The organism is Paenibacillus sp. Soil724D2 (genome assembly GCF_001427935.1).
Taxonomy (GTDB): Bacteria; Bacillota; Bacilli; order Paenibacillales; family NBRC-103111; genus Paenibacillus_E.
In genome coordinates, this window is sequence record NZ_LMRY01000020.1 from 1 (window position 1) to 57671 (window position 57671).

Here is a 57671-nt window from a genome sequence, read left to right on the forward strand (position 1 = left end):
CCTTGATGGTGTTGGGTTATACCCTTTGACAAACCCATCATACCGAGGCGCTCCTTTTCTTTCAAAGTCCAATTCTTAGGACTAACAGGAATGTTTAGATGCCACGGTATATGCAAATTTGGCTATTCTGCTTAAATGGCGGCTTTTTATTTTATTGGATCAATTAACATCAAGATAAGACAAGGCCTACCTGCAATTCGGCTGCCTTTTTTCTTAGGCTAATACTCCAGTCCAATTTCAATATTGCGTTAAGAATATGATTTCGAATGGAGGAAAATACTAATCAAAAATTTAATTAGGGAGTTTTTATCATGGAAATAATTAAACCCATTCAGCTTGGTTCAACTAAATCAAATATCAGTGAAAAACTAACATCAGCAGAAATGGGTAAACTTTGGGCAACATATATGGGAAACAGCATGTCAAAATGTATATTAAGCTATTACCTTCAACACGTTGAAGATGAAGAGATCAAGACTTTATTAGAGAATGCTTTAAAATTAAGCGTAGAGTTCATGAAAACAACGAAAGGTATTTTTAAGAAAGAAAACTTCCCAATTCCTAACGGTTTTTCAGAAGAAGACGTTAACCTTGGTGCTCCTCGTTTGTTTGAAGATGTATACTATGTTCATTACTTGAAATATGCATGTAAAGCAGGAATGAGTATTTATAACGTAGCCGTACCACTTGTTTATAGGAAGGATGTAACGGAGTTTTTTATTTATTGTATGGATTCTACCATGGCTTTGATGGGACAAATCAAAGATATATTAATGAATAAAGGATTAATCATTAAACCACCTATTATTCCAGTTCCAGATAAAGTGGAATTTGTTCATCAAGGTTTTTTAAATGGTTTTTTGGGACATGTACGTCCTTTACACGCATTAGAAATTGCTCATTTATATGATAATATTGAAAACAATGTAACAAGCAAAGCATTAATCATGGCATTTAGCCAAGTAGTAAAATCGGAAAAGATTCGAAAATTGTTTATAGAAGGTAAGGATCTGACTCATAAAAGCATTGAACAATATATGGAAAAACTACATAATGAAAATCTACCTTCACCATCATTTCTTGACCATTTGGTTACAACATCAACGTTTTCTCCCTTTTCAGATAAGTTAATGTTATTTCATAAGATTGACATGTTTTCAATGAAAATTAGAGCGTTTGGAAATTCTGCGGCTGTAAACGGAAGACATGATATGGGAGCCCTCTATGCAAAGTCATTAATGAAAATCTCATCATTTGTTGAAGATGCAGCGAAAATTTTGATTGATAACGGATGGATGGAGCAACCACCCTTTGCTGTTAATAGAGATAAGATAGCGTCTGAAAAATAATCGTTATTGTTAATGAGAAAAGAACCATCCGCGACTGGATGGCTCCTAGAATTTGATACTGGTCGGTTGTACCCACTGCATCTAATAGGTCCTTCGCAATAAAATCTGGTGATGCTTGCTCATACCATTTGTGATGGTATTTTTCCAAAGACTGCTTACCCCAGCCTGTCTCGACAAGGATTCTTTTGGCTCCTACTGCGGCAGCTGCAAGCATATCAGTTGAACCCACATCTCCAATAACAGCACAATGAGTCAGATCTAGTTCATGCTCAGCTGCAGCTTTTTGAAGCATTCCAGGTCGTGGTTTATGACACTCACAGCCTTCTTCAGGCTCATGGGGACATATATACGCTGCATCGAATCCATAACTATCAAATTCTTTTTGAAATTCTAATTCTGTCGCTAGTCCCTTGGATATGTTGTGTTGATTAGTAAGGGCAAATATTTTAATTCCATGGTCTTTTAATAACTGCAATGCTGCTAAAGATGAAGGGAATAACTCAAAGTCTCGAGGATGAATGAAGTGACCGTTCCCACCTAATGTTCCATCACGATCGACAAAAACAGCTTCAATTTTCAATGAAATAGCCCCCTCATTGTGTAGTTAACAAATCTGGTAAGCCATCTGGTATTTTACCATTTGCGATTTCAATTATGTAATGAATCAATCCTTTCGGAAAAAACCTATATTCATTAAGACTTATTACTGGAATCCACTCAATCCCAATGCAGTCCTCATCCGGAGCTATTCCATTTCCGACATTTTGCTCAAAAATGTGGTCCACCACATGAGTTTCGGGGTCTATCAAACTGTTTCCATGATGATTCTTACCAATGTACTCCCTAAGAAACACGAGTTGCTTTACATTTTTAAGGCATCCTACTTCCTCTAGAAACTCCCTCTGAAGGGCTTCAACTAAATTTTCACCACGTTCTTGACCGCCTCCTGGTAAAGTATAGTCAGCATCGAATTTATCGTCATATTTCTTGATGGTTAATAACCTATTATCTTTAATTACGATTCCCTTAACACCACTTCCAACTTTCAATACGCACGCTCCTGTCAAAAGGATTTTAATAGTTACTATTCGATGGGGACTTCGGGATTCCTGTTAGACTTATATTTAAGTAATTTGCCCGTTACTTCAAAGGACAACGGCAGCCGATCGTTTGCCGGCTACCGTCGTGTTGTGATTGAACTATCGTATCCGTTAACTGAGTGTTGTCATGAAGCTAGACCTAGCTTCATTTGAGTGACTAGTCACAGCACGTAACGATCCTGTAAAATAAAGATATTAATCTATCCGATCGGAGATTTCCTAATGACAAATGTCTTCCCTGAATTGCATAACCTGTCCGACACTTATCCTTGTTTCCAAACAATCCCAGATAATGAGTGGGCCGCCGCCAAGCCACGGCTTAGAACATTTTCTGTTAAATCGACCTTATTTCGTAAAGAGGATGCCGCTGAGTATGCCTTGTTCATCATTGCAGGAACAGTACAGATCACGAATGTGACCGAAGGGGGCCGTGAAGCGCTTTCCAACCGACTGTCAGCCGGTGATATATGCGCCATTATGGTGCTAAGCGGTTTAAGCGAACGCGAATACCCTGGTACCATTACGGCGGAGACCGAGGTGACAGCCCTGTTTGTTGCGAAGAGCTCTTTTTTAAGATGGATTCAAATGTATGCACCTATTCGGAATGCGGTATTTAGCAACATTTTGGATGGGTTGATACGTATGGGCAGCATCCTTTCAAGTAAAGTTGCGCAGCCACTAGACTCTCGGCTCGCCGAAACGCTGTTGAGGCTGACGTTGGACCAGCAGCCGACCGTCCAGATTACACATCAGCAGTTAGCTGTCGAACTAGGGTCCGCTCGTGAAGTAGTTAGCCGCGTTTTGAGCCGAATGCAAAAGAAGAGCTGGATCGATATGGGACGGGGTTGGATATCGGTTCGGCAGCGGGGAGCATTGATGGAGCTGGTTGGTGATCAGGTCACAGAAGGCAAGAACATCTCATGGTAAAGTATAAGTCAGTCGAGCCAGACTGAGGTTTACCCATTACATGACTAGGAGGCTATTACAATGAGAATGCCATTATCTAAGGGGGATATCGCCCCTGATTTCACGTTTACAGGTATCAACGGAGTTCCTCTCCAGTTGTCCGATCTTCGCGGCCGCAAGGTGTTGCTTGCGTTCTTTCGCAACGCCGCCTGCGCGATGTGCAACTTGCGGGTGCGGCATTTCATCCGGCGCTACAACCAGTGGAGCCTGCTAGGACTGGAGATAGTAGCTGTGTTCGAGTCTCCGGAAACTAGCATGTCCCAGTATGTCGGCCGCCAGGACGCTCCATTCCCGATAATTGCTGATCCTCAAGCCGATCTGTATAACCTATACGGTGTCGAAGTATCCGAGGAGAAGGTGAAAGCGACAATGGCTGATGCGAATACACAGAAGTTCGTAGCTGAGGCGGCAGCTGAAGGTTTCACTTTGACTCCGGAGGAAGGATCCAACTTCTATCGCGTCCCAGCCGAATTCTTAATCGACGACAACGGCATCGTACAGGATGCGCACTACGGCCAACTTGTGATAGATCACTTACCGCTCGATGTAATTGACCGTTTTGCTTCTAGTAATATTTCAGAAGTATCTGTTGAAACTGAAGGTTAAGCCAAAATAGATCAGGTGATTAACATAGGTTTCATTCAGATTTTGGCATGCTTACATTAGCGACAAGAGGTTGGCACTTTCAAATACAAGATATTGGCAAATTGTTGGCGTAATACGAATAAGACTTTAACATCGGTAGTACCCGATATTAAGGTCTTTTCCTTTTGTGATTTCGGCGAAAAATGTGTGCCTTACTCAATTCGAAAACCTGCATCCGCTCTGGCGGGTGCCAGGGGATTATTAACCAATCTCCCCTTTTTAAACCAACTTATTGCCGGCGTTCAAAAACAAGACGTACAGCAAGACCAGTTAAAACACTCCCCATGAGCCAACGCTGTACTGATAACCACGTAGGGCGCGTGCCGAACCATGTGGCAACCCTACTCGCAGTAAGTATAATCAAGAGGTTGACTGTAAAACTAACAGTAATTTGAACTAAACCCAGAGACGCGCTTTGAAAAAACAATGATCCCCGCTCAGGGTTTTCAAACTGAGGCAGTAGCGACACATATAGAATAGCAATCTTGGGATTGAGCAGGTTAGTCATGAACCCCATTAGAAATAACTTCTTTGGCGGGTCAATTGGAAGATTTCGAGTCGACAAAATAGTTGTAGCTCCAGGCTTGACTGCATCCCAAGCAAGCCAGAGTAGATAAGCAGCACCTGCTATTTTGACTATTTCGAAAATAAATGGAACTGCAGTAAAAAGTATCGTGAGTCCTAACATTGTTGCAATGATGTAAACAAGAAAACCAAGCATGACGCCAAGAAGAGAGATAAGCCCCGCCATACGCCCTTGCGTAATAGAACGAGAAATTAAGTAAATCATGTTTGGACCAGGAGAACAAACCATACCAAGCGAAACAAAGGCAAAGGATATCAAAGTACCGAAGCTCATGATAAGTTTTCTCCTTTCTGATGGATTCTTTTAAACCAGGGCCATAATTTACCTTTATAAGCTGCATAAAACTGTATATTTTTCTATGATTTTTGTCAATTTCGAAATTAATCTGCCCGATAGCGCAATGACGGCTGCCCCGCGGCAGCCGTTTTGGTGTTGAACTATCGTTTGCCGTTAGTTTAATTCTCCAACCTTTTCTTTAACATCTGTTCATCGTCTTTAACATAATTTCAATGTTCATACGTTTTAATTGCAGCGTTGTTCCTTCTACCTGTCAGTACCTTAATACTTTTCACTCCGCGTTCTCTAAGGTTTTCTTCCAGACAAGTAATAATTGCAATTCAATTGCAATTCCTTTTCTTCGAGCGACTTCTTCTACATAGAGTTCGGTAATTTCTCCGTGTGGTTCTTCATAACAAAATGAATAAAAACTTTGAGCACAGCCAAAACCAACGATTTTACCACTTATCTCTGCTACAGCAATCAATTCGTTACGATTTATATTTAGGCGTTCAATTATCTTAGCTGGAGGTCTTTTTACACCATCGTTAAACTCTTGCGTTCATCAGCATCGGTTAAGGATGCTAGCCTTACACTAGCAACAGAATTCATTTCTAATCACCTCGTCCACTCATATATAGATACATATTCTACCATATTAGTACAATAAATTGTTGAAGAAAACTGCCCGAGGAGTTGAGCGAAGTCGAATTTTCTACTATACAGTACTGGCGGCAAAGAAATGCTTCAAAGTACCCGCGGCAAAGTAATGCTTCCAAAATCACAATTAAAACGGGATTCGCAGCTGCAGATCCCGTTTCAATTCATTGAACTATCGTACCCGTAATCTATTTTAGGAGACAAAGGTCATCTAACCGACTGGTAAACGAGACCTATGGCTCCAGAATCAAAGGTCTTGTTTTCGATAAGTTTAAGATTGACCTTCTCCATGAGACCTTGGAATAACGGCAACCCGCTGCCGATCAGGACGGGAGAAACCGTAATTTTATACTCATCAATTAAATCAAGCTGCATAAGGTGGTGTGCGATCCTAGGACTGCCGAGGATGACCATATCCTTGCCTGGCTGCTGTTTGAGGTTCTTGATCTCTTCCTCGACATTTTCTTTCACCAGTCTGGAATTGTTCCATTCGACCTTGTCCAGTGTCGTGGAAAAAACAATTTTGGCTGTCTTATCGATCCACTCGGCATGATTCCGTTCATGCTGCGAAGCTGATGGGTTCGAAGGCACAGATGGCCAATAACCGTGCATTAATTGATAAGTCCCTCGTCCCCAAATGACGGTGTCGGCAGTACTTAGAATTTCTTTCGCGTATTTCTCTAAATCACCATCGTAGGAAATCCAGCCAATGTCCATTGCACCGTTTGGCCCTTCTACAAAACCGTCAAGCGATGCGTGCAAAAATAGAACGAGTTTTCTCATTTTCAGTGCTCCTTTGTTCATGAGGGATGTCTACATTAGTTACATTTTAGCACATTTCAGCTTGGATTGATTCTTATGGATTGCTAAGCTAAACTGCCAGTTAGCGGAATGAAGGCCGCCAATCTGTTCGCGGCAGCCTCGTTTGAGTGGGTTGTATCCATACAAGTCGGTTTTTGATCTTGATTTTTGGCTTTCTACTATTCATGAGGCTGGTTGTTTTTCCATCGCTTCTCGCCATTGTTCTTCCGTTCCTACAAAAAAGGTAAGTTTATCAGGGAACTTTTCAGTTTGTCCATGGGGTCCACCCTGCCCGCCCCCTGATGTGCCCTGCCCATGGATCATTGGCACATCTGTTGGTAAATCAATTAGTCGACCATCTTGCTCAACATAAATTAAAACCATTGTTCCTGAAACATTCTTGCTTGCAGTCATTAGTTTTCCAGAAGGTGGGACCTTATAGATAAAAGTACGGTCTTCTTTTTTTAAAGCAGGAAAACCAGGTTGTTCGTATGTAACCTCAACCCATCCCATAAACCCTTTTGGCAATAAGAACTTATGTGTAGTTCCCTCCGTTATATTTAATAAAATAATGACTCCAACCACAATGGAAATAGTTACTATCGCAATGAAGAACGGAATTATTAAATTAGAAAAACGTGCCTTATTTATCATTACCGATCTCCCCCTACTTCCTAGCTTAGTCCTTTATATACTTAGACGGAGGAATAGATATTTTGTTCTTTGCAACTGATAATAATTATTTCAATTCTTACTTGAACTAGACTGCCCTTTAGTTGAATAGCAAAAAAGGACCCACAGCAACGGGCTGAGGGTCTAAGTTTTATATTTTAAAGGGGGTCGACTTTTATTATATGCTTGATTCATTAATGACACATGAAAATAAGATTTCAATCATATTACATTTACATAGACTAATCAAACGCTAAATAGCTTGCTTCATTAGCGTTATTACTGTTTTTTACTTTTGACTTTTCAACCAGTTTTAGAAACTCAGGTGTCGTCTTTACACTAACAATACCAAGATCCTTGGGTAGATTTTCATCCTCTACTATTTGAAAACTTTAGATAAATTCCGAGAATGAGTTTGTTACTAAGTATACATTATTCCATAATTCCTCTTCTGAGGGGGCAAAGTGTTCTTGGTCATGATCCCAAAAGTAAATTTTTCCCCATACATCCTCAGTAACCCCAATGCAAAGTTGATCCCCACCAGTAATATCCACAAAAGGTATCATGCTTTCAGGCAGTCGCCCTAGATAGCATTCGATTTTACTGATTTAATCGTTATTGTCATTTTGCAAGTTATAAAAATACCCCATTCTCCCTCGTTCATTGTGTTTTGGAATGTTGATTATTAGTGAATAGCTTATTTGATGGTTATAGTTTATTTCCTACCCATATAGAGACACATTTATTGGAAATATCTTACCACAAATTACTTATATTTAACTACGTTATCCTGCCCGTTAGTTCAACATAACAAAAAAAAGCCGGTACTCGCAAATACCTGATTACTTCTTATTTACGTCTACATATGGATAATCATGTTATCCAGTCACACGACTCACAATTTTTAGAACCGCATCTCTCGTTAATTTGTTTCCACCAACAGCGATGAGGTTTACCGTAGCATGAGCTAGCGCTAGTGGTACCTTGCAAAATTTCAACGCTGGACCTTCCTTCAGGTCTGCGACATATGAGTCGGCTAGTTGTAAATTGCGACGTGTGTACTGTTGCATCTCCTTGAATCCCCAACCGTCAGGAAAGAAGTCAACGCCACGTTTAAGATCCTCCACTCTATTTCGGAGGATATTTACCGACTGAAGTCCTCTTCCGAAGGCAATCGCCTTCGTTAGATCGGATTGAGTCCCGTCATGCCACAACCATAGTTCTGATAGCATTTCTCCAACCATACCAGCCACGCTATAGGTATAGCGGTCCAAATCCTCTTCCGTATGAATGTTCCACCCGTTCTGAACCCATTCGGCCATTTGTAACGACATCTTTGCTATGTAATGATATACGATTGGAGCTCCAGAGGCTGGACAAAGAAGCGCCCACTCATCGAGTTGCATTGTAACTTCCGGTAATACTGCCCCATACGGTGATAGTAATTTTTTTGTTTCGATACTATGTGGGGATTGGAATGTTTCGTGTATCCCGAGTAATAATTCCACTTTCAATTGGTCTGTAAGTTCATCATGATCCTCGATTTCATCTATAGCTCGCATACACAAATAGGCAGATGTTACAGCCTCCCTCAATCCTAAATCCAAGTAACTGATCGGAATATAAAAAGTACGGCTCGTTTTCTTCAACATGGTCATTGCATCATTCAGAACGACGTTATTAATAGATTTTCCCTCCAAGTAATAGCTTAGCTTCTAACTTATTCATAGCTTGATATCATGATAACATACGTTGATATTGTCAATCCAAATATACGAAGCCGCCTTTTAGTTTAATAGCAAAAAGAGACCCACAGCAACGGGCTAAGGGTCTAAATCAAATTTTAAAGGGGGGGTCGACTTTTAGTATAATCTTAAATGATTAATGCCACATGAAAATAAGATTTCAATCATGTAACAATTACTTAACTATCGTATCCGTTAGCTCAATTGTCTGGATTCGGGATGATGCAACCATCACTCGCTCATTATTTTATTTTCAAATCCTCCCTAATTTTTTACCTCATTGTAAATTAAATCCTCCTTTCCAGATTTGAGTATCTTCTAATTTAACTTAAACAGTAAGAATTATTAGTTTGCTTTAATATAGTTATTATACCATTCCCTACCAGAAGCCCACTTTTTAGAAGCGGGATTCTCTTTTAGTATTTCAGTACAGGCGATTGCCATAATATATTCTTCTAATCCACTTTTATCACTATTAGCAAATTTGTTGAGCATATAATTTAAAGACTTTTCTCCTTGCAAAACAATGTATTTGTAATCCTTATTACTATCAACACCCTTAATATAGTCATATGGATTAGAGGATAGTGATACTGTATAATCTTTTGGATTAGTAATATTGTTAAGTTTTCCTTCGATTGTTTGCTCAAAGGTTTTATCCGTTGATACTTTCTTTGCAGTATTACTGCAACCAATCAAACTAAATACAAATAAAACAACGAGACATATAACCATCACGTTCATTAATCTTTTTCTCATTAATTTCTCCTTTCTTCCTCCTATCACCCTAAACGCTTGTTCCAATAAATGTATTATTATAAAGTTCGATGAAGTATGATTTTTTCGGGGTAAATACTTCCAATTATACTGCCCTTTAGCGTAACAGGGCTACCAAATCGCTCGGTAGCCCCTGTGTTACTTTATCGCTTTATAGATTCTGTAGTTAATCGAGCGCCCAAATACCTAAAAACACAAACCCGATACCGAGTAGGATATAAATTACTTTAACTAACCACCAAGGTAATGCTCTTAATAACGCACCAATTGAATTAACGACAAAGAAAATTATCCAAACAAAAAATGAATCGGAGACACCTTCGATATCACGTAATTTTAATTCTTCGGCAATTGCATCTTGTTTGCGTTTTTCACTTTTAACAACTATTATGCCTAATGTAAGAAAAATGAAAGCGATAGACCAACAAATAATGGCACCAATAAGCTCTAAGGTCAAACCTCCACCTCCGAATTAGATGTAATATTCCGTTCATATATTTTTTCCATAATTCAGAAATTGAAACACTACTGTCCGTTAGTTTAGTCGCTGGGGCGGCCATCACTTTACAAAACCCGCCTAACAAAGATTCTTCATATAGAATAATCATCACTCCAACCTACTAAAAAAGCGTTCACCCAGTAGAGTGAACGCCTAATTACTTCTTTTTTTCTTCACCACATGTTATTTATCAGTGTCTCAATAAAGGAAGGGATTATCTAATTCGATGCTTCTCAGTTTTTGAATCATTTGTTGTGATTATAGCGCCAATGTATTCTCTCGCCACCGTTAACCCCGAACTTAGTCCAATGCCCCGTAAATGGCAGCCCGAAGTCGAGGATGAATGAAGGGCTCAAGGCTCGGCAGCAGCTGCTGCATGTACACGACGGACAATTCTTCCTTAGGATCGACCAATAAGTAAGACCCGGCTAGACCAGCCCAGCCGAATTCACCAATCGAGCCGTTGATGCCGCCGGCTGCAGGATCGGTCATAACACGAACCCCCAAACCATAGCCATAACCACTCATATGCGGCCAGTTAAAATCTTTCATCTGTTGTGGATTTAAATGATTGGTTGCCATCAAATGAACCGTTTTCGGGCTAAGAATCCTCACCCCTTCCAGCTCCCCGCCCTTCGCCAGCAGCTGCGCAAATCGGCTGTAATCGCCGATCGTCGAAAGCAGGCCACCTCCGCCGCTTTCATGACGGCTTCCCGGTTGATAGCGGGCGTCCATCCTGGTATTAGGAGTAAGCGTGCCGTCTTCTGCACAATCGTACATGGTACATAAACGTTCCCGCTTATCCTCCGATATCCGGAATGAGGTGTCGGTCATTCCCAACGGAGCGAAAATTTCCTTCTGCAGAAACTCTCCGAATGTTTGTCCGGACAGCACTTCGATCAATGCTGCCAAGACATCGTGGCTTGTACCATACTTCCAGTGCGTGCCGGGATCGAAAGCCAGCGGAACTTCTGCCAACGCTTTGGACAAAGCCTGCATGTCTACTGTCGCTGCAGCGTTCTCCATGATTGTACGGGTTTGCTGTTCGGTTTCCGTGCCGTCACCACCATACGTAAGCCCAGAGGCCATCGTGAAAAGATCCTTGATCCGGATCGGACCCACTGCAGGGGATAAAGACTTGGTACCATATTCGTTATATCGGTACACCTGCGGATTTTTGAACTCCGTCAGGTATTCCTCCAACGGATCGTTAAGCAGATAAAGTCCTTTCTCATAAAGCATGAGTGCCGCTGCGCAGGTAATTACCTTAGTCATCGAATAGATCCGGTAGATTGTGTCTGGAGTGATCTCCTTCTTCTTCTCCAAATCCGCATAACCCAGGGTTTCCTGATAAACAACTTCTCCCCGCCGCACAACGGTACAGGCACAGCCGGTAGGCCCCTTTTCCATGACACTCTTAAGTAGCGGTGTCAATCGTTCATTCAGTCGCTTACTTGGGTTCATTTTCCTATCCCCTCCCAGAAACGTTTTCAACTTTAATTATAACATAATCTTCCATAAGAATTAGAGCAATACCTTTTTATCTCGGTATTGGGCGGGAGTCATCCCCATGAGCTTACTGAATGTACGAATAAATCCGGTTGGAGTTAAAACATCATTCCGATTTAGAAACGATCGTTTGTGTAATAATCTGATGCTACTATTAGCCGTGATCGTTTGCGCTGATAATGATATGTTGACTGAATCTGCCCGGTAGCTGAGAAGGCCGCCGATCGTTTGATGTCGGCAGCCTTCTCTTGATGTTATTTAACTAATGTATCCGTTAGCTCAATGACCAATAATCTAGAATTAAATAATATTGCCTTCTACATTATACAGTTGCCCCAGCCCAGCGAATTCTATCAGTTATCTACCCTGTATCCGAAACCCTATATATTTGAAACTATCCTACCCGTTACTTCAACCGGGTCAGTTTTACACTCGTTCTAAAGGACGAAATGGTTCAGGTGGTAGGTCAACTCGGACTGGGTCCCCAACTCGAACTTCTCCCCCAGTTAGCACGATAGCCATTACACCAGCTTTTCGGATTAGATTCCCCTTCTCATCGTGGTCCAACACCGCACTTAATAGACCCGACTGGAAATTATCTATTTGTGCGCAAGGATTGCGAAGTCCCGTGATTTCAACAACTGCTAATTCACCGATATACAGCTTTGTGCCTGTTGGCAGTCCGAGTAAGTTTATCCCACGGGTTGTAATGTTCTCGCCCATCTGCCCGGTCTCGACATTAAAACCTACATTTCGTAGTTCATCCAACAACTCCGAATGAATGAAATGAACCTGGCGCAAGTTGGGTTGATTCGGGTTTTGTGCAACTCGTGAACGATGCTTTACGGTCTTTCCCATGTGTGCGTCGCCTTCAACTCCCAGACCAGCAAGAAGCCTAATGACATCGACTGTTTCTTTGCTAAAAGTATGAGTTGCACTACAGCTGACTGACACAACTACTCCAACTTGAGTTTCAAGGTTATTCGCCATTCACAACGCCTCCACTCCGAATTGAAAATAAACCTGTCAAAAACAATCATAAGTGTCGCCTTTGTAAGTTGCAACGTTCATTCAAGATTTCTGCCCTTTGTTCAACTAAAGTTTTGCGTTAGCGCAACAGTTCACGTTTTTTTGTAACTATTATGCTTGTATTGAACTTTCTTTAATTTTCTATAACAATTTCCCCTTCATCCCTTGGTTCTTCAAACCCATTGAGAAAAGTTGTCAATATATCCTCAGTTATCGTAAAGGCTGCATTGGCATCAAAACGTTGGCTACGAATCTTAAGGCGCGTTCGTAATTCATCAGGATGTACTTTCAAGTAAATAAGTCTCCATTTCCCACCGGAGTTTTCAATAAGCCGCTTATATTCATCCCTTTCGGATCGGTTCCAAAAACTGGAGTCGACTACAACCTGTTTTTTATCATCAATTAACTTTACTAGCTTATTACGTAATCTTATATGCGCTTCTTCCAAGTACTCCCTATATTTTTCAACGGGATAATCAATTCCATATCGACCATTAGTAGACCAAACCTCTTCATCAATAGAAAGACGTATATAACCATACTTTTCCAAATTTTGAGAAAAGGTAGTTTTTCCCGAACCAGCTATTCCACACATTAGTACGATTAAAGAGAAATCACGATCTCGTTCTCGATCAATCAAATGCTCTATACTCAACTTCTCTATCATAATTTATCCCTCCTAATTAGTAGTATCGGTAAAGAAATTTCCCTAATTATACCATTTTTGATGAAAACATCACTCAACTTTCCTGCCCGTCCCTCAGTAGTGAGTTTATAGAAAATTGAATCGTTAACTATTGTACGGCTAGATAAGGTTAAGTAATTTGTATATGAAATGGGAGCCACCCTTGACAGAAAATGAAAACACAAATACAAGGAGTCGTAATTCATCATGAGAATTGACGGGAAGCACAATGCATTGATTACAAAAGAATTCGAATCGATGTCCATAGTTGCTCAACCAATGAATTCGCCACGTTATACAGTTGCAAGCATCGATAAGCATCAGGCAAGGATCCTGGAAAAACGGTGAAATACATATTTCATCAACATCTTTTGCCCTCATTGCAGACAACTAAATTCATTCGAACACATTAAGTAAGCACCTCAAACAACTGGGTGCTTTTTCTTTTTTAATTAATGCAAGCGTAGACATCTGCAAATCCCCGATTTTTTAAGCATGCCAAAGGTTGTTACCATGGCAACACCTTCATAGTTTGTATAGCGCCCCTTTATTGAAGTAACGTTCCTCGTTAGTTGAACAATCTTAGAGGTAAATTCGTTTCCCAGTTGACTCCTTATACAAACAATACTTATCAAACAAACTTCCATGCTCATCTATAGCTTGCAATTCCAAAGAATTAGTAGTCATAACGATATTAAGAAAATGGGGTACCGCTAAGGATTGTGCTGTATGCCAAGATCTTTTAGGTAAAAACCAATCAGGCATCGCTCCTGCCCCACCAGCAACAATATAAACGATCCCTTTTTCAAAATCGACCTTACCATTACAGATTGGGTGACTTCGTTCGTACACAATCGTATGAGAATTAATGACCAAATCGACTCCATACTGTTCCATTAGAGGGCATAGTTCTTGTAAATCTTCGACCTGATACCCACCAGATACAAAAGGAGGGTAATGAAAATAAACAATTTTCCATTTTGCAGAAGTTGATTGTAAATCGCGAATAAAAAAATCAAACTGCTCATTCCCAGGTACCATCTTCCCCGAACTATTTGGGTAGGTTTCACGTTCAATGAAATCTGTGCTATCTAAGCAGATAAAGTGGGTATCTCCATAGTCAAATGAGTAGTAATTTTTTGGGGAATTGTAAGCAAAAAAGTCATAGTACCATGAGGCATTATCCTCATGATTGCCTAAGCAACTATAAAACGGAGTATTCGTTAGGAACTCCTTACCTGGACCAAAAAAATATTTCTCCCAATCCTCGTAATTATTTCCGTCATTAACAATATCCCCAACAAACAAGGTAATATCGGGGCGGTATCTTTGCATTTGACTAAATATATTCCGATTTATTTGCCCCTCGGATTTATCGAAACCGCTATATCCACCAGTTTCACTCGTCACAGTAAATGAAAACGACTCTCCCCTCCGAACTGCCGTTTTGAGGAAATGGTATCCTGATTCGATCTCACCTCGCTCATTCACCGAACGTACCTGATAAAAATAAAGGGTATTGGGTTCTAAGTGATTAACTGTAAGCCGATGAATCGTTGAATACTCATTTTCATCTACGGTTACAAGCACATGTTCGGGTTTCTTGTAATTCCCCTGATATCCGCTATGTATTCTTTCAGCCATTAAGACATTTACAGTTGAAGAAGCAGGTTCTGATGTCTCCCACATAATGGTTATGGAATTTTCAGTAGGACACTGTAAGTAAGGTCCCTTCACAATAGTTAACATGTTATACAAGCCTCTTTTCGCTTAAATATATAATGCCAAAATAAAGAACGTACGTTCACTTATCATACATCATTTTCCATTATTTTTACATGAATAATTATCATTATCCTGCCCGATATTGAATGGAAACCAAAAAGAAGCCGCCTCAAGGCAGCTTCTCTTCCATTATCGAGGGAGCGTAATGATCCATCGCCAAGGAAGAACAAATTCGAGTCAGGATTGAACTATCGTGTTCCGTCCCTCGGTTCAATAATGTTCTTCAAACCTGGTTGAATTGAGATACAGAAACACCGATCATTTTTTGCTAATCCTTAATCATGTCAATGATTTGTTTCGCAAACGCAGCATAGGGTTCGATCAGATCAGGACTCCGATCAATAGCCCACCTGAGGTTATCGAAAGCCCTTAATAGCAGCAAATGCCTCGTTTCAGAAAGGTCTTTTTCACTTATTCCGTACCCATCCATAAACGCTTCAAATTCCTCAACACTTGCGCTTTCTTCTAGTCCTAGGATTTGGTAATGCATCAATTGAGCAACAGTTGCATGCGGTACCACGCTTACTTCTGCATTCCAATCCAGCAATATAACTTGGTTTGCCTGATTGACAATCGTATTCTTTAAAGAGATATCTCCATGGTTTAAACCGAAGCGGAACGGTTCACTCTTCAAATTTTCAAACAGTTTTCTTACTCTCTGCGATTCCATCTGAGTGATTACTCCAAGCTCAATCAAGCGATCATGCTCAGTCAAACTATTGATATTATACTGCACATACCCTTGCCAACTGCCATCTGATCCGGCATGAGAAGGTGACTGAAAATCACCAACTACTGGATCAATCAGATTCCCTCCATATCCCTTCACTTGAATCGAATGAATAAGCTTGGCATATTCGCCCAGTTTCCTCCAAACATCGGACTTGGGAACAGTACTGTCTAACCCGTTGTCTCCCTCAATAAAGGATTGAATCATATATGCGCTTTCATCAACTATTCCAATGGACAACACCTCAGGTCCAGGAACGCCAACTGCGGCTGCTTGCTCGATACACCATTTTTCTTTGATAAAGCTTGGAAATGTATCTTTATCGTTCATGCGGACAACAACTTTGCGACTCTCCGTCTCAACTACGCAAACCTGATTTGTGATGCCTTTACCTATGATCTGATATGAAGTTTTTACTTGTTCCAGAAGAAAATCGCCTGCAATTCGTTCAGCTTGTATAACTACAAAGTCTTCCATAGTTTCTTTAATCCCCCTCAAGTGTCGTGCTTCGAACAGTTACCACACACTTTTTTGGAAAGTACGTTTATAACTAAACTATACTGCCATTAGCTTAATGAAAGTAAGGAGCAGCTGCAGTGGCAAGACTGCTCCTTATTGGATTGAACTAACGTTTCCGTTAGTTGAACGATAAAGACTGCCCAAGGGCAGTCAGATGTATTCAACTACGTATGCACTTTTTCGAACTCATCTTTAGTTAAGCCATAAATATATTCGTCGTAATGTTGGCCCTTAGTAAAGACCATGTTCCTTATTCTTCCCTCTTGAACGAAGCCCAGATGCTCCTGCAATGCTGCAGAACCCTCATTAAATGCATAAACGTGAGCATTAATCTTACAATATCGTAATTCCTCAAAGTAATACCGCAGTAATATTGTTATGGCTTCAGAAGCGTAACCTTTACGCCAATGCTCACGAAATATCGAAACCCCATATTTGAAGGTTCCATAACGAGGAGTACAGTTATTTGTGCATATGCTCCCGACGAGTATTCCATCGAGCGTTTCTATTGCCATGAAGACATTATCACCATTTGAGGGATTAATGGATTGGTGTTCGGCCCACGCCTTTGTACCTTCTTCTGACCTGGGGAAGTGTATCTCGTCACATAGTCTAGCGTTCTCCGAATCAAGATCATTGTTATGGAACTTTTCCCAATCGGTGGGTAACACCGGACGCAACTTAACTTTTACACCAGCCCAAACGTAACTATTCATATTGATCCTCCTAATTCTTTGATAATCCCTGCAAGAAAATGTCGAATATATTCAACGATCTAGTGTGTTCATCAAGATCCTCTTTAGTAATTTCAATTCCAGATGGAAAAAGATTTACCCATTGAAGGTTTAATACATTATTGCAGGAATCCAACAATCGTAAAAGAATTCTTCAGTTGCCACAGGTACAGCGAACGATTCTTCATATTCGTTTTGTGGTGTAGATATAAATGCAAGAACCGACACATTAACCCCACCTTTTCTTTACAGTTACGCTTTTTATTTCAACATTACTACCAAACTATCCTGCGCGTTACTACAACGAACAGGAGCAAATCGCCGCAGCGTCTGCTCCCGTTTATTGAGCAATTGTACTTAATTAGAACTTAAAAAGCACGGTTAATGTCTTTGCATCACCCAAAACCCGATCTGCAGCAATATAAATGCCCATCCAGTATACAAAACAGTATACAACCCGCCATATGCAAGACTTAAGCCAACTCGATTACGGCACGCCCTCCCTTTTAGAAAGACATATCGGTATGCCCTATAAAACAACCAATACAGCATTATACCCATAAACACGATAATCCCCCAGAGCATGTTACCGACCAAAAAAATAAGAATGAGCATCACAATCGTAATTGCGATCCAGGCAATAACTGTTAGTACGATCCCAAATAGGCCTTCTCCGGAGAACTCTACCGGAAACAGGTCGCCCGCCGAAGCAATATCCAGTACATCCCACTTTCCAAACGGTTTCCACCCTTCCTTATATAAGGGATCGTTCTGCAACCTTACTCCCCTGTACAAACCAAAGGACAGAAATGTAAAGAGTACTACAGCTAAAACGCCGGTCGTGATCTCGAGCTCTACTAAAATTGAGCGATGGCCGATGGCAAATACCAGGACTAAGGTAAGGACCATGGCAGAAAGGGATAACAGTGTCGCCGTCTTCGCATTAATCACCTTATAACGTTTCAAAGATTAGCCCCCCAGTTGTTTTCTTTATACCATACAAAGCAAGCTTTCACTCAGTTTCAATAGCTAGAATAAGTAGCCGGCGATATTTACCGCACACTAGAGGCGTTATTATTTAGCAGAATCGTGCGTTCACGTAACGAGGCCACCTCATCTCTGCGGCAGCCTAGTTGTTTAGTAAATTGAGATATTGTTCTGTGTTAGAGTTTAGCAGCTCATTATCTAAAATGCTTCTTTAGAACAGATAATTTCACAAATCTTTTATCGTACCTCTGCCGTTCCAGAAGGTTATTTAACCAATATAAGGCTCTTTGTTCTTCCCTATTTCTAATAAATGTTTCAATCGCTTTCTTGAAATTACGGTGATATTTAAACTCCTCTTTGGATGTTAACTCCAGTGCTTGATGGTAATAATCGGATGCTTGATTAAGTTCCTTCATTTTTTCATACATAATCCCCAAATAAATCAAACCACTTGCTATTTCTTTTTTAGAGAATGGTTGTTTTAGTGCATCTTTCATCGTTTCAATTGCTTTTTTCCTAAGAAAAATCAATTCATAAGAATTTGCTCTTTCTACATAATGTTCATATTTTCTAAGAGGTCTGATTAACGAAAAAATCCCCATATTCAACCTACCCTCTAGGCTTTTTCAGCTAATTTCCCTCAAGTGTTGGTAAAATATTCATCAGCGCAATCTACCCTTTAGTTGAATAGCATAAAAAGGACCCACAGCAACGGGCTGAGGGTCTAAGTTTTATATTTTAAAGGGGGTCGACTTTTATTATAGGCTTGATTAATTAATGCCACATGAAAATAAGATTTCAATTATGTTACATTTACTTAACTCTTGTTTCCGTTAGCTCAATCGATCTTTTACTTAAAATATTTAAGATATCCCCAAAGGAGTATAGTCGGGATAGCTGCAAGAAAACATGCTATAGAGATACTGTCACTTTGTTTTTTATCATTGGTGGTTTCTGTATTATCATTAGCTTGTTGGCGGTCACCTGATATCAGTGCGCCACTTGTAATAATAGTAGAGATTATTAGAATTAAACCAATGCAGCCCGATATTCGTTGACTAAAACCACTGTTTAGAAATAATGACAAAATAAAAATTTAGTGTTTTATATGAATCTCATTTATTGACCATCGGTGCATGTTTACGCTTTCCGCCGTTTTTGTCATACAGATATCGCAAATGGTATGATACATGGTGAATCTGAATGGATTACATCTATGACAGTAAAAGGAAGGCTATTATGAATTTGTCATCATTATTTACTGCTATTGCACCACTGGATTTGAGAAGTTGTTTAATAATTCAGCAAGGCCAGCTTGCCTTTAAACACTATAGAGATCCTCAAACGGCAACAGCAATAGCAAGGATCAACTCCTGCACCAAAAGTGTCCTAGCTTCGCTGATTTGTATCGCAATTGATAAGGGATTGCTGCCGCCACTAATGACACCCATATCCGTATTTTTCCCACAGCTTGCTTTGTACCGTGATTCCCGCAAGCAGGAAATTACACTGCAGCATCTGTTGACGATGTCTGCCGGATTTGACTGGACAGAGTTTGGTGGACAGAATTCCTTCCCGCGTATGACTAGATCACCCAATTGGGTGAATTTTGTTTTGGAACAGCCCTTATCGGATTCTCCTGGAGCTAGAATGGAATACAATTCAGGGGTTTCACAATTATTGTCTGCCATCTTGGTACAAGCAACGGGTATGACAACTGCCCGCTTTGCCGAGTTATATTTGTTTGGGCTTCTTGAAATTGAATCCTATAAGTGGGAAATTGACCCTCAAGGCATTCATACAGGTGGATTTGGACTTTGGCTTCGCCCCTCAGATATGCTGAAGTTCGGGCAGCTATATTTGCAGCAAGGAAAATGGGATAACAAACAGCTCATTTCAAAGGAACTGGTCGCACGTTCGGTACAATCCGCAATACTCGTGGAAGCTCCTCGCCATGGCTACTATGGCTGGCATTGGTGGACTGATACATACCCTGTTGATCTAAACGATTCGTCCTCGCATTCTGTGGAGTACTATTACGCCCGTGGATATGGAGGACAATATATTCATATAGTCCCCAGTCTTAAGACCGTTGTTGTTCTAACCAATGATAAACGAAAAAAAGAACAGTACCCTGCAGATGTGTTCCGCCAATTAATCGCACCTTTACTGCAGAAGCAGCTATAATACATTTTCGTGCACCCAATAGACGCCGTAAGATCTTCCGGTGTCTTCCATAAACATACTAACTTTGTTTTGATGTATTCTTAATCCAAAAATAAAAGGTAATAGTAAAAACGATTATAGCGAGAATAAGTAACAAAGCACCGCTTAAAATTGGTAAGTATGTACCACTTTGTTTATTTAATTCCTAAATAAAATTTATTCACTCTACTTCACTATGCTGTCAGTTACCTCAACGCGGCTGCCGATTCATGCCGGCAGCCGCGTAGTTTTTTGATATATTAAAAAGTGACGGGAACCTCCACCAAATCTTGAATGCTACCGTCGCGGGCGCTGCGTGTGTACACCATCAATGTACCGTTTTGTGTAGTGGGAGATTGATCAAACTGGAGCTGTACGTCGAATAATCCAAAGGCTGGAGCGCCTTGTGCGGCCGTTACAGCTCGTTCTTCCGTAATGAAACGCCCCATCGCGTCGCGAATTTGGTAATTTATCGTCGCTTCGAACGCTCGGGCGCTACCCGTCAAATGCTGTCCGGGAGCAATCCTCGTTCCGGGCAAAGGCTCTAACACTACGATATTCGTCGAGGACGGAAGCGGGACGACCAAACGGAAACCGGGATAAATGACATCAGGTGATAAACCCTGGCGGTTTCGGTTGGTTCGAATCAATTCGCTCATCGATGTTCCGAAACGGCGGGAGATCCTGTACAGAGAGTCTCCCTGCTCTACTTCGTATACGAAGGCGGCAATAAACAACAGCTGAGCCACTCGTAGAATGTCCGGATGTTGTATTTGGTTGAGTCCGGCCAACATATCAACGCTTACAGAGAAACGTTCAGCCATCCTAAATAATGTATCTCCCTGCTGAACCTGATATAAAACAGAGCTTTGCTCCGCCATACCTGGCAATCTCGCTACCAGTACTTGACCTGGAAAGATTCGGTCGGGGTCTGTAACAGATGGATATAACGCATTAATCTGCACTAGCGACGGTACGTTAGTGCCCAATTGTTCAGCAATCGTATACAAGGTGTCACCCAGACGAACAGTATACAACAAGTGGGTCCCTGATGAAATCGGCATGGAGACGCAACTCCTCTTTAAGTAGGTTTATACCCATCATATGCCGTATTCGTCCGCTTACGTGATTATCGTTGAACCTTGACTGCCCGACAGCCGTATCCATCTCAGGAAGTTTGAACCAGACTGGCCCGAGCCACGATTCGGTGCGATACCAATCGCGCCACACCTCATTCACTTTTACTTTTTGGGGGCTCAACGCTGCACCTGTTTCCAAGCCAGAGGGGGAACGAAGCAACTTTGTTTCATTTTGGAGTTGAACCTCACGCCTTACCTCCTCCATACCGTACAACGATTCGTAGCGTGGAGCGATCCACCTATCGCCGTTCTGCGTTTCGATCAGATAACGGTCTCCCCATTTCGACTTGATTTTGACGGTTTGTGGGGCTAATTGAATCCAAGTCGGCTTAGTAAGGCCTGGATCGAAGTATATCGGCTCAACACCGAATAATTCAAGATTCGCTTGGGACGGAACTTGCTCTCCAAGCGCTGCATTGAATGGCATAATCCACGCCTTGCCGACCCAAGTAAAGATCTGGTAGATAGGCACTAAATACCCTTCCCCATGCCCTACTCTTCTTTGGCTTGTATTAAGTATTGTAACCGTTTGGGGAGCCAGTATCCCGATCGTAGTCCCGTTATCGCTGAGTAGGGTTGTGTTTTCAAACAAGGTAATAGTGTTTTCTTTCGGCGTGTTCGTCTCGGTTGACATGGCAAAGGCTGAGTACTTCTCCCAACCCAAAGTCCCTACGCATAAAGCCAGAGTTATTACAAGTACCAACTTCTTTTTCATGATCAGGCTCACATCTCCCTTCACCTGAAAGACTGTTCATTTTGCTTAATAACGCTAAACTGAACTGAAAGGTTGCGTGTATTAAGGAGAGCATTGCCATTTTTTTCTTCCTTAAAAGTCAGAAAATGCGTTCCATGCTCTGCTGTCCTTTAGTTTAACGAAAATAAAGGATTAGCTGCCGACTGACAAAGCTGGCTCCTCCACTATCAGTACCTCGTTAGGTTAATGAGTAATATAAGTACATTATGAATATTTTAATCAGCAAGATTACTAAAACTGCGATCCATCCAAAAAAGAAAAGACCTAAACAAGCACTAAACATTTGTTTCCCGAAACTCTTTTTTTCATCTGAGATCTTGAGTGTTAATAGAAAACTTATTAATACTAAAAAAAATAAAGACCAAAAAATGCTCTTGAATAGACAGATGACTCCGCCAAATAAAAACGTAGCTAATATAAAATAAAATATAGATTCTTTCTTGTTCATTTTTCACCTTCGATTTTTAAATGAAACTAAATACCTGGATGTAAGTTCTTGTCTTACGAAAAAGACAAGAACTTACATCCATAAAATAATAAATCCGCGCTGAGCTCGGATCTCTATAGATATATGTTCTTGTCCTCTTACAGGTGGGGCGCGTTCAAGCTAATATCTTCATTCGTCGGAATGTAGTATGGAACAATCTTATGCTTCGGTTTGATCCATTTGTACCCGAGCCATGTCTGGATACGGTAATATCCGTGATAAGTACCCATAGATTTCAATGGCTATGGAGAAATCGTATTCATTGTTTTCCCTTGGTTCGATGGTTCATCATATAAAAACTCTTCTCTTGACGGTTGAATCCATTCGAAAAATTCTTCGGGATATTCGGGATGTTTCGGTCTAATCCAAGACTCCCCTTGTTCAGTAGTAATCTTGTACCAAATCAATGGCTCAGATTCATTTATGAATCGCTCGTGCCATCCCGGTTCCGCATCTAGCACGCTCACTACTTGCTTCAACAGCTATCCCTCCAATAAAAAAATAATATACCTAATATTACCATATTCCCCTACCCGTAGGTGAGTAAAAAAGCTGCCGGTCACACAGGCAGCCTTTTTACTCATTAGATCCCATAATAATGGTGTTATAGTATGTTATCGTTTACATGTTTTTTAAAAAAATGATCCATAAGATCATTATCATAACCATTACTTTGATGGAACAAGGTGTGGCATTAAGATTCTATTCTGTACAGAATCCGTTTCACCGTTTAACCGTTTAATTAACAAATCACCAATCGTTTCCCCAAGCTCCTGAGGATTTTGCATTATGACAGATAGATTATGATGAAACAAAGAAGAAAATTCTAGATTGCCGAATGAAACCACTTCGATGCTTTCCAGCGGTATACCCAATTCTTGCAAACCCAAATAAACACCGAAAGTCATTTCGTTATTTGCTGAAAAAATAGCAGTTGGGCGATCAGGTAATTGGCTGAAGTACCGAATAGCTTCAATACCCGATTCTCTGGTGTAATCACCTTCAAACATGAATTCATTCGTTGGCGTAATCCCCGCTTCTTCCAACCCAATAATCGCGCCTTGCCTTCTTTCCCTTGCGGTACTAATCGTTTTTGGACCATTAATAATACCTATTCGCGTATGCTTTTTCTCCAGTAAATGCTCAATTGCAGACTTAGAGGCGTAAATATTGTCTTCTGTTACTGTATCCAGTTTTAGATTGGAAAAACGACGGTCAGCCAAAATGACATGTATGCCTGAATCACTGATTGCCTGAATTTGATCCCTGTTCTCACCGGTACCAGCAAGAATGAGAGCCTCAACTCTTTTTTCCGTCAGAAATTCGAGAGCTTCCCTTTCTTTCTCAGGATTCTCTTCGGTGTCGATAAAGAGTAGATGATAGCCTAGTTGGAAACAGCGATGCTGAATCGTACGGGCAATTTTCATAAAATAAGGATTCGCCATATCAGGCAGAACAATCCCCACACTGCGTGATTTTTCTTGTTTTAAGCTTCTGGCTATCGCATTTGGTTGGTAGTTAAATTTGCGGATGACTTCCAACACCTGCTGCTTGATATCCTCACTCACATAACCGGAATTGTTCATAACACGCGAAATCGTTGCTGTGGACACCCCTGCTTCTTTAGCTACATCCTTGATTGTCATTTTGACCAAGAGGATCCATCCTTTACATCAGAGTCATCGAGTCGATTCTCCATGTTAACGTTACCACATTAATACTATCTGGAGAATTTCGTTTCGTCAATAAATGAAGACTAGGAACCCTTAGGTTTTCGGCGGATCAATTACGGTTTTCAATCAACTTGGCTGTTCTTAACAACCTTTGCACTAGAACAGCCGTTTCTGCTCTTGTAATGTTATTCTGCGGCTGCAAGCCTGCATACGATCCGTCGACAATCCCATGTTGAACTTATGCAGAAACCGCTTGTTTAGCCCATGGAGCAACCGACGCGCCATCTATGAATTTAGACAGAATGGACTCCACATCTGAGGCCTAACAACAGTTTCCATGCCTGTAAACGTCCTACGGGAATGAAGGAAGAGAGCAGCAGCAATAAGGCCGTACTTAAAATAAAAACCGATTTCAAGCGAAATGCATACAATGACCCCTTTCTAAATTTGATGTTCTAAACTAAGTATAAAGGTTGTGAAATACGTAATTAAGGAGAAAAAATTTGGCGTGGTGGATTTTCTTTTGATCGATGAATGACCTTAACTTACATAGTGTAGTTAAAAAAACAACAAGCGAGGCCGCAAGCAGCGCCTCACTTGTTGTTTAGTATCTCAGCAATAATTATTTGTTCTTATTTACCGCCAAATTGTTTATAAACGTCTGCCGCATTTTCTTTCGTAACTTCCAAAGTATCCAACGTGATGGACTTTTCGACTTTCTCACCGTTTTCCAAAATTTTAATAGCGTTATCTATAGCGTCTTTACCGCCTGTAGGGTAGACATAAGTTGCCGTTAGCCTGCCTTCCATAACGGCTTTAATCCCTCCGTCCGGAGTAGGCAGCGCATCGATCCCGATGAATTTCATTTCTGTTTCACGTTTAGCATTTTTAGCAGCAATGAAGGCTCCTTCAGCCGCTGGATCGTTATGACCGTAGACGATATCAATTTTTTTGTTTGCTTGGAGAATGGATTCCATGACTGTGATGGATTTATCTTTTAACCAATCGCCATTTTGGGAAGCAATGACTTTGACATTCGGATTACTCTTAATTCCTTCCATGAAGCCGTCATGGCGTTCCTGTTGAGGCGTCGCACCTTCAAGCCCTTTAACTTCAACAACATTACCGCCTTTGTCGCCGAGAATCTTCGCAACGTACTCCCCTGCTTTTTTACCGATCAGCTTATTATTGCCGCCGATATACATGGTATAAGCGTCGCCTTCCACTTTTCTATCCAAGACGATAACCGGAATGCCTGCATCGTACGCTTTTTTCACAACGGCTGTAAGCGGCTTTGCTTCATTCGGGGAAATAATAAGCAAATCAATTTTTTGTTGAATAAAATTCTCGACATCGGCAATTTGCTTGCTGTTATCTTGTGCTGCATCGGCATACACCACTTTTAATTCCGGATGTTTGGCAGCTGCTGCAGCAATCTGATCATTCATAGCCACGCGCCAAGGCTCGCCTAAATTCGCTTGCGACATCCCGATCAGGTAGCTTGATTTCTTCTTAGGCGCTTCCGACGCCTTCGCAGCTGTATCCGCAGTTGTTGGAGCAGGCGTAGTTTTACTGGAAGTCGTCGTTGAACCGCTGCCGCAAGCACTTAAGGAAATTAACACCATTACCAATAGGAAAGACACGATCAGGTTATTCTTTTTCATGAACATAACACCCTCTCAAATTTGTTATTTTTTTCTTTGCAGCACGACGGCTGCAATAATGATTAAACCTTTGACAACCATCTGCAAGTTATTATTCACGTTCAATAATCCAAGCATATTATCGAGCACGCCCAAGATTAGAGCCCCGATGACTGTTCCGGGAATCGTTCCGATCCCTCCAGATAAGCTGGTTCCTCCGATTGCGACAGCCGCAATTGCGTTCAATTCATAGCCAATACCGTCATTCGGGCTGCCTTGGTTCAACTGAGCAGCGTGAATGAGACCGGCTACTGCCGAAAGGACGCCGCAAATCGTAAATACGGCGATCTTGACTCGATCCACACGAATGCCGGATAAACGGCTTGCTGTTGGATTTCCGCCGATCGCATACACATATCTTCCAAATCGTGTATACCGCAGAAGTACGGTAAATAGAACGCTAATCATAACAAAGCAGATGGCTGGAACTGGAATGCCCCATATACGTTCACTCAAAACCGAATAGGCAACCGGCGCTAGATTTGCTTCATTGCCATACGAAATCGGAATGCCGATACCTCCTGACCAGAAACGGGCTATCCCTCTCGCAATGCTCATCGCAGCCAACGTGACGATGAACGATTGGATGGATAATTTCGTGCTTATCGCACCGTTAAACATACCGATCAGGGCGCCAATGATCATAACGATGAGCACCGTGCTTAAAGTTCCCAAATCTTTATGCATCATAAGATCTGCGGCTGCCGTAGCCGTAAGACCTAATATGGCGCCGACGGACAAATCGATTCCTGCCACAAGAATGACCAGGGTCATACCTACGGCAATAATGCCATTTTCCGAAATCGAGCGGATCACATTGGCCAGATTGGATGGGTTCAAAAATAGATATTCCCCGTCCCTAACGCATAAAACGGTCGCGAGCAGAACGATGGCAACCAAACCGAAAACGCTTTGGAACCTCTTAATCACCTGAAACGACGTTTTACGGTTCCACCGGATATCCTTCTCTAGGTTTTTGTTGTTCAATTTTTGCAAAGACATGCCGGTTTACTCTCCTTCCCTCAAAGTCGCTGCGGCTAACAATTTTTCAGGTGTTGCTTCCGAATTGCTAAATTCACCTGTAACCCTGCCCTCGCAAATCGTAATCATTCGATCACACATCCCAATCAATTCAGGAAGCTCAGACGACACCATGATAATGCTTTTGCCTTCGCCCGCAAGCTTATGAATGAGCTGGTAAATTTCAGCTTTGGCTCCCACATCGATTCCCCGTGTCGGTTCATCCAGAAGCAATATATCGGGATTGATCATCATCCAGCGCGCAAGAACTACTTTTTGTTGATTGCCTCCGCTTAAATTCCCCGCATGCATCATCGTGTTTTCCGCTTTGATCTTTAAATTGTCCATTTGAATTTGGCAAAGTGCTTCTTCATCTCCAAATCGGAGTATAAACCAACGGCTGAGCTGCTTAAGCAACGGTAGCGTCATATTTTCGCCAATCGGACGTCCAAGAACTAACCCCTGCCCTTTGCGATCCTCCGTGACAAAAGACATTCGATAGCCGATGGCCTCTTGAGGACTTCGGATTTGAATCTCTTCGCCCTTCAATAGAATGCGTCCTTCCGTTTGCTCAGGAAACATGCCGAACAAGCACTCCAATATTTCCGTTCTTCCTGATCCCATTAACCCAGCTATTCCAAGCACCTCTCCTTGGTGAAGCTTAAAGGAAATGTTAGTTAACCTTTTCTTTGCGCTTCCCGCAGGAGGCTGAAATGCCAATTGATCTACTGACAGCATCTCCTTGCCTTGCTTCATTCTGCGGCTTGGATACAAATCGGATACGGAACGTCCCACCATCATCTGAATCAATTCGTCTTTCGTAACATCACTAGTTTTGACGGTTGCGATATATTCGCCATCCCTCATGACTGTAATGCGATGCGTAAGCTCGAAAATTTCTTCCATGCGGTGGGAAATGTAAATAATGGAGACCCCTTCCGCTGAGAGCCTTCGGATCACTTGAAATAATTTCTGGGTTTCGGCTTCACTAAGCGCAGAAGTTGGCTCGTCCATGATTAAGATGCGGGCGTTAAGAGATAATGCTTTAGCAATCTCAATTAATTGTTGTTCGCCCAAACGAAGCTCTTTGATTCGGGCCGTCGGCTTTATATCTAAATCGAGCGCCTCCAAGTATGGCTTTATCTCTCGATTCATTTTTGGAAAATCAACGAAACCCATCTTCGTTCGCGGTTCTCTACCGAGGAAAATATTTTCGGCTACCGTCAACTCAGGTACAAGCTGCAGCTCCTGATGAATTTTGGCGATGCCTAAATTCCTCGCTACTACAGGAGAATGGATGACGACTTTCCTATCCTCCAGATAAATATCCCCTTCATAAGACCCTACCGCCCCTTGCAAAATATTCATGAGCGTCGATTTGCCCGCACCGTTTTCACCCATGAGTGCAAGCACTTCGCCTTTTTTCAGCTCTAAGTTGACCCCCTTGAGCGCTTGTACATTCGAAAATGATTTACGAATCTGATCCAAACGAAGTAATGTCCTGTGTTCTTCCATTGTTTCACCTCCTACTCTTGCCTTAAGCTGATTATAGGCGGAGAGGGCAATTGAAGTATTTACGAAAAAACGCCATTTTTGTTCATTTTACGCAATAAAAAAACAGCTATCCGGATATTTTCCGAATAACTGTTATTTGCTGCTTCCATTCGCTTGGACAAACTCATTTACATTTTCTCCGGTTACCTTGGTGCTGCTGAGTGTAACTCTTTTAGGTATATTAGCTTCATGATTCAGTATTCGCAGAGCTGACTGTATGGACTCTTTCCCTCCTGTGGGATAAATGAACGTGGCTTGCAGCACCTTTTGCTTTACGAGCTGAAGCCCACCCCATTGGCCTGGCAAACCGTCGATCCCAACAAACTTCGTCTCCTTCCTGCCTATAGATTCCGCTGCTTTATAGGCCCCTAATGCCATCGGATCATTATGTGCAAAAACCACATCTACTTGCGGCCACTCCAGCAGCTTGTTCTTCATCATATCTTCGGATTTATCACGCAGCCAATCGGCAGTGACCGATCCGACTAGGTGTATCTTGGCATTACCCGCAATCGTTTCCCTAAATCCCTCGCTTCGGTCTATCGCAGGTGTGGAATCAAGAAGGCCTTTGATTTCCAGCACTTCCCCTCCTTTGTCGCTCAGCAGCTGTTCGATGAATTGTCCTGCCATTCGGCCGATTAAGCGGTTGTCTGCACCGATGAACGTCGTATAATCTGTACTTTCGATTTCACGATCCAATACGATAACCGGTATTTTACGATAAGCCGTTTGGACAATAGGCGTAAGCGGCTTCGCTTCGTTAGGCGAAATAATCAATAGATCAATGCCCTGATTCATTAACTTTTCCACATCGCGAATCTGTTTCTGGCTGTTCTGCGCAGCATCCGTGAAGATGACGCGCACTTCCTTATGCTTGGCGGCTTCCTCCTGAATTTCACGATTCATACTCACTCGCCAAGGTTCTCCCAAATTGGCTTGGGACACGCCAATCAAGTATTTGACTTCTTCCCCATCGTTCTCAGATTGCGAGCAGTTAGTTAAAAACAATACCAACCCTGCTAGAACGGCTATCCGTTTGAATACGCTCTTCACTTGATTCCGCCCTTTCGATATTCGATAGGAGATACGCCAAGCACCTTTTTAAAAGCAGTGCTGAAATAATGCTGGCTGCTGTACCCGACCTGTTCTGCGATTTCGTATATTTTCAACGTTGGATCGTGGAGCATACGAATAGCCTGTTTAATGCGAATCTGCGTTAGGAAATCAATAAAAGACACACCTATTTCCTGCCTTAACAACCGACTCAAGTAAGCAGCGCTGATCTTGATTGCGTCAGCTGCTTCTTGCAGCGTAAGATCTTCCTTATCGTAATGATCACGGATATATTTCTGAGCAAGCATCACAATCGGAGTTGCACTGCTTTCTTTCACAGCTTCTTGAATTAACTGTTCATAAGCCAGAGGGACCTCTCTCACGCCTGAAATCTCGGCTTTGTAATAAACGACTACCGTGGTTTTAACATAACGCTCCACTGCGGCTGTAATCGTTGCTGAGATATCGCCATAGCTATTTTTTCCGTCGAACGGCACGATGGCCATGATATTATCTTTACGATCTCGAAATACAGTACTGCAACCCCATTCACGTACGATATCTTCCACCACATTTTGTACAGCAAATAAGAGCAGCAGTCGATCCCATTCCTCCGATTTTACTTGGAATTGCATGTTATCGATTGCCTTGACCAAAATCATCCCGAAAGAAGCCTCTAATGGCACCTGCAAAAAACCAAGCTGTTCATTTACTTCGATTTCCGTTAGATGTCCACCGATCCAATCGTTCATAAAGCGTTCTTTTACAAACGGAAGATGCTTGGATACCTGCTGTGCAGCCCAATCCATGTATTTCTTCTCCGTAAGCCGTTCCTTGGCTGCCATCAGCACTGTGCTCAATTGCTCCTTCGATACTGGCTTCAGCAAATAATCAAATACCCCAAGTTTGAGTGCCTGTTGAGCATACACAAATTCATCATGGCCGGTCACCAGAATAATCAATGCATCAGGCAAAAACGATTGCAGCTTTTCGACAAACGCGAGTCCGCTCATCAAAGGCATGCAAATGTCAACCAACAAAACATCAGGCTTTACCGCTTCTGAGATCTCCAGAGCCTCCAAACCGTCCTCGGCTTCGCCAACCACTTCCATATCGAGAAATGACCAGTCTATATTTTGCCGTAAACCCTTGCGTATTTTGGGTTCGTCATCGGCGATGATTACTTTCCACATCGTTCCCTACACTCCTTCTGAGCGGATACCAAACTTCTACTTGGGTGCCTTCCCCGATTGTGCTATTTATCCGAACGCCATAGTTATCTCCGTAAACAAGCCGGATCCGTTCATGTACGTTAAATAAGCCATATCCTAATGATTCTTTGCCTGCCTGCATGCCAGACAGCACAGCCTGCAATTCCATTAATTGCGTGGAGGGAATGCCCGCACCATTATCCGAAACACGTAAACAAAGCTTATCATCGACCTTATGCACCTTGATCTGAATATGCCCTTCTCCGCGCCGTGCCTTAATGCCGTGATAGATGGCGTTCTCCACTAAAGGCTGCAGAGTCAGCTTGAACACCATTTCCTGGCTGACCTCGGGTTCGACGTAAATTTCATAATTAAGCTTATTCTCATAACGTGCTTTTTGGATAAACAAGTAACTTTGAATATGCTCCATTTCCTCACTTACGGGAATCGACTCCCTGCCCTTGCTTAAACCGATGCGAAACAGATTCGTCAGTGCCATAATCATCACAACTACATCGTCCGCTTTTCGTTCTTGAGCCATCCATTGTATCGTATCCAGCGTGTTGTAAAGAAAATGCGGTTTGATTTGAGCTTGCAAAATTTTAAGCTCCGCTTCCCGTTTGCTCTTCTGTTCTTCATAAACAAGATCGATTAAATTGCGAATTTCAATAATCATGTTATTGAAGCTGCGTCCGAGTTGGCCAATTTCATCTTGGTTCGCACTCTCGAATTGAACGGACAGATCGCCGGCTTCCGCGCGTTTCATAAGCTTTCTCAGCTTACCAATCGGTTGAACAATCGAACGGGTAAAAAACAAAGCGGTCACTACAGCCACAATAATGGTCAACCCGCCTAAAACATAAGAAATCTTTTGAAGCTTTGTCACATCTTTCAACGTTTCATTTAATGAAAAGACACCGACCGTTTTCCATTGGGTGAAGTCGGATAACGTATATATAATTTGATACTGCTCATTTCGAATGGTTTTGACGATAGATTGTTCATCCGATTGTCGCATCCAATCCGCTCTAACCCGATACACAATTGGATTCTCTGGCGCATAAACAATTTCTCCTAGAGCATCTAAGATATAGATGAATCCGCTTTTCCCAAGGGTCACGCCACGGATCACACTTTCGATCGTAGCCAGCTTAAAATCGATCAGTACCACTCCTTGAAAAGCGCCTGTCTCCGGATTTGCAATCGCTTGCACAACAGAAAGCACGTCGTCAGGACTATAACTCACTAACGTCGTAATATTTCTGCCGATCGGCTTGCTGATAAGCTGTAGTTCGCCAGGGTGTTCCATCGCCTTCTTATACCAGTCTTCGCTTGTCAACGGATCTCTAGAAACACGAAACATTTCATTGCTAATATCCATGTCGTTCTCATTCACAATAATAATCCCTGCAATTTCTGGATGTATGGATGTTAAACTGCTAAGCAACCTTCTCACTTCAGTTTCGGTAGATTGTCTCCGCTCCGATGAAACGCTGGGATTCGTATTTATAAATTGAATCGCATTCGGGTCTAACGAAATTATTTGGATGCTCTGTTTCACACTTTGCACATAAAAATCAACATTTTTCTTCACTTGATCAATCATTTGAGTAGTATGGTTGTTGGCTTCATCTTCAAGCGTTTGGACCGAAACTAAGTTACCGATAATCCCCAACGTAGCAACAGGGAGCAAAATTAACGTTATAAAATAAAGCAAAAGTTTAAACCGCAATCCTTTTCTTTTAAACAATTGGAACAACCATTTCAAACAAACATCCCCTTTTCAGAAAAAAGGCACAATGGTGCGGGATGCTCCACAGGCTTTAGACATTTCCAATTTTGTGGTAGAAATATCTACAACGACAAGCTCCGAAACACCCTAATGCACTAAAGTCTGGATCAATTGCTGACCCATAGCACCCGCACCAAAAAGAATTGCCCTATCCCCGGCTTTCACACCTAAACTATTCATAGCGTGGACGACACAAGCCATTGGCTCAATGAATGCCGCCTCGGCAAATAACATACTTTCAGGGATCTTCACAACGCACCGTACATTGATTCCCCTTGCCCGTTTTGCAATTATGGCATTGACCACAAAAAAGAGAGGGATCTGCACTCACTCAGTCTCCTTCGCACAGTCCCGTCACCCCCTCTCCGATTTGGTGTATGACACCTGAAAATTCATGGCCAGGGATAATCGGATACGGTGAAATAGACTCACCTCTGCAGATATGAATGTCAGTTCCGCAGATCCCCATAAAACGTAAATGCGAATAACCGCAGCCTTCATGGATGAAAGCAGCGGTTATTCAATTGTTTCATAATCAATAATCAAAGCATGTTTTCAAATCATTCTGATTGAAGCTTAAAATATCAGCAAGCGGCAATCTTTTAGCTACAGGCAAAATAATGGGATGATCTTTATGTGGCTCCGTTTGATACCAATAAGCTGTACTGGAGTAATCATCACTCCGATGATTATTATGTCCATGCTCGATCGTCACTCTAATGGATGTGTCGAACATCACAGGATCTTCAATGTGGAAACGGTACGCTGAGATTTGGCCTGACCAGTTCGGCCCTCCACCAAGTATTAGACCGTGATTCGGCGTACATTGTTCCTGCTGCGGGCACCAGGCCGTGTTGAAATAATCCTCCATCCCCGTACCGTGGAGTGAAGGGGGCCATGGTTCCCCATCAATGAAGATCATGTCATCCCCTTCTCCGTACCAGTTCCATTCCCGCGTCATACGCAAGTTATGAATGTTCAGGTTACAGCCGACATAGTGGCCTTTTCCAACCGCATCCAACATCACATAGTTGCCGTCGCCCGTTATATTTTTTCCGCCAAATTCAAACAGTGCATTGGAAATGCTATCTTCGATACCATCCGTAAGTTCACGGCGCCAGATGGCATGAAACCTAAGATCACTGTCGATTGGGAACGCATATTGTTCATAATCGATATAGTAGTAGAATTTGATCGGTTGATCGGCATCGGATTCGACCTCTATTCTGGCATTTCGGCCAAACGGCATCGGGAAGAAGCAATTCAGCGCTCTTCCATCTTCCGGACTCATCGCAAGGGGCGCCGAGCTGAAGTTTTTTGTGATGCCGTGACCCATGCCGAAAAAATCGCCGATAGGAGCCTGTACACTTGGATTCTCTTCCCCATCCCAATACATCTTGAGTACGACTTTTCGGTGCAAGTATGTTTCTATCACAGCGTCGTCAAGCGGTGCCATTGTCATCCAGATATGAGTAATACAGCCGGAGCCATCTATATCGAATATTTTGATTTTTTCTCCTGGGTACAACTTGCTATAGTCACGATTTCCTCCCGTTGTATCATAGCTGGAAGCCCTTTTGCGTTTTCCTTGTCGAGTGCGGTACAAATCTCTTAACGATGATCCTAACATGGTCAAATCAGCTCCTTGTTGTAAGTAGCCGGCATCATTTAATACCGGTCATTTTAATGCCTTCCACCAAATATTTCTGCATGACGAAGAATAGTAAAAAAGTAGGTAATGCGGCAATAACGGCCGCAGCAAGCACAATGTTCCACGGCGTCACGTAGCCCCCGCCAACTAAGTTAGCCAGTTGAACCTGAATAACCCACATGCTCTCTTTTTGCGTAATGATGAGCGGCCATATATAGGAATTCCAATTAGCCAAGAAAAATCCGATGGTTAATGGGGCAATGATCGGCATGGAAAGCGGCAAGGCGATTCGGAAAAACGTCCCTGCCTGAGAAAGCCCTTCTATGTAGGCTGCCTCTTCCAGCTCCTTAGGAAATTCCCGATAAAACTGACGGAACAGAAAAATTCCATAAGCGTTAAAAATGGCAGGAATAATCAAACCGGCAAAAGAGTTGGTCATGCCTAAATTTTTCGTAATTAAATACAAGGGCAGCATGATCACAGCAAAGGGAATCATTAACGTACTAAGCATCCAAGCGAAGATCACATTTTTCCCAGGAAATTGAAAGCGAGCAAGCGCATATCCGGACATCGCATGGAACAGCATAGCAACCGCAGTCACGGTTGTGGACACAATCAACGAATTCATAATCGATCTGAGCAAATGCGATGATGTGACGGCCTCTTTGAAGTTGGGAAACTCAAATTCCGTCGGCCACAGCTGAATATCGAAGATATGAGTTTCCGAACGAAAGGAGCCTATAAATAGCATGTAAATGGGAAAAATCATGGCGATCCCGACAATGATCGAAACCGTCGGTAGTATGAATCGGTTCATTATTCTCATAGTAGCACCGCCTAATCTTTAGAAGAGAAAAATTTAAGTTGTATCATCGAAAATGCGAAAACAATCAGGAACAAAACAAACGCGAGCGCCGAAGAATACCCCATATTCAACATTTGGAACGCTTGTTTAAAGATATAAAGTACGCTAACCTCCGTTGAATCCATCGGTCCGCCTTTTGTCATAACGATGATATGGTCGAAAATTTGAAAGGACGCGATCGTGGTGACAATCAAAATAAACGTATTCGTTTCCCGCAATAAGGGGAATGTGATATGCCGAAAGCTTTGAAAGCGGGTTGCCCCGTCAATATGGGCCGCTTCGAAATAATCAATCGGAATTTCCTTGATAGCTGATAGAAAAATAGTCATGTTATATCCGATGTTGATCCATAACAATGTCAGAATGACGCAATAGATTGCCTGTGTAGGAGAACCGAGAAATTGTTGTGTTCCGATACCGACAAGAGAAAGCAGTTGATTGGCAAGGCCGTTTCTCGGATCAAGCAGGAACATGACAATGATAGCTGATATGACCGATGTGACCGCAAATGGTAGTAAAAACATCGTTCTAACCACGCCCACCGTCTTACCACGAAGCCCATTCACTAATAACGCGGAAAGCAAAGCGAAACAGAATAACAAAGGCACATAAATAACACTAAACAGCAAGGTTCTGGTTACCGAATGCCACCACTGATCGTCCGAAAGTAAGGTTACATAGTTCTGAAACCCAACGTACACTTTCGGTGATAGCGCGTTCCATTCATGCAAACTTACATAAAAAGCATATAAAATCGGTATAAAAACAAATATCATTAATCCCAAGATATTGGGAAGCAAGAAGCTGTAAGCCGTAACCCATTCTTGAATCATGCGGGCATTGCTGCGTCTTGGAGTCACTCTTTACCCCTCCCCGAATTGAAAAGGGAGACCGTCTTGCAGTTTTACGGAGCAAGCCGTCCCCGTCCCCCTCCCCAGAATCCTGTTATTTCTGTTTACTTAGAATATCCGTGATTTTCGCATCAACGGTTTTGGCAGCGTCGGCACCTGACATTTTACCGAACATGACGTACTGCATGGCATCACCAACTGCATCAACCACTTCGGACGGATATCGCGGTTCTGGGATAGCGGAGTTATAAATTTCTTCAGTGAACACTTTACGCAAGCCTTTGTTATAGATGTCCTTACCTTTTTCGACTACGGATTTCCGTGGGGAGTAAGCGAACTTCACTTCCGTACCCCATTTCAATGCATGGCTGAGATCCGATGAACCGAATGCCCACATCACGAACTTAGCTGCTTCAGCCGCATGCTTGCTTTGCCCGTTGACAGCCATTTTCCAACCGCCTGCATCCGTTGCCGCTTTGCCTCCTGTAGGAGTCGGGATTGGAGCTAGACCGATCTGAACGTCCTTATATTTTTCTTCAATTCGATTGATGGCCCACGTTCCGACAATTTGCATAGCCGCGGTTTTGTTGCCCAAGTTATCAATTTCCCAAGGACCGAGCTGCAGTTTTTTCGGAGACAGACCTTCTTTAAAGAAGCTTCCCCAGAAATCGAGTGCTTTTGCCGTCTCTGGTGTGTTGAAAGTAGATTTGGTTCCATCAGCACTCAGCACGTTACCGCCTTGCTGCCACAGGAACGGATACCAGATAAAGTTAAAGTACGGGCCTTTATCCGGCGGGATAATCAGACCGGCTACCTTATCAGTTGTCAGTTTTTTCGCAGCGGCATGGAGTTCATCCCAAGTCTTCGGCACTTGCACGCCTGCCTTATCCAGCATTTCCTTGTTATAGTAAAGACCTAGCGTTTCCAATTCAAATGGCAGAGCCATGATCTTGCCGTTATACGTCACAGCATCAAGAGATGCAGGAAGGAAATCCTCTTTAACGCCTGGCGCGAAATCCGGAGTTAAATCTTTCATTAAACCGGATTTCGCGAATTTCATGAAATCACCTGGGCTGATCATGTAAATGTCTGGACCTTCTCCGCTAGCAAAGCCAGTAGGAAGCTTGGTAGTTGTGTAGGAAGCTTGATCATAGGTTGAATACTCGATTTGCACTTGATCTTGTGATTTGTTGTACTCATCGATCAAATCTTTGAAGAACTTACTCTCGGCTTCGGTGTGCATGTCCCAGAAAGCCAGCTTGACTTTGTTCTTGGCAGCGCTTGTATCCTTGGCGGCTTCCGTGCTTTTCGGTGCAGCGTCGCCTGCTTTTTGCGTGTCCGTTGTCGAGGATCCGCAACCAAGTTGTAAAATAAGTGCAGAACTAATCGCCGTAACCCCTAACGTTTTCCATTTCCGTTTCATCTGTTGTATCCCCTTTCATTTCGTTTACATCTTGAGTATAATCCGGGGGAACAGCTGTACATAACGAGAAATTATTTAGTTAGGTGGACTATTTTTGGATTTTGGACAGGAAACGATCGATCTTCTCATCCATGCTTTGAACCACTTCTTTGCCGGATACCCCGCTGTACAATATGCTTTGCAATGACTGGGTAAATGTCCGGTTGATTTCTTCCGGATATTGCGGCTCCATCCGCTCCGTACCGAAAATTTCATTGGTAAAAACCTCTCGCAGACCGCGGCGGTAATAGTCGGTTCCAGCTTCCATGACGGACTTGCGCGGGGAATAAGCAAATTTCACATCGCTGCACCACTTGAGCGGTATGCTCGTATCGCCGGAAAAAGCCCACATCACAAACTTCGCAGCTTCGCTTGCATAATCGCTTCGCGAGTTCACCGCAATTTTCCATCCGCCTGCAATCGTGAGACGGTTCCCGCCATCCGGTGTCGGCAGAGGAACGACACCGATTGGTTGATCGGCATACTGCGTCTCCAACATGCGAATATTCCACGTCCCGCTTACCTGCATCGCCGTTTCACCATTCGTCAAAATGCCAATATCCGTTGCCGGCCGTGATGGCTGCATATTAATTAACCCCTGACTGACCATACTGTGGAAAAAATTATACATGTTTTCGCCTTTCACTTGGCTCAGCCCGGAATGCTTGCCATCCTCCGAAATTAAATCGGCACCGGTTTGCCATAGAAACGGAAACCAGGAGAAGTTCTGGTAAACACCACCGAACGTTTCTATCGTTAAACCGCTTACATGTGATGTTCTCAGCTTCTTCGCCGCTTCCATCATTTCATTCCAGGTTTTGGGAGGGGTTAGATGCTGCTTTTGAAACATCGATTTATTATAAAATAGCCCCATTAATTCTGTTTCAATCGGAACCGCATAAATCGTATTGTATAGAGTAACGGCTTCCAGCGCCGTCGGGTAGAAATCCTCTTTCATTGTTGGCGTAAAATAGGAGGTCAACGGCATTAACATGTTGACATCCGCGAGCCGCTTGATCATAGGCGATGATACAAAAAAGATATCCGGACCTGTTCCGGATGCGAATGAAGCGAGCAGCCGCTCCCCCGTAAAATAATCATCGCTGGACACGTACTCCACCTTGATCTCAATGTCTGGGTGCAGCTGCTGATACTGCTTGGCAAGTTCCTGCCAAAACTCAAACTCCTTAGAAGTATGAAATGACCATAAGCGAAGCACTGTTTTAGGTGCACTCGCATCCTTGCTTGGTCCTGTCTGCGAACGAAACAGCTTGTCGAGTTCAGGTGATTTCGTTGTCGTGCTTTGCTCACAGGCAATTAGCAGGCTGAACACAAGCATTAAAAGCGACAGCTTTCTGGCAAGCTTTCCCTTTAGCGATATTATTTTTTCCATGTCAATCCTCCTTTCGGAAGAAAAATTGCCGATATTCCACAGGGGTGACACCCATTTTCTTCTTAAATAATCGCGAGAAATATTTTACTTCTTGATAGCCTACCATCTGTGCGATTTCATACAGTCTCAATCCGGAATCCATCATCAGCGTTTTCGCCTTCTCCATACGAAGCCCTGTTAAAGATTCAACGAATGAACTGCCGGTTTCAAGTTTAAAATAAGTACTAAAATAACTTGGATTCATCTGGACATGACGCGCTGCATCTTCTAACGAAATGTCTTGCGAATAGTTCGCTTGAAGAAAAGACAGCGCCTTTTCGATCGTCCGATTCTGCTTTTGTGTTTTATTCCATTCCATAGACAAAATACAGGATTCAATCAGTTTTTCCATAAATTCAACATACTCTTCGAGTGTAAAGTTCTTGTCAAATAAATCGATCGGACGAGCCAAATTTTCAATCACAAGATCGTACATTTTTTGTTCATAGGTCAAGCGAATAACGGAGGATACCAATTGCAAGCAAAATCTCCGAAATAACCGAAATGAAACGTTCCTTTGTTTGACCGTTTCTATGAACTCGGTCAGTACGAGCGAAGATTGATCAGATTGACCGCCTCGAATCGCCTTGATGAGCTCCATTTCCAACCCGTTCGGATAACCAACCTCAATGATGTCCTCCATTTTCAAGTCATCGTAATCGCTTATCGTTCCACACCCGTAAAGCCATTTATTTTGAAGGGCTACGCGTGCATGCTGCAGAATTCCCGGCAATTCGAGGTAAGAGTCGGTGACGTCGCTGATCCCGATGGAAATCGATATTTTGAGCCAGCGGCGGACTTCCTCGATGCTTGTTTTGGCTAACTGTCTCGTATCGTCTTCATTGATGGTGAGAAAGAACAATTGAGCACCGCTCACGAATAAAAAATGGGAATCCGAGTTTGCTCTCATACCGGTAACATCCTGGACAATATTACGAACGGCGAACAAGACCAATTGTCTGTCCCCCCATTGATCCTCGTTGATCAGTTCATCAATGAGATCCACTTCGATGACCATGATCCGAAACGTAGAAATATCGATAGGGAATAAAGGGCTGAGCAGCTTCGGAGGCTCTTTCTCCTCCTGCAGTCCGAGCAGCCAATCCTTCCACAGCTTCGAATAATTCGGCCGACTGGAGCTGGTCTGAGACACAGCTGGAAATGATTGTCGGTCCTGCTTCACTCTTCTCAGCACACTCTCGATGTCCTCAGGCTTCAGAGGCTTTAACAAGTAATCGAAAGCGCCATATTTAACTGCCGTCTGCGCATATTCAAAATAACCGTATCCCGATAAGATAACGACATGTACCGGATATTCCTTCAAATGACTGAGAAGATCCAACCCGTTCATATGCGGCATGCGGATATCCGTGATGACCAGATCAGGCATCTCTTTTTTGACCGCCTCCAGCGCATCATACCCATTCTTGGCTTCACCGATCACGATCCAATCGCTATCAAGCTTTGGAATCAGACTCGTCAGACCTCTGCGAACTCTCGGCTCGTCATCTACCACTAAAACCTTGTACATGTTGATCTCCCCCGTTGTGTCTTAACGAATATAAGGCAGGACAATGGTGACGATGGTACCTTCGCCGTAGACCGAATATATCGTCGTCCCGTAGGTTGGCCCATACTCCATCTTCAACCGCTCATCCAAATTGTAGATGCCGATACCATGGCTTCGGCGTTCTTTAATTTGTTGAAGCTTTTCCGCTGAAATTCCGCCGCCGTTATCTTCAACGATGACCGTAAGCTTCATCCCTTCTTCATTTCCAGCGCTCTGGACCGTGATCCGAATGACTCCGCCCGTATCGATATCCTCCATGCCATGTATGATCGAATTTTCTAAGTACGGTTGAAACAGCAATCTCGGAACTTTTAAATCCATTGTGTCAATTTCCACATCAAAAACGACTTCAAATTTATCTTCAAATCTCATTTCTTGCAAGTAAGCATAATTTTGCGCCCACTTTAGCTCCTCTTCGATCGTAACCAACTGTTCGCCCGGCTTAATGGCATATCTCATAATATCGCTAAGAGAGGTAATCATACGGCTGATTGGGCTTTGGTCATTCTCAATCGCCATCCAGTTGATGGCATCAAGTGAATTGTAGACAAAATGCGGATTGATCTGAGCCTGAAGCGCTCTAATCTCAGCTTCTTTTTCCTTATTGGAAATCAACCTGACTTCCTTAATCAGGTCGTTTATTCTTCCACGCATTCCAAGAAACGCGGCCTGCAGCATCCCCATTTCATCTGAAGATTGGGATAGCGGCATCATTTCGAAATTGTCTTTTTGAATATGCTTCATCGCCAGTGCCATTTGACGGATCGGGCGTGTAATATAATTCGATGTAAAGGCAGCCAGCACAATGAATAAAGCAGCGAAGGCGACAACCGTTGCTGCCAGAAAGCGCTTCAGATCGTTGGTTTGTGCGTTCAAATCGGATTGCGGTACAAAGGAAAAATAATACCAGCCGTTATAAGCGGAACGCAGGAAGGTGCCCCGATAGGAACTGCCGTTAATTTCCTGGGTAAAGTGTCCGTCTTCCTTTTGGTCCAATTGTTTAAAGAAAGGATAGGTCGATAAATTAATGCCGTAGGCATCGGGATTCCGGTTCCAGATCAAGTTGCCTTGATGATCCGTAATTAGTACTACGCTATTGGGGCTTACTTGAACGTTATTAATGATCTTATCCAAAGCATCAATCTTTACGTTAGCAATTAAGGTGCCTAACGATTGTAGAGAATCATACACATCCTTGACCTGCATGCCTACAGCAAAATAATGTGAAGGCTTCGAGTTGTACTGATTAGGTGGAAGCTCATAGCTTGGCAGCCAAACAGCCCGTCCGGTACCTAAAGAAATGAAGCGATCCCACATCGGATGATCTTGGTAAAATTGCGTAAAAAGGTTAGGTCCTTTAAAATCACCGAAATACGTAGCTTTAAGCGTGAACAAATAGATGGAATCCAAATCATCCTTCCCTCTCAGGAAGTCGCGAAGAAAGCGATTCACGGAATCGTCGCTCAGTGATATCTGATCACTTGACTTCGTTTCAATAGAATCACTGAGTTGTTTAATGATATCTTCATGCTCATAAATATCGTTCAATTGGGATTCGTATCCCTTGAGAAGCTGGTTAACGTTTTGATTGACGAGTGTGAGTACCTGCAGCCCTTCTTTATCCGTTCTTTGTGCCACAAGGTCTTTGGAACTCTGGTAGAACAAGATGCCAAATATCATGAGCGGCGATAAAATAAACAACACGAGAACAATCATTAATTTCGTCCGCAGATTCCAAGTTTTCAGGACCGATAGATGCATGGACCGCTTCTCCAATTCACGTAGTCTTTGACAAAAGTATACCATAAGCTGTCTGGAACGCAGTCAGAAAAATCATCCATCTCCATCTGCTAGATGAAAGAAAAAGTGCTTTACACCTTAGTAGGTAAAAGCACTTGCAGCATGTCTATAAATTTCTGATTCGTTTCAAATTTTTCATAACGCTATCTACATCTTTACCGAATATATCATGAAGCCTTTTATATTGGTTATATAAGTCCTCATAAATCTTAACGTTCTCAGGAATCGGCATTACGGTCTCTTCTTTGACCCTGGCCATGAACACGGCCGCCTCTTGAAGGGAATTGTAACCACCCGCCTCAGAACCGGCTACTACCGCGGCGAACATCGCTGCACCGATAGCAGGAGTTAAATCAGTATCGGACAATGTGATCTCCATATTGTTCACATCCGCGTAAATCTGCATGAGAAGCTTATTGCGTTTCGGCAGGCCCCCGCAAGCATACAGTTCATTTACGTCCAAACCGCCCTTACGGAAAGCTTCTACGATTGTGCGCGTACCGAATGCTGTGGCTTCGAGCAACGCACGGTATATTTCATGCGGCTTCGTACTGAGTGTCATACCGAGTATCATGCCGGTCAAGTCTGCATCCATTAAAGTAGAGCGATTGCCGTTGTGCCAATCCAGCGAGAGCAAGCCGCTTTCTCCAGGCTGCAGGTGTGAAGCCTTTTCCTCTAGCAGCTCATGGATGGAAATGTTTCTTTGCATGGCTTCGGCTTCCATATATGCCGGTACTGATTCGTCAACGAACCATCCGAAGATGTCGCCGACAGCAGATTGTCCGGCCTCGTAACCAAACAAACCTGGAATAATGCCGTCCTCCACAACGCCGCAAATGCCCTCTACGGATCGTTCTTCCTCGGCAAGCAGCATGTGGCAAGTGGATGTACCCATCACCATGACCATCTTCCCCGGAGAAACTACGCCTACGGCAGGTACTGCGGCATGCGCGTCAATATTGCCCACTGCGACTGCAATTCCTGGGCAGAGATTCATTTGTTCGGCTATTTCCGGTAACAAGCTTCCGGCCAAGCTTCCGAGTGGCGACACCTCACCACGCAGCTTCGTCGCATATAAATCTGCAAAGCCGGGGTGCAGTTGCTCCAAAAACTCGCTGGATGGATATCCTTCGTTTTTGTGCCAGTTGGATTTGTACCCGGCTGTGCAGCTGTTTCTTTTCAACTGGCCGGTCATTTGCGCGACGATCCAGTCAGCGGCCTCAACGAATAAATCCGCCTCCGCGTAGACTTCTGGATCTTCTTTTAATATTTGCAAGCTCTTCGCCAGCATCCACTCCGAGGATAGCTTCCCGCCGTAACGCTGCAGCCACCGTTCTTCGCGCGCTTCGGCCAGCTTATTAATAGCCGTCGCTTCTTCTTGCGCCGCGTGGTGCTTCCATAGCTTTAACCATGCGTGGGGCCGTTCCTTCCATGCGTCTTTCAGGCAAAGCGGCTGAAACTCCGCATCCACAGGCAGCATGGTGCAAGCCGTAAAGTCGATGCCAACGCCGATAACTTGAGAAGGATTGATCCCTGAAGCTTTGATCACGGCAGGTACGGATGTCCGCAGCACTTCCAAGTAATCTTCCGGATGCTGCAAAGCCCAATCGGGCTTAAGCTTCATACCGTTAGAGGGGAGGAATTCATCAATCACGCCATGTCGATATGGAGTCACGTGCACAGCTTCCTCGTGACCACTCTGAATATCGACGAGCACCGCGCGCCCCAGTGTACCATAGTCAATTCCGATTGTAAAAATCCTGTTTGCTGTTGGCATAGGTACCTCCTTAGAGTTTTGCTTTAGCAAAACTTTCTTCGTAAGCGTAAACTGAGTTTTGCTTTAGCGAAACTTTCTTCGTAAACGTAAGCTAGTTATCGATATAACGGTCCGAAGTTCGCGCATGCGCGGAAATCGGCACCCGTAGGTTCCATCACGCCGAATGCGGTCCACGTGCTCGGACGGAAAACGCGATCTTCCGGAACGTTATGCATGCAAACCGGAATGCGCAGCATAGATGCCAGCGTAAGCAAATCGCCTCCTATGTGGCCGTAGCTGAGCGCACCGTGATTGGAACCCCAGTTATTCATCACTGTGTAAACATCCTTGAACACACCTTCTCCTGTGATGTTCGGAACGAACCATGTAGTCGGCCATGTTGGATTCGAACGTTGGTCGAGCTTGTCATGAACGTCATCCGGGAGTTCAACCGTGTAGCCCTCGGCAAGTTGAAGAACGGGGCCAAGCCCTTTGATCAAATTGATTCGAGCCATGGTAACCGGCATTCCTTCGCGTGTCGTAAAGTCGGTGGAATATCCGCCTCCGCGGAAGAAGTCAACAGCCGGGCACCACTGTGTCGCTTCCAGACACTGCTTCACTTCGTCCTGCGTGATTTCCCAGAACGGCTTCATGGCAGGCTTTCCGTCTTTCTCTTGTCTGCCGGTTCCATCCAGTGCCGCCGGGCCGGAGTTAATGAGATGAATGATTCCGTTTGCTGCCGTTCCGGTCAGCTGATGGCCTGTTACGCGCTTCACCGCATCCGGACTCCAGTATGTGCGCACATCAGCGAAAATTTGCGCCGCGTCGGTCAAGAGGTGACCGAAAAGCATCGTAATTCCGTTAAGCGTGTCATTCTCAGTCGCAAGCATGAACGGTTCGCGTATGCCGTTCCAATCAAAAGAGCTGGTCAGAATCGCTTCCATGAAGTCACCGTTCGGGAAGTGATCCGTCCAAGCCCGTTGGCCTTGGAATCCCGCTGCAATCGCGTTACGGCCGAGCGCTTCCTCGCCGTAACCCATTTGTGCGAGCTTCGGATTGCCCACCATCATGTCACGGGCAATGAGTGTCATTTTCACTACAGTCTCCCAATCGCCTTGTTTCTGCTCATCTGTCCTTGTCAGATGAGGCGGGTTCACATCATGCCCGATTTGACAGTTCTCTTTGGTCCACCCAAGGGCTTTCTCAAACTCATCTTGATCATAAATGCCGCGATCCATTCTACGCACGAATTCGCTCATATCCACGTATTCATTTCTCATGCCCAAGTAGTTTTGGAAGAAGTTCTCGTCCACAATACACCCTGCAATTCCCATCGATACTGATCCCATCGATAGATAGGATTTCCCCCGCATCGTTGCCACGGCAAGACCCGCTTTGGCGAATTGCAGCAATTTGGCCTGCACATCTTCAGGGATAGAGTTGTCTCCCATATCCTGTACATCTTTGCCGTAAATGCTGAATGCAGGCAGCCCTTTCTGGTTATGAGCGCTTAATGCTGCAGCCAAGTATACGGCCCCAGGGCGTTCCGTTCCATTAAAGCCCCAAATCGCTTTGGGCATATGAGGATCCGTGTCCATCGTTTCAGTCGGGTAGCACCAGGAAGGAGTTACTGTGATCGTTACCCCGACGCCCGCGCGCGCAAACTTTTCCGCTGCCAGTGCAGCCTCCGCAACACCGCCGATACAAGTGTCAGCAATTACGCATTCCACATCCAACCCGTTCGAATGTTTCAAATGGTCGGTCAAGAAACGAGCCACTGTAACAGCCATATCCATCGTGACGTCTTCTAATGACTCACGAATCCCGCCTCTTCTTCCATCTATGACAGGACGAATACCGATTTTAGGCATAGAACCTTGTAAACGATTCTCAACTTTAACATTTTCCATGATTGATCACTCCGTTTTTTTGAAATTTGTGTGTTACTGGTCATCTGATGTAACGATACCTTTTCTTATCATTACGTTGGCATATAAGGCACTTTCACCGGTAGCCACTACCGCGTAAGCATTTCTGCATCGCTCATAAAAAGCGGAACGTTCCAACGCCACGATTGGAACAGGTTGATTCGCGGCTCGCTGAACAATTTGCTTGTAATCTTCCCAAATGCCAGGCACAACAGGGTCGCCGGGATCTACTTGCATGACGGTGACTGCATCAGCTGACGTATCGAGAGGAAAAAGCTTAAGCACAGCCTCAAGAAACGCGGATATTCCATGCCCGTCTGCCCTTACTAATCGCTTGGCGCAACTGGCCGCAGGAAAATTGCCGTCGCCTAGAACCAGTTCATCCCCATGTCCCATCTCCATGAGAATTTTAAGCATCTCGGGTGATATAAGACTCGGTATCCCTTTTAACAAGATTCTCAACCTCTCTTCTTACAGCAACAAGGATCTAATTTACTAATATGTAATCGATTACGTAATCGTTTACATACATTCTAATTCCACAAACCTTCGTCTGTCAACCACATTTTGCTTATTCATCCCACGCATTTTTCGAGAACAAAAATAGTCTCCCCTGCCTAAAAAATTTCCCGTTACATTTCCACTTTCGTTGCACTTATACTTAAATATTCGCGGGTTATACAACAAATGTAAAGAAAACTTCATAATCCTCCGTTGTTTTCATGTACCCAAACACAACCAACCACCTTTAAGGACATGAATAGTCCGAACAGGTGGTCTGAATTGTGCCTTCATAGTTTGTAACCTATCTATTTGCTATATCCTGTCTATGCCTAGCTCAGCCAAACGATCCGTCCCTTCGAGCCACATCGTTAAATGACCTCCCGTTCATCATTCCCTGGCAGTTCGGGGAAACTCGCATGAGGCTCCGCCTGATACCAGAACACAGTCGAAGCTATATCGCTTTGCTGTGGCAAATATCTTCTTCCGGACCGCCAGCCCAAATCCTGGATCGTCACCTTTAGCTCCCGCTCGAAACGGATCGGATCCATTACATGCCAGCGATACATGCCAAAGCGCTGCTGGCTGCGGTATAGACCGTCAGGCTTAATGACCTGGTGCATTCCCAGAAATGGTGTCGAATAAGTGCCATACTGCCCCTGTGGTTGCTCCCAATTCCAAGCCCCGCCAAAGTAATCCTCGGTTCCAGTACCGCATATCGTCGGGAATTCGTCATCACCGTCCATGTAAAATTTAATTTCTCCTTCTCCCCACCAGCCTGTATTGTTGACTTGCCAAGCCAAGTAAGTACCTACGTAATGACCTTTGCCCTTCACGCCGTCGATAAGCGTATGAACCCCTTTATAAGGTACAGGGTTGCTTCTTCTCCATTGCGCATGCAAATAAGCCATGTCTGCCGGTACTTCAGTCAACGTGTAGTCGACTTGGTAATACAGGACGACCTTATCCGGTTCAAGGTTTTCAATAGTAATCTTGGCAGATTTGCGGAAAGGCATTAACCAGTAGCTGTTCATTCCCCCTGCTGGATTGACAGCTATCGGAATCGAGTTGACATTACATCGTTCTTGCCACCCATTGCAAAAAAAGTCGCCGAGCGGGACTTCGATTGAAGGCTCCGTCTCCTCGTCCCAGTACATGCGGATAATGAGGTTGCGCCAATGGCTAGGGAAGCAGGTTAGCCAAATATGCTGAATGGCTCCAGGCCCTTCGATTTCCGCCATTGTAAAAATTGAACCAGCCTTAATCTCTACAGATGGGGACAACTTCCAGCCGACGCCCAAATCCCGTGCGCAATCGGCGCCCGTTCCATCTACCGCCATGCCCCCCTTTCCATTGTCGCCTTGAAAATTCTCCGCACTAATTGATCGCGTCTTGGCATTCGATAATCGTGCTAAACTTCCCATCCCCATATCCAAACCATTAAACATAACCATCCAGTCTCTCTCCTATCCGTTATTTAATTAAGTTCTTCATAAATTTAGGTTCGCCTCTTGCTCTCCACCTGTTATCCCTTATATAATGTAAACGTTTACCGTAATAATATTATCAAGTTTGCCTGTCCTTTGCTTTGGCCATAATTGTTAAAACATATCCATTCTTGCTTTATTGGAGGCGAAGAATCTCATGGAAACTGATAAAAAAAATCTCTTCATGCATCTTTCACCCAACGTACGCAGAGCGTGGAACCATCGTGTACCCGAAATGAAATTGAAATCAAGGATTATTTTCGATTATGAGCTTTTGTATTTGGAACGAGGCTTACTGAGAGTCCGAATTGAAGAAACACTATATACACTTGAGCCCGGTGATATCGTTCTTTTTAAGCCGGGGAAGGAGCATGAATTTCTAGGATCTACAGGTGAGAGTTGGATGCCACACATTCACTTTGATGTGCTGTACTACGACAATTTTGAAGATGTTCCCATTAATTTCAAAAGTAAGACAGAATGTCTGGAATACGAGACTACCTTGATTCGTCCGGACGTTCTCGGCAATATTTTAAACATTCCCGATGTCATCCGGATTAAGAATCATAACGAGGTTCATATAAGCCTGGTTCAATTGATTCATGCCTATGAAAGATGTGTTACGGATTTCCCAATTCTTCAAAAATCCCTAACGCTTAGAATCCTGTATCTCATTTTGAAAGGTCTGGAGCCGACCGCTAGTTCTCCGTCTATCCTTCATCAGACCGCTTTAGAAAACACCGTAACACACATCAAAGAAAACTACGACCAGCCTATCAGCCTTGATGATTTATCAAAATTAGCCTGTCTGAGCGTTTACCATTTCTCGAGACTGTTCAAGCAAAAATTCGGTCTCTCGCCCCATCAATTCCAAATGAAATACCGGTTTGAAAAAGCAAAGGAGCTCATGATCTACAGCCAGCTTTCCTTGTCATCCATCGCAGAAAAGATCGGCTATAGCAGTGTTTTCGCCTTTAGTAAGGCTTTCAAACAATCAGAAGGTATATCACCCAGGCAATTCATGCAGACGTTTCCAGGTATCTAGTATTTAGCTGTAATCATTGTGCTTAAAACAAAGAACCATGTGTTCCTTCTCGAGATGGACCTTTTGGGGACTCATCGAACGGCAAATATCCTTGGCATACGAACAGCGATTTGCAAATTTACAGCCGTCAAGCCTGTACTCCTTGTCTTCCATATCAGGAAGCACGATATCTTCATTCCATTTCTTTCCAACTCTTGGTATTGAATCTAACAATAATTCCGTATACGGATGTGATGGCTTATTCAAAATAAGTTTTGCATCGCCGAACTCAATTAATTGCCCGCGATACATCGTCGCAATATAGTCGCTAACATAGTAGGCAGTTGAAAGGTCGTGCGTAATGTAAATAAAATTAACCTTGTACTCGTCTTTGAGCTTTTTAAATAAGTTCACAATATTCATACGTAGAGAAGCATCAATCATCGCTACAGGTTCATCGGCGACAATCAAACTCGGTTTAGGAATCAATGCACGCGCGATAGAAATCCTTTGCAGCTCTCCGCCGGAAAATTGATTCGGATATTTCCCTCTAATATGGTCAAGTTCAAGCCCAACTGAATGTAAGACTTCACTTACAACCGTTTGGGCTTCTTGCTTATTCTTGGCAATCTCCAGATTCAATGCTGTCTCAAATAAATAAGTGTCCACCGTTTTTCTCATGCTGAATGAGGTGAAGGGGTTCTGGAAAATGGGTTGTACTTTCTTTAGGAAATCTTTTCGGTTTTTTCGTTTGTCGTAATAAGACAAAGGGATTCCATCTATCTTAATCTCGCCTGATGACGGTTCCTGAAGTCGCAGAATCATTCTGGCCAGTGTCGTTTTCCCACATCCGGATTCGCCTACGATACTCATAATTTGCGGTTTATCGCCAGGCAATTTCAGGTCGATCTTGTCTACAGCTACGATTTTCTTGCCCAACAGCATGCCGCCGATTTTAAACTGCCGTGAGAGATTATTGATTTCCAACCGATTATGCGCCATGTCTCTCCACCTCCGCGGCAATATCCATATCACTCAGCAAGTGGCAGCTGGCAAAATGATCGGCCCCAACCTCATATCGAGCCGGTTCCCTTGTGCGGCATAAGTCCATAGCAACAGGGCATCTTGCAGCAAACCTGCATCCTGCAGGGGGTTGTTTCAAACTAGGAGGCGTGCCTGGAATTCCTTCCTTCTGACTGTTGTCACCTACTTTAGGCAATGCGTTAATTAACATTTTGGTATACGGATGCTGGGGATTAGTAAAGATCTGCTCCGTCGGTCCAACTTCGATCATTTGCCCAGCATACATAATGCCCATTCGATTCGTGATTTGATAATGGACACCCATATCATGGGATACGATGACCATAGAATTCCCCATTTTCTTTTGGACGCGGGACAGCATGGTCAAAATTCCTCTTTGGACGATAACGTCCAATGCGGTAGTCGGTTCGTCAGCCAGTACAATTTCCGGATGGAGAAACGTAGCCAGTGCAATCAATACACGCTGCCGCATTCCTCCGCTTAATTGATGGGGATAAGCGTTCAACACCTCAGGCGAAAGCTCTAATTCTTTCAAATAGGCCGCAATTTCGGCTTCTAGCTCTTTTTTGTTCTTTTTATCATGGTATTTGCTGATTGCGTCGAAGAACTGGCTTTTGATTCTGGTCACAGGATTCATTACGTGCATCGCACCCTGCGGTACATAAGAAATGATCTTCCACCAACTTTTGTGGATGTCGCCGTTTTTATAAACCAGCGGATTGCCATTTTTATCTGTCGAGTGGATCTCTACGGAGCCTTCTAAAATTTCCAGGGGATAGTTGATCAAATCGTACATGACTTTCAGCAATGTCGATTTGCCGCAGCCCGACTCACCCGCAATGCCAAAAATTTCGTTTTTTCGAACTTCAAAATTGACATGGTCCACGGCTTTTACGTATTCGGTCAGCATGTTGTATTGTGCGCTTACGTTTTTTAATCGCAGCATGTTATTTCCCCCTCCTTAACGCAGAATATTGCTGATATCCCGTCATAGTCAGGAACAGTGCAATGAAGATCAGAACAATTGCGATTACTGGTGAACCGATCCACCACCATCGTCCAGCTAACATAGCCTGATGCTGGTTTGCCCAGTAGATCATCGTTCCCAGTGTAGCTTTTTCGTTGCTGGACATTCCGATTACGGCCAAACCGGATTCGGAGCCTATGGCAACCAGGATCGTATTGACGAAGTTGGCAACAGACCATCCCGCAACATAGGGAAATATCTCTTTCATAATAATTTTCATTGTGCTTGCACCTGAAAACACAGCGGTATTGATAAACTCTCGCTCACTCAACGATAATGCCATGGAACGAAGCTGTCTTGCTGGCCACGGCCAGTTAAAAATAATTAAAACTAGAGCGATGTAAAATAACGAGGCTCTTCCTTTCATCAAGCTCCCTAATAGAATCAGTATGGGCAAGGAGGGTATCACGATAAAAGAATCCGTAAGCAGCGTAATCAATCTGTCGAGAAATCCACCTTTAAATCCTGCTAAGAGACCGAGCAGCGCACCAATCACCGTTGCGAAAAAGGCAACCATAATCCCAATAATAAAGGAGTTTTGTATAGACTTAGCCAATAACCAAAATGTATCTTGACCAAGATTGGTCGTACCGAAAAAATGTGCTGAACTCGGTTTTAAGTTTTTCGGATATGTTCCCCACTCGGTGGGGTTGCCAGAGTGAAAAAGGGGAAGGATGAATCCTAAAATCAGAAAGATCCCCAAAATGAACACCCCGGTTTTCAAACGAAAATTCCAATTTTTCATGCCATTTCCTCCTGAGAGTTTTGCGGAGCAAAACTGGCTTCACCACAAAGCGCCATCCGCTTGCTACTTATAACGCACCCGGGGATCCAGGAACGGATACAAGAAATCTATAATAAATGTCGCGCCTGCCACAGCAATAATCGAAATGGTAATTGTACCCATGATTAAATTATAATCTGATTGTAAAATGGCTCCAAAGATTAAAGTTCCTATGCCCGGATAGCCGAATAAGAATTCCGTTATCAATGCGCCATTAAAAATGCTCCCGAGTTGCAGCGCGAGCATTGTAACTTGAGGCAAAGCGGCATTCGGCAGCACATATTTGGTCATGATTTTTCTTTCTTTCAGCCCTTTCAAGCGGGCGAAATGCACGTAATCTTCTTCTGCAATGCCTGCAGACAACGTCTTCATACTAATGACCCACCAGCCGGTTCCGACTAAAACAATGGAAAGCGCCGGTAGTGCCGAGTTAACAAGCAGACTCTTTATATGCTCCCAGGAAAAACCTTTTCCCATAAAATTCGCAGAAAGCGGAAAAATGGGAATGATGTACGCAAAAAGCATGATTAAAATTAATGCAAATATATAATATGGGATTGGATACAAGGCGATAGAAATGGCTTCGAGCACTTTGGAGTACGCTTTCTCTTTGCGGAATCCTGACAAGAGACCTATGGCATTTCCGATAAGCCAAGAAATGAGTGTGGAAATAAGCAGCAATCCCATCGTCCACGGCAAAGCACGGCCAATCAGCTCGGTTACCGGTGTCGGGTAATTAGCCAGGGACGGTCCGAAATCATGGGTAAAAACAACTCTTTTGATAAAACCGAAATATTGCTGCATGATCGACCCTTGCAAACCGAACGATTCGTTTAATGTTTTACGCATGGACTCAACTGCTGTCGGTTCCATAAAAGCCGATTTGGAAGTCATTCGACCGATCATTGCTTCCACGGGATCAGAAGGTAAAAATCTCGGCACAAAAAATACCGTTGTGATGCCAATAAAAATGACGAGTACAAACGTTATTACTCTAGATAGTAAAAACTTATAAAATCCCACAGGAGTCACTTCCCCTCATTTAACATCTAGATCCAATGGTAAGGCTAAAATCGCACACCGAGCCAATCGGGCCCGGTATGCGACCTATGTTGGAAAATAAGGCTTTACTTACCCGTAGGCTTGAAGTGAGGCGTGTAGTATTTAAACTGTGACCACCACCACCACGGGCCTTCAAATGCATTTTTAGATGTTTGGAAACCAGTCCAATAATACGTATCGACAGGAACGAACTTCGAGGTGCCGAACATAGGGATGAACGGCATACCCTTAACGAATTCCTTATTGATTTCGGTAATATGGCTAATAACCTTAGGGTCGCTGCTTTGCATGCCGGCTAACTCGTCGATCAATGAGCTTACTTTGTCGTTGGCCCAGCGATTGCGGTTACCTGGCGCTTGTTTTCCGTTATCAACAATGTATTGTTTGTGCCATCCTTGGAAGTTAGCGGTGCTGTCAGGCAGCAATCCGCAAGCCGGCCAATAGGAACCAACCTCAAATGCGCCAGTAGATTCGCTATCCCAGAATGTAGCGCCATCCATTTGTTGTACATTTGCGTCAATGCCGTTCTTTTTCCAGCTGTCTGCTACCGCAAATGCAAGTCGCATGGATTGCACTTCGAAGTTGGCAGGTGCATTGATCGTCACTTTCCATGGCGTGCCGTCAGGTTTCAACCATTTGTCGCCTTGCTTCTTGAATCCGGCTTTTTCAAGCAGTTTACCGGCTTCGGCAGGATCGTATTTATACCAACCTACTCCAAAGGTGTTTACAGCTTCTTTCGTATCCGTCGGCAAACCTTTAATGCCTTGCTGCTTCAACATTTCCACCATGTCTGTCGCATAGCTTTCGTCAAATGGCTTGTAACCGTCGCTCAGTTGAAAATCTTTAAGCCAACCCAACATAGGCTTGTGGTATTTCTCTTGCAGCACAGAGATCGGAGGCAGTTGAATCGGTGAAACTCTCAGCATCCCGCCGAAGGTAGCCAAGGATACGTTCTTGATATCCGTCATTAAAGCCATCGCCCAGCGTACATCCTCATTATTGTACGGAGCTTTCGAGGCGTTAAAGGACATACCTCGTTCACAAGGGTCATTCATATCTGCGTAAGGGAAGTTTTCATACCAGGCAAGAGCCGTTTTGTTCTTTTGACGGAGTACATCCCAGCTCTCAGGCGTAATATCCTGCAGAATGTCCATATCATGTTGAATGGATGCGATGATCCGTTTTTCTTCCGGCCCGAAGAACTTGAACAGGATGTATTGCGCGCCTGGCTCGCCAACGATTTTACCGATATCGCTCTTTTGCCAGTCTTTACGTTTCTCATAGAGGAACCAGTTCCCCTGAGGATCACGTGATTTCAACGTATACGGTCCGAGACCGACAGGATCCTTGAACTTAAATTTCGTCGGATCTTCTTTTTCCCAAATATGTTTAGGCATGACTCGGAAGGCAGTTCCCCAGATGACTACACCTAATTTTTGGGCTAATCTGGTTTCAGGGTTAACTGTTTCTACCTCGATCGTATATTTATCTAGAGCTTTCATACTTTTCACGAGGCTCGCGTAATAACCGCTGTATCCGAGTTCTTTCGTTTTAATGATCATATCTGATGTGTACACAACATCATCTGCCGTGAATTCCACACCATCGGACCAAGCTAAGCCCTCTTGCAGCTTGAATTTGAATTTCGTATTGGTATTGTCCAGTGGCTCCGGAAATGTCGCCGCCAAGTCGGGAATTTGTTCCCCTTTTTCCGTATTAATTTCCCATAAGCTTGAGAAAATCAATTGATGGAACCCGGCATCCATCGGCACCGCACCTGGCACGTATGGATTTACCAGATCCGGGTCAGCGGTTTTACCGCTCAAAATGTCGACAATCAGTGTTTGATTTCTTGGCGTACCGACATCGGTCATTTTCCCGTCGCCCGCAGTGCTTGCAGCAGTTGCAGCTGCACTTGCCATTGGTTTACCCGAGTCCGTGCTTGCAGGCTCTTGCGTATTAGTCGCTTCTTCACTGCATGCACTCATCAGCAGCATTAATGTTAAAACCAAGCTGATAAAACCTTGCTTTTTTCTCACTTCGACTCCTCCTTTGTACGATTTATTAGATTGTATCAGGTGTGCAAAATTAAAAATTTTAATAATCTTTGATTTCTTTTAAAAGCATTAGCATTTTTATGAAACCGTTTTCTGAAAATCCTTGGGGCTCATATTTTCAACGTTTTTAAACACGGTGCTAAAATAAGCAGCATCTTGAAAACCTACCATTTCTGCCACTTGATACACTTTTAAATCCCTTTGTCTTAAAAATTGCTTTGCCATACGCACTCTCACTTGATTCAAATATTCACTGAAAGTGACATTCATATATTTCTTGAATTGGGTGCTAAAATACCATGGATTCAGAAATACGGTGTCCGAAACCGTCTTCAAGCATAGATCTTCCATATAGTGAGTTTCGATATATTTCTTCACAACATGAATGTACTGAGGCGTAGGCCCTTCGACAAGCAAATTCGTAACAATGTTCATGATCATATTTTTCAACCAATCCAATAACGCTCGGCTTGTGGGCAACAGATTGATTTTTTCAATATAATCCGTAAATTCCCCGCAAATAGGTTGAAGTCCATGATCCATCAATTGATGTTCCAAATACAGTACTTCTTTCACTGCCTCATTCTTCAGTAATTTCGGATCCCAGATAGAGTCTCTGTGAGACAGTTGACTCCACTTCGTTTCCAGATAGTGACTTAATTTTTCGAAATCTCCATTCAGTAAATATTTCCCCAGTGTCTCGCTTGAAAAATAATGACTAAAATGCTGTGTTTTTTGCTGGTCCACATATTTCTGGTACATCTCCACATCTAAAACGATGGTCGTTTCATTGAATTGTAGAAAGTCAATCATTTCCACACAAAAATCAAACGTTTGTTTCAAGCGCGCCGTGCCACGATGGCAGTCGGCAACGGCCCAATTCGTGGAATAACCTCTCTGTAACAAGCTTTGACGATAACCGTAAAATCGTTGCCTTGCTGCGGATACATCTAAGGAATGTTGAAAAAGAATTACGTAATGATGATCAACCGCGATACATTCAACATATTCCTTCGGCATATTTCCTTTTTTTAATTCTTGTTTGAGATGCTCCATAAATCCAGAATCTGTGAATCCTTGAACAGAAACGACGGCCATTTTTAGGTTATCGTAATCGGCATACTTTTCGAACCATTCTTGCTCGTCCGAAATAGCCGCTTTTTTATCACGCTGCATGATACCTTCTTCAAGCTTACGTAAAATGTCCAAAATGCTCTGATAATGACACGGCTTTAATAAATAATCATACGCCCCGTTCTTCATTGTCTGTCTGACGAATTCAAAATCGTCGTATCCGCTCAAAACAACCACTTCGGTTTGCGGGTATAACATCCGAATCTGTTTCGTAAGTTCAATTCCGTCCATATCAGGCATTTTCACATCCGTAATCACGACATCGACGCAAACATCTTGTAGAATGATCAGTGCCTCCGCAGCGCTTTGAACCATGCTTATTACTTCGTAATTCGGGCAATATTTGTTCAAAATATGTGAGATTCCTTGTAAAACGGTCTTCTCATCATCAACGAGCATCATTTTGAGCATATAAAGGTTCCCCCTCTTTATATTTAATGATAGCGCTCACATTACTGTCGCCAGATTCATCTCTTTTTTTATGCCCAGTCTCACTTTAATTGTTGTTCCTTTTCCGACTACACTTACAATAGAAACTCCATACTCCTCTCCATACATATACTTCGCTCTTTGATGAACGAGTTGGATTCCCAACCCCGCTTCCTCGCTTACAGACTCGCAAGTAGACAAGAGCATCTGAATTTTCACCTCTGACATACCAATCCCATTGTCGGTCACCTCAAAATACAAACCATCCGCATCCATATAACCCCGAATATGAATAATTCCATCATGCTTCATATCCTGGAAGGCATATTTAATCGCATTTTCCACCAATGGTTGAATGACCAGCTTAGGAATTTTATAGTCCGCTATCTCATGTTGAATCTCAAATTTATATTGCAATTTATCTTCATATCTCATTCTTTGGATAATCAAATAGTTCGCTAACTGTTCCATGTCTTCTGTCACTGTCACAAACTCATTTTTATGCGATATCGAGTACCTGAGAATATTGGAGAGGGCAACAATACTTCCTCCAATCTCCTCTTCTTCTTTCATAATGGCCTTCCAATAAATCATATCTAACGAATTGTACAGGAAGTGGGGATTTAACTTGGAGAGTAAGCTCAATAATTCCGCTTTCCTATGATGCGTCTGCTGCTGGTAGATCGTTTCAATCAGATGATTAATACGTTCTACCATGTAATTGAAATGAAAGAAGATCGTTCTAAATTCATCATTGCTTTTATGATCCAGAACAACGTGTAAGTTGCCTTGCTGAACACTTTCCATCCCTCTCATGATCTTTCTTAAAGGCCGCAAAACGACCTGTGCCGTAGCGATCGCGAATGCCATAATAGCCGCTAGAATACAGATGACCATGAAAATAAAAATCCGATTGAATTGGTCGATTTGATGTAGAATTTCGGCTTGAGGCACAGCACCAATGATCTTCCACCCCTTTTCCTCGAGCTCATATTCCACTTGGGAACTGAGCATATTGTCCAGAACGGACACCGGTTTTCCAATGAACTCCCGATTTTTCGCGTAAATGATCATATTATCTTTGGCAAGATAAGCCTTCCCTTCCTTTCCCAGATGCACTTGATCTAAAATCTGACTAAAAAGGAGTTCATTCAGACTAATT

Annotated in this window: 54 protein-coding genes and 1 pseudogene (1 of these 55 running past the window's edge); 5 read left to right on the forward strand and 50 right to left on the reverse strand. The window is 43.2% G+C overall.

The window, feature by feature from the left end:
- Nucleotides 1-311: 311 nt before the first annotated feature.
- On the forward strand, nt 312-1349 hold the full coding sequence (locus tag ASG85_RS17975; RefSeq protein ID WP_060647333.1) for a DUF3231 family protein: 1038 nt from the start codon (nt 312-314) through the stop codon (nt 1347-1349).
- On the opposite strand, the gene ASG85_RS17980 is transcribed toward ASG85_RS17975, so the two are convergent.
- Nucleotides 1318-1929, reverse strand: coding sequence for an HAD-IIIA family hydrolase (locus tag ASG85_RS17980; protein WP_063860323.1), 612 nt, complete (start codon nt 1927-1929; stop codon nt 1318-1320). The genes ASG85_RS17975 and ASG85_RS17980 overlap by 32 nt on opposite strands.
- Before the next feature lie 13 nt (nt 1930-1942).
- A complete protein-coding gene (locus ASG85_RS17985; protein WP_060647334.1) occupies nt 1943-2398 on the reverse strand; it encodes an NUDIX domain-containing protein in 456 nt (151 codons plus the stop codon).
- Nucleotides 2399-2671: 273 nt separating this feature from the next.
- On the opposite strand from ASG85_RS17985, the gene ASG85_RS17990 reads away from it, so the two are divergent.
- The gene (locus ASG85_RS17990; protein WP_060647335.1) at nt 2672-3376 is read left to right on the forward strand and encodes a Crp/Fnr family transcriptional regulator; all 705 of its coding nucleotides are present in this window, start codon (nt 2672-2674) and stop codon (nt 3374-3376) included.
- A gap of 60 nt (nt 3377-3436) precedes the next feature.
- Nucleotides 3437-4021 (forward strand): peroxiredoxin family protein, encoded by a 585-nt coding sequence (locus ASG85_RS17995; RefSeq protein ID WP_060647336.1) that lies wholly within the window; start codon nt 3437-3439, stop codon nt 4019-4021.
- A gap of 268 nt (nt 4022-4289) precedes the next feature.
- Here ASG85_RS17995 and ASG85_RS18000 read toward each other — a convergent pair whose 3' ends face one another.
- From ASG85_RS18000 to ASG85_RS39920, 17 genes are all read right to left on the reverse strand, one after another.
- Nucleotides 4290-4922, reverse strand: a complete 633-nt coding sequence (locus tag ASG85_RS18000; protein WP_060647337.1) for a LysE family translocator — start codon at nt 4920-4922, stop codon at nt 4290-4292.
- A 292-nt stretch (nt 4923-5214) separates the two neighbouring features.
- Complete coding sequence (locus ASG85_RS37025) at nt 5215-5409, reverse strand: GNAT family N-acetyltransferase (protein WP_235550163.1); 195 nt, start codon at nt 5407-5409, stop codon at nt 5215-5217.
- 380 nt (nt 5410-5789) lie between these two features.
- Nucleotides 5790-6365 (reverse strand): dihydrofolate reductase family protein, encoded by a 576-nt coding sequence (locus ASG85_RS18005; protein ID WP_060647338.1) that lies wholly within the window; start codon nt 6363-6365, stop codon nt 5790-5792.
- A 201-nt stretch (nt 6366-6566) separates the two neighbouring features.
- The gene (locus tag ASG85_RS18010; RefSeq protein ID WP_060647339.1) at nt 6567-7037 is read right to left on the reverse strand and encodes a DUF6843 domain-containing protein; all 471 of its coding nucleotides are present in this window, start codon (nt 7035-7037) and stop codon (nt 6567-6569) included.
- Between the two features lie 410 nt (nt 7038-7447).
- On the reverse strand, nt 7448-7663 hold the full coding sequence (locus ASG85_RS39915; protein WP_414858757.1) for an SMI1/KNR4 family protein: 216 nt from the start codon (nt 7661-7663) through the stop codon (nt 7448-7450).
- Nucleotides 7664-7933: 270 nt separating this feature from the next.
- On the reverse strand, nt 7934-8713 hold the full coding sequence (locus tag ASG85_RS18015; RefSeq protein ID WP_060647388.1) for a squalene/phytoene synthase family protein: 780 nt from the start codon (nt 8711-8713) through the stop codon (nt 7934-7936).
- Between the two features lie 432 nt (nt 8714-9145).
- The gene (locus tag ASG85_RS18020; RefSeq protein WP_060647340.1) at nt 9146-9559 is read right to left on the reverse strand and encodes a hypothetical protein; all 414 of its coding nucleotides are present in this window, start codon (nt 9557-9559) and stop codon (nt 9146-9148) included.
- 184 nt (nt 9560-9743) lie between these two features.
- Nucleotides 9744-10034 (reverse strand): hypothetical protein, encoded by a 291-nt coding sequence (locus tag ASG85_RS18025; protein ID WP_060647341.1) that lies wholly within the window; start codon nt 10032-10034, stop codon nt 9744-9746.
- A gap of 342 nt (nt 10035-10376) precedes the next feature.
- Entirely contained in the window at nt 10377-11540 is a 1164-nt protein-coding gene (locus ASG85_RS18030; protein WP_060647342.1) for a serine hydrolase domain-containing protein, read from the reverse strand.
- Nucleotides 11541-12011: 471 nt separating this feature from the next.
- Nucleotides 12012-12575 carry an MOSC domain-containing protein gene (locus ASG85_RS18035; protein ID WP_057303390.1) on the reverse strand — a complete coding sequence of 188 codons (564 nt, stop codon included), beginning with the start codon at nt 12573-12575 and terminating at the stop codon, nt 12012-12014.
- A 172-nt stretch (nt 12576-12747) separates the two neighbouring features.
- Entirely contained in the window at nt 12748-13281 is a 534-nt protein-coding gene (locus tag ASG85_RS18040) for an AAA family ATPase (protein WP_060647343.1), read from the reverse strand.
- Between the two features lie 600 nt (nt 13282-13881).
- Complete coding sequence (locus ASG85_RS18045) at nt 13882-15048, reverse strand: metallophosphoesterase (RefSeq protein WP_057303392.1); 1167 nt, start codon at nt 15046-15048, stop codon at nt 13882-13884.
- 304 nt (nt 15049-15352) lie between these two features.
- Nucleotides 15353-16291, reverse strand: coding sequence for an aminoglycoside phosphotransferase family protein (locus ASG85_RS18050; protein ID WP_060647344.1), 939 nt, complete (start codon nt 16289-16291; stop codon nt 15353-15355).
- Between the two features lie 206 nt (nt 16292-16497).
- On the reverse strand, nt 16498-17049 hold the full coding sequence (locus ASG85_RS18055; protein ID WP_060647345.1) for a GNAT family N-acetyltransferase: 552 nt from the start codon (nt 17047-17049) through the stop codon (nt 16498-16500).
- A gap of 399 nt (nt 17050-17448) precedes the next feature.
- A complete protein-coding gene (locus tag ASG85_RS18060) occupies nt 17449-18033 on the reverse strand; it encodes a hypothetical protein (RefSeq protein ID WP_060647346.1) in 585 nt (194 codons plus the stop codon).
- A 215-nt stretch (nt 18034-18248) separates the two neighbouring features.
- Nucleotides 18249-18656 carry a tetratricopeptide repeat protein gene (locus ASG85_RS18065; RefSeq protein ID WP_060647347.1) on the reverse strand — a complete coding sequence of 136 codons (408 nt, stop codon included), beginning with the start codon at nt 18654-18656 and terminating at the stop codon, nt 18249-18251.
- 248 nt (nt 18657-18904) lie between these two features.
- Complete coding sequence (locus tag ASG85_RS39920) at nt 18905-19141, reverse strand: DUF5316 family protein (RefSeq protein ID WP_162257270.1); 237 nt, start codon at nt 19139-19141, stop codon at nt 18905-18907.
- 152 nt (nt 19142-19293) lie between these two features.
- Between ASG85_RS39920 and ASG85_RS18070 the strand changes: the two genes are divergently transcribed.
- The gene (locus tag ASG85_RS18070; protein ID WP_060647348.1) at nt 19294-20241 is read left to right on the forward strand and encodes a serine hydrolase domain-containing protein; all 948 of its coding nucleotides are present in this window, start codon (nt 19294-19296) and stop codon (nt 20239-20241) included.
- A gap of 278 nt (nt 20242-20519) precedes the next feature.
- Here ASG85_RS18070 and ASG85_RS18075 read toward each other — a convergent pair whose 3' ends face one another.
- From ASG85_RS18075 to ASG85_RS18185, 24 genes and pseudogenes are all read right to left on the reverse strand, one after another.
- A complete protein-coding gene (locus ASG85_RS18075) occupies nt 20520-21323 on the reverse strand; it encodes a LysM peptidoglycan-binding domain-containing protein (RefSeq protein WP_060647349.1) in 804 nt (267 codons plus the stop codon).
- On the reverse strand, nt 21274-22113 hold the full coding sequence (locus ASG85_RS18080) for a hypothetical protein (protein ID WP_156396667.1): 840 nt from the start codon (nt 22111-22113) through the stop codon (nt 21274-21276). Before ASG85_RS18080 ends, ASG85_RS18075 begins: the two co-directional genes overlap by 50 nt.
- Before the next feature lie 768 nt (nt 22114-22881).
- The gene (locus tag ASG85_RS18090; RefSeq protein ID WP_060647352.1) at nt 22882-23118 is read right to left on the reverse strand and encodes a hypothetical protein; all 237 of its coding nucleotides are present in this window, start codon (nt 23116-23118) and stop codon (nt 22882-22884) included.
- Nucleotides 23119-23307: 189 nt separating this feature from the next.
- Complete coding sequence (locus ASG85_RS18095) at nt 23308-24285, reverse strand: LacI family DNA-binding transcriptional regulator (RefSeq protein WP_235550167.1); 978 nt, start codon at nt 24283-24285, stop codon at nt 23308-23310.
- A 136-nt stretch (nt 24286-24421) separates the two neighbouring features.
- Nucleotides 24422-24541: pseudogene (locus ASG85_RS39925) on the reverse strand (hypothetical protein); the annotation flags it as partial.
- A gap of 403 nt (nt 24542-24944) precedes the next feature.
- Nucleotides 24945-25976 carry a substrate-binding domain-containing protein gene (locus tag ASG85_RS18100; protein ID WP_060647354.1) on the reverse strand — a complete coding sequence of 344 codons (1032 nt, stop codon included), beginning with the start codon at nt 25974-25976 and terminating at the stop codon, nt 24945-24947.
- Nucleotides 25977-26000: 24 nt separating this feature from the next.
- A complete protein-coding gene (locus ASG85_RS18105) occupies nt 26001-27017 on the reverse strand; it encodes an ABC transporter permease (RefSeq protein WP_060647355.1) in 1017 nt (338 codons plus the stop codon).
- Nucleotides 27018-27023: 6 nt separating this feature from the next.
- A complete protein-coding gene (locus ASG85_RS18110; protein ID WP_060647356.1) occupies nt 27024-28550 on the reverse strand; it encodes a sugar ABC transporter ATP-binding protein in 1527 nt (508 codons plus the stop codon).
- Between the two features lie 132 nt (nt 28551-28682).
- Nucleotides 28683-29642, reverse strand: coding sequence for a substrate-binding domain-containing protein (locus ASG85_RS18115; RefSeq protein ID WP_235550164.1), 960 nt, complete (start codon nt 29640-29642; stop codon nt 28683-28685).
- A complete protein-coding gene (locus ASG85_RS18120; RefSeq protein ID WP_060647357.1) occupies nt 29639-30835 on the reverse strand; it encodes a response regulator in 1197 nt (398 codons plus the stop codon). The genes ASG85_RS18115 and ASG85_RS18120 overlap by 4 nt, the downstream gene beginning before the upstream one ends.
- A complete protein-coding gene (locus ASG85_RS18125; RefSeq protein ID WP_060647358.1) occupies nt 30810-32621 on the reverse strand; it encodes a sensor histidine kinase in 1812 nt (603 codons plus the stop codon). Before ASG85_RS18125 ends, ASG85_RS18120 begins: the two co-directional genes overlap by 26 nt.
- Before the next feature lie 111 nt (nt 32622-32732).
- Complete coding sequence (locus ASG85_RS39200; protein ID WP_060647359.1) at nt 32733-32972, reverse strand: hypothetical protein; 240 nt, start codon at nt 32970-32972, stop codon at nt 32733-32735.
- A gap of 4 nt (nt 32973-32976) precedes the next feature.
- Entirely contained in the window at nt 32977-33114 is a 138-nt protein-coding gene (locus tag ASG85_RS39205; RefSeq protein WP_235550165.1) for an alcohol dehydrogenase catalytic domain-containing protein, read from the reverse strand.
- Nucleotides 33115-33180: 66 nt separating this feature from the next.
- On the reverse strand, nt 33181-34275 hold the full coding sequence (locus tag ASG85_RS18135) for a glycoside hydrolase family 172 protein (RefSeq protein ID WP_060647360.1): 1095 nt from the start codon (nt 34273-34275) through the stop codon (nt 33181-33183).
- A gap of 34 nt (nt 34276-34309) precedes the next feature.
- Nucleotides 34310-35122, reverse strand: a complete 813-nt coding sequence (locus ASG85_RS18140) for a carbohydrate ABC transporter permease (RefSeq protein ID WP_057303407.1) — start codon at nt 35120-35122, stop codon at nt 34310-34312.
- Nucleotides 35123-35133: 11 nt separating this feature from the next.
- The gene (locus tag ASG85_RS18145) at nt 35134-36021 is read right to left on the reverse strand and encodes a carbohydrate ABC transporter permease (RefSeq protein ID WP_200957398.1); all 888 of its coding nucleotides are present in this window, start codon (nt 36019-36021) and stop codon (nt 35134-35136) included.
- A gap of 85 nt (nt 36022-36106) precedes the next feature.
- The gene (locus tag ASG85_RS18150) at nt 36107-37435 is read right to left on the reverse strand and encodes an ABC transporter substrate-binding protein (protein WP_060647361.1); all 1329 of its coding nucleotides are present in this window, start codon (nt 37433-37435) and stop codon (nt 36107-36109) included.
- 88 nt (nt 37436-37523) lie between these two features.
- Nucleotides 37524-38867, reverse strand: coding sequence for an ABC transporter substrate-binding protein (locus ASG85_RS18155; RefSeq protein WP_060647362.1), 1344 nt, complete (start codon nt 38865-38867; stop codon nt 37524-37526).
- A gap of 1 nt (nt 38868) precedes the next feature.
- A complete protein-coding gene (locus ASG85_RS18160) occupies nt 38869-40437 on the reverse strand; it encodes a response regulator (RefSeq protein WP_060647363.1) in 1569 nt (522 codons plus the stop codon).
- Between the two features lie 21 nt (nt 40438-40458).
- Nucleotides 40459-42237: a sensor histidine kinase gene (locus tag ASG85_RS18165; RefSeq protein ID WP_060647364.1), complete on the reverse strand. Its 1779-nt coding sequence runs from the start codon at nt 42235-42237 to the stop codon at nt 40459-40461.
- Between the two features lie 145 nt (nt 42238-42382).
- Nucleotides 42383-44053: a ribulokinase gene (locus ASG85_RS18170; protein ID WP_060647365.1), complete on the reverse strand. Its 1671-nt coding sequence runs from the start codon at nt 44051-44053 to the stop codon at nt 42383-42385.
- A gap of 95 nt (nt 44054-44148) precedes the next feature.
- Nucleotides 44149-45942: an L-fucose isomerase gene (locus ASG85_RS18175; protein ID WP_060647366.1), complete on the reverse strand. Its 1794-nt coding sequence runs from the start codon at nt 45940-45942 to the stop codon at nt 44149-44151.
- A 33-nt stretch (nt 45943-45975) separates the two neighbouring features.
- Entirely contained in the window at nt 45976-46413 is a 438-nt protein-coding gene (locus ASG85_RS18180) for an RbsD/FucU family protein (RefSeq protein ID WP_057303414.1), read from the reverse strand.
- A 419-nt stretch (nt 46414-46832) separates the two neighbouring features.
- Nucleotides 46833-47915 (reverse strand): glycoside hydrolase family 172 protein, encoded by a 1083-nt coding sequence (locus tag ASG85_RS18185; RefSeq protein WP_057303415.1) that lies wholly within the window; start codon nt 47913-47915, stop codon nt 46833-46835.
- 190 nt (nt 47916-48105) lie between these two features.
- Between ASG85_RS18185 and ASG85_RS18190 the strand changes: the two genes are divergently transcribed.
- Nucleotides 48106-48993, forward strand: coding sequence for a helix-turn-helix domain-containing protein (locus ASG85_RS18190; RefSeq protein WP_060647367.1), 888 nt, complete (start codon nt 48106-48108; stop codon nt 48991-48993).
- A 3-nt stretch (nt 48994-48996) separates the two neighbouring features.
- Here ASG85_RS18190 and ASG85_RS18195 read toward each other — a convergent pair whose 3' ends face one another.
- The 7 genes from ASG85_RS18195 to ASG85_RS18225 form a co-directional block, all read right to left on the reverse strand.
- Nucleotides 48997-49974 (reverse strand): ABC transporter ATP-binding protein, encoded by a 978-nt coding sequence (locus ASG85_RS18195; protein ID WP_060647368.1) that lies wholly within the window; start codon nt 49972-49974, stop codon nt 48997-48999.
- Nucleotides 49964-50962 carry an ABC transporter ATP-binding protein gene (locus ASG85_RS18200; protein WP_060647369.1) on the reverse strand — a complete coding sequence of 333 codons (999 nt, stop codon included), beginning with the start codon at nt 50960-50962 and terminating at the stop codon, nt 49964-49966. The genes ASG85_RS18195 and ASG85_RS18200 overlap by 11 nt, the downstream gene beginning before the upstream one ends.
- A gap of 1 nt (nt 50963) precedes the next feature.
- Nucleotides 50964-51788 (reverse strand): ABC transporter permease, encoded by an 825-nt coding sequence (locus ASG85_RS18205; protein ID WP_057303419.1) that lies wholly within the window; start codon nt 51786-51788, stop codon nt 50964-50966.
- Between the two features lie 63 nt (nt 51789-51851).
- Entirely contained in the window at nt 51852-52850 is a 999-nt protein-coding gene (locus ASG85_RS18210; RefSeq protein WP_057303420.1) for an ABC transporter permease, read from the reverse strand.
- Nucleotides 52851-52954: 104 nt separating this feature from the next.
- The gene (locus ASG85_RS18215; protein ID WP_200961688.1) at nt 52955-54928 is read right to left on the reverse strand and encodes an ABC transporter substrate-binding protein; all 1974 of its coding nucleotides are present in this window, start codon (nt 54926-54928) and stop codon (nt 52955-52957) included.
- A 96-nt stretch (nt 54929-55024) separates the two neighbouring features.
- The gene (locus ASG85_RS18220) at nt 55025-56491 is read right to left on the reverse strand and encodes a response regulator (protein ID WP_060647371.1); all 1467 of its coding nucleotides are present in this window, start codon (nt 56489-56491) and stop codon (nt 55025-55027) included.
- Nucleotides 56492-56527: 36 nt separating this feature from the next.
- Nucleotides 56528-57671, reverse strand: the 3' portion of a protein-coding gene (locus tag ASG85_RS18225; RefSeq protein WP_162257271.1) for a sensor histidine kinase. The gene runs 539 nt beyond the window's last position; the window shows 1144 of its 1683 coding nt (coding positions 540-1683); its start codon lies off the right edge, out of view; the stop codon is at nt 56528-56530.

Excerpts from the sequence above, each read along its gene's own strand:
- ASG85_RS18035 (WP_057303390.1), bottom strand. The coding sequence starts at position 12,575 with ATGGCGAATAACCTTGAAACTCAAGTTGGAGTAGTTGTGTCAGTCAGC.
- ASG85_RS18100 (WP_060647354.1), bottom strand. The coding sequence starts at position 25,976 with ATGAAAAAGAATAACCTGATCGTGTCTTTCCTATTGGTAATGGTGTTA.
- ASG85_RS18170 (WP_060647365.1), bottom strand. The coding sequence starts at position 44,053 with ATGCCAACAGCAAACAGGATTTTTACAATCGGAATTGACTATGGTACA.
- ASG85_RS18155 (WP_060647362.1), bottom strand. The coding sequence starts at position 38,867 with ATGGAAAAAATAATATCGCTAAAGGGAAAGCTTGCCAGAAAGCTGTCG.
- ASG85_RS18010 (WP_060647339.1), bottom strand. The coding sequence starts at position 7,037 with ATGATAAATAAGGCACGTTTTTCTAATTTAATAATTCCGTTCTTCATT.
- ASG85_RS18175 (WP_060647366.1), bottom strand. The coding sequence starts at position 45,942 with ATGGAAAATGTTAAAGTTGAGAATCGTTTACAAGGTTCTATGCCTAAA.
- ASG85_RS18075 (WP_060647349.1), bottom strand. The coding sequence starts at position 21,323 with ATGCCGATTTCATCAGGGACCCACTTGTTGTATACTGTTCGTCTGGGT.
- ASG85_RS18200 (WP_060647369.1), bottom strand. The coding sequence starts at position 50,962 with ATGCTGCGATTAAAAAACGTAAGCGCACAATACAACATGCTGACCGAA.
- ASG85_RS18040 (WP_060647343.1), bottom strand. The coding sequence starts at position 13,281 with ATGATAGAGAAGTTGAGTATAGAGCATTTGATTGATCGAGAACGAGAT.
- ASG85_RS18190 (WP_060647367.1), top strand. The coding sequence starts at position 48,106 with ATGGAAACTGATAAAAAAAATCTCTTCATGCATCTTTCACCCAACGTA.
- ASG85_RS18135 (WP_060647360.1), bottom strand. The coding sequence starts at position 34,275 with ATGTTAGGATCATCGTTAAGAGATTTGTACCGCACTCGACAAGGAAAA.
- ASG85_RS18045 (WP_057303392.1), bottom strand. The coding sequence starts at position 15,048 with ATGTTAACTATTGTGAAGGGACCTTACTTACAGTGTCCTACTGAAAAT.
- ASG85_RS17990 (WP_060647335.1), top strand. The coding sequence starts at position 2,672 with ATGACAAATGTCTTCCCTGAATTGCATAACCTGTCCGACACTTATCCT.
- ASG85_RS18185 (WP_057303415.1), bottom strand. The coding sequence starts at position 47,915 with ATGGTTATGTTTAATGGTTTGGATATGGGGATGGGAAGTTTAGCACGA.
- ASG85_RS18050 (WP_060647344.1), bottom strand. The coding sequence starts at position 16,291 with ATGGAAGACTTTGTAGTTATACAAGCTGAACGAATTGCAGGCGATTTT.
- ASG85_RS18220 (WP_060647371.1), bottom strand. The coding sequence starts at position 56,491 with ATGCTCAAAATGATGCTCGTTGATGATGAGAAGACCGTTTTACAAGGA.
- ASG85_RS18055 (WP_060647345.1), bottom strand. The coding sequence starts at position 17,049 with ATGAATAGTTACGTTTGGGCTGGTGTAAAAGTTAAGTTGCGTCCGGTG.
- ASG85_RS39205 (WP_235550165.1), bottom strand. The coding sequence starts at position 33,114 with ATGGGGATCTGCGGAACTGACATTCATATCTGCAGAGGTGAGTCTATT.
- ASG85_RS18080 (WP_156396667.1), bottom strand. The coding sequence starts at position 22,113 with ATGAAAAAGAAGTTGGTACTTGTAATAACTCTGGCTTTATGCGTAGGG.
- ASG85_RS18120 (WP_060647357.1), bottom strand. The coding sequence starts at position 30,835 with ATGTGGAAAGTAATCATCGCCGATGACGAACCCAAAATACGCAAGGGT.
- ASG85_RS18165 (WP_060647364.1), bottom strand. The coding sequence starts at position 42,237 with ATGCATCTATCGGTCCTGAAAACTTGGAATCTGCGGACGAAATTAATG.
- ASG85_RS18195 (WP_060647368.1), bottom strand. The coding sequence starts at position 49,974 with ATGGCGCATAATCGGTTGGAAATCAATAATCTCTCACGGCAGTTTAAA.
- ASG85_RS18110 (WP_060647356.1), bottom strand. The coding sequence starts at position 28,550 with ATGGAAGAACACAGGACATTACTTCGTTTGGATCAGATTCGTAAATCA.
- ASG85_RS18005 (WP_060647338.1), bottom strand. The coding sequence starts at position 6,365 with ATGAGAAAACTCGTTCTATTTTTGCACGCATCGCTTGACGGTTTTGTA.
- ASG85_RS18020 (WP_060647340.1), bottom strand. The coding sequence starts at position 9,559 with ATGAGAAAAAGATTAATGAACGTGATGGTTATATGTCTCGTTGTTTTA.
- ASG85_RS18015 (WP_060647388.1), bottom strand. The coding sequence starts at position 8,713 with ATGACCATGTTGAAGAAAACGAGCCGTACTTTTTATATTCCGATCAGT.
- ASG85_RS18030 (WP_060647342.1), bottom strand. The coding sequence starts at position 11,540 with ATGAACCCAAGTAAGCGACTGAATGAACGATTGACACCGCTACTTAAG.
- ASG85_RS18105 (WP_060647355.1), bottom strand. The coding sequence starts at position 27,017 with ATGTCTTTGCAAAAATTGAACAACAAAAACCTAGAGAAGGATATCCGG.
- ASG85_RS18205 (WP_057303419.1), bottom strand. The coding sequence starts at position 51,788 with ATGAAAAATTGGAATTTTCGTTTGAAAACCGGGGTGTTCATTTTGGGG.
- ASG85_RS18140 (WP_057303407.1), bottom strand. The coding sequence starts at position 35,122 with ATGAGAATAATGAACCGATTCATACTACCGACGGTTTCGATCATTGTC.
- ASG85_RS18065 (WP_060647347.1), bottom strand. The coding sequence starts at position 18,656 with ATGGGGATTTTTTCGTTAATCAGACCTCTTAGAAAATATGAACATTAT.
- ASG85_RS18070 (WP_060647348.1), top strand. The coding sequence starts at position 19,294 with ATGAATTTGTCATCATTATTTACTGCTATTGCACCACTGGATTTGAGA.
- ASG85_RS18160 (WP_060647363.1), bottom strand. The coding sequence starts at position 40,437 with ATGTACAAGGTTTTAGTGGTAGATGACGAGCCGAGAGTTCGCAGAGGT.
- ASG85_RS18150 (WP_060647361.1), bottom strand. The coding sequence starts at position 37,435 with ATGAAACGGAAATGGAAAACGTTAGGGGTTACGGCGATTAGTTCTGCA.
- ASG85_RS17995 (WP_060647336.1), top strand. The coding sequence starts at position 3,437 with ATGAGAATGCCATTATCTAAGGGGGATATCGCCCCTGATTTCACGTTT.
- ASG85_RS18095 (WP_235550167.1), bottom strand. The coding sequence starts at position 24,285 with ATGACAATCAAGGATGTAGCTAAAGAAGCAGGGGTGTCCACAGCAACG.
- ASG85_RS17975 (WP_060647333.1), top strand. The coding sequence starts at position 312 with ATGGAAATAATTAAACCCATTCAGCTTGGTTCAACTAAATCAAATATC.